The sequence below is a fragment of the Streptomyces radicis genome (assembly GCF_003626575.1).
GTDB lineage: Bacteria > Actinomycetota > Actinomycetes > Streptomycetales > Streptomycetaceae > Streptomyces > Streptomyces radicis.
In genome coordinates this window covers 1-56,432 of the sequence record NZ_RBDY01000039.1, presented here as the reverse complement: position 1 = coordinate 56,432, position 56,432 = coordinate 1, and the positions used below count along the sequence as shown (strand labels likewise).

Genomic DNA, 56,432 nt, shown 5'->3' with positions numbered 1-56,432 from the left:
TCGTCGGCGAGGCTCGTCTCCCGGTTCCGGTCCTCGAACAGCACCGCGCCGTCCCCGTCGACCAGCACCGAACCGAACGGCTGGTCCCCGGCGTCGAGCGCCTCCTCGGCCAGCTCCACGCAGCGCCGCAGATGCTTCAGATCGTCCTCCGTCACGGCGGGCCGCGCGGTGATCTCGTCGCTCACAGTGTCTCCTTGTCGCCGAACTCCCGAAGATGTGCCGCGATCGCCGCCAGCGAACGCCACGCCTCGTGCGGGCGTTCCGTCTCGCTCACGTCGCCCGAGAACGGGTCGAACACCACCGTCTCGACCCCCAGCAGCCGCAGTCGCTCGATGTCCCCCACCACCTGCTCCACCGTGCCCTCCCCGGCCAGCCGGTCGGGCCCCGTGACCGGCGCGTCCGTCAGCCGCAGGATGACGCGTGGCACCAACGGCGTTGCGCGCCCGCCCCGTTCGGCGGCCGCCTTGCTCAGCCGCGCCGCCGCCTCGTCGAGCCAGCCCGGCGTCGTCCGCAGCGGATGCCACGCGTCGCCCGCCCGCACCGCACGGCGCAGCGCGGCCTCGCTGTTGCCGCCCACCCACACGGGGATGTCCCCGGCCCGGTAGTCCGCCTCGTCCCGCCATGCCGCGCGGACCGTCTCCAGATACGCGTCGGTCAGCGCGCCCCGCCGCTCGAACGGCACCCCGAGCGCCGCGAACTCCTGCCGCGCCCAGCCCACCGCGACCCCGAGCACCAGGCGGCCCCCGCTGAGGTCGTTGAGGTTCGCCGCCATCCGCGCCGTGAGCAGCGGATGCCGGTAGGGCATGATCAGCACCGTGGTGCCGAGCCGCACCCGCCGCGTGATCCCCGCCAGCCACGCCAGCGTGGTGAACGGCTCGTAGAAGGGCGCCGGATAGTGCTCGGACACATCCGGGGTCACCGCGATGTGGTCGGAGACCATCAGCAGGTCGAAGCCGAGGCCCTCCACCGTCTGCGCCCAGTCCCGCAGCGTGCCGGGGTCGGTGCCGGGGCCGAAGTTCAACACGTTCACGCCGAATTGCATGCGCCCCAATCTAGGTCGGCACCCCGCGTGCCCTGAAGGGAGTTCTCCGGGTATCACGGCCGGTCCGCCGAGGAAATCCCGGTAGATTGGGCGCATGACCGTGGATCTCGATCCGACCGACTGGGCCATCCTCCGCGAGCTCCAGCGCGAGGGCCGGATCTCCCTGACCGAGCTGGGCCGCCGGGTGAGCCTGAGCGCGTCCGCCGCCACCGAACGCGTCCGCCGCCTGGAGTCCACCGGCGTGATCACCGGCTACCGCGCCGAGGTGGACCTGGAGAAGGCGGGGTTCGCCGTCCTCGCCGTGATCCGGCTCAAGTACCCGGGCAGCCGCCACGAGCCGCTGCACCGCCTCCTCGCCGAGCGCGGCGAGATCCTCGAGTGCCTGCGCACCACGGGCGACGACTGCTACACCCTCAAGGTGGCCGCCACCTCGATGCGGCACCTGGAGCAGGTCGCCGACGAGCTGAGTCGGTTCGGGGCGACGACCACCAACGTCGTCTACACCGAGACCCTGCCCTACCGCGGCCCCACCCGCACGGACTGAGCGCTCAGCGCGGCTCAACGCGGCTCAGCGCGGCTCGCCGCGGAAGCCGACCCTTCTCGGAACAGCGGCTGGCCCCCCGACCCGTTCGAACCCCCGGAAAGCCGAAGGCCCGCACACCGCCGAAGCGGCGCACGGGCCTGTGCGCGAGCCTGCCTCACCGTCAGATGAGGTAGAACTCCTCCCACGAGCCGTTGATCCAGTCGGAGCGCGCACGGAGCGCGTTCTGAAGGTTCCCGGTGAAGTTCTTCTCGGTCGAGACGACCAGGCCGTTCGCCACGGACTGGAAGGCGTAACGCCCCGTCACCTCGTGGTAGAGCAGGATGAACTGCTCCCAGCCGCCGTTCACCCCCTCGGAACGGGCCCTGAGCACCCCCTTCTCCGAGCCGGTGCGGTTGAGCTCGGCGGCGACGAACTTCTCGTTCGCCGTGGAACGGATCGACAGCGTCTCGTTCTCGTTCCAGTAGAGGTCGTACAGCTCCCAGCTGCCGTTGATGCCCTCGGAACGGGCCCTCAGCAGGCCTGTGTTGGGCTCGCGGAAGCTCTGCTCGGAGGCGACGAAGAGATCGTTGGTGACCGACTGGATGCCCCAGGGGAGCTCCTCCGGCTCGTCGGCCTCCGCCGAGAGCCTGGCCTCGCCCGCCCTGACCAGCAGTTCGTTCATCAGGGCGTCGTCGACGACCTGCCAGCCCTCGGGAGCGACCTCGGCCGGGGCCGGGGAGTCGTCCGCCGAGGCCGTCGTCGCGCCGAGCGCCGACACCGTCAACAGACCGGAGAGGGTGAGGATGAGAGCGCCTTTACGTCTCACGTGGTGTCCTTCGTTCGTCGGGTCGCGGGCAGGCGGCGCGGGAGGCCGGAACAGCCCGCGGGATGTGCGTGGATGCGGCGACGGCCCGTTCCCCCTTTCCGCCGCGGCCCCCAAGCCCACGGCGTACGCCGGTCCATGACCCGCCGAGGAAAGCGGCCCGTCGTGCGGGATCATGGCAACGCCCCACGGCGCACAGTGTAGATCGGGTGCGCGAATATGCGGCGTCCTTCACGTGAATTCACGTATGCCTCGCCCTTCCTCCGTATGCGTCCGTGGCCTCAGCTGACGGCCAGGCCCGCCTGCGCCGCGACGACACCGAGCGCCCCCGCGGCCAGCAGCGTGCCCACCACCCCCACGCGCCGGACCAGCAGCAGGACCCCCGAGAGCGCCAGAAGCCCCAGCTGCCAAGGGTGTTGGAGGGCAAGCGCGAGCGGCACGGCCGATCCGCAGATGGCCCCGACGACCGCGGGTCCCGCGCCGTCGAAGAACGCCTGCACCGCGGGCAGCCCCCGCACCCGCTCCAGCTGGTCCCCGCCGAGGATGATCATCACAAATGAAGGCCCGAACGCGACCGCCGCCGCCAGCAGCCCGCCCCAAAGGCCCGCCGCGGCATAGCCCACCACCGCCACCGTCTGCACCACGGGCCCCGGCGTGACCTGACCCAGCGCCACGGCGTTGAGGAACTCCCCGTTCGTCATCCAGCCGTGCGCCCCCACCGCGTCCGCCTGCATCAGCGGGATGATCACGAAGCCGCCGCCGTAGGAGAGCGCCCCGACCTTGTAGGCGACCCAGGTCAGCGCGGACAACGACGCCAGCACCGCGCTCACCGGCACCGCGGCGAGCAGGAGCCACAGCCGCCCGTTGCTCCCGGGCGCCACCCGCGCGCGCGAGCGCCGCACGCCCCGCACCGCCACCTCGACCAGACCCGCGGCGATGAGCACCAGCACGAGCCAGACCCCGAGGAGCACCGCCGCGAGCGTCCCCGCCGCCAGATAACCGGCCCACCGCGCCCGCGCCGCGCGCCCCTCCACGCGCCGGGCGCTGTCCGGCAGCATGTGCGCGCCGGTGTACACCGCCACCGCGGCCACCGCCGAACCCGCCCCCGCCGCCGCGCCGTTCACCCAGCGCGGCGGGTCGCCGGCCAGGAACAGCACGGCCAGCGCCAGGATCATCACCAGCCCCGGCAGGATGAAGCTCACCCCGCCGACCACCGCGCCCCACGCGCCGCGCAGCCACCACGCGTTCAGGATCGCCAGCTGTGTCGAGGCGGGGCCCGGCAGCAGGTTGGCCGCGGCCATCCCGTCCTCGAAGTCCCGCGCCGACACCCAGCCGCGCCGCTTCACACACAGGTCGCGCAGCAGCGATATGTGCACGGGCGGCCCGCCGAAGCCGACGACACCGATCCGCCCCCACTCCCGGGCGATGGTGAGCAGGGGGACGCGATCGGACATGGAGGGCTCCTGGGACGGGCGACAAAGCGCGCCGACCCTATCCGCGCCAGGTGAACGGCGCGTGCCGTGCGCCGGGCCACGCGCGCCGGGTTAGATCAGGGTGGCCACCATCAGCGCCTTGATGGTGTGCAGTCGGTTCTCCGCCTGGTCGAAGACGACCGAGTGCTCCGACTCGAACACCTCGTCCGTCACCTCGAGTGAGTCGAGGCCGTGCCGCGCGGTGATCTCCCGCCCCACCTCGGTCCCGAGGTCGTGGAACGCGGGCAGGCAGTGCAGGAACTTCACCTCGGGGTTCCCCGAGGCCCGCAGCACGTCGCCCGTCACCGCGTAGGGACGCAGCAGCGCGATCCGTTCGTCCCACGTGTCGAGGGGCTCGCCCAGCGAGACCCACACGTCCGTGGCCACGAAGTCCGCGCCGTGCACGCCCTCCGCCACGTCGGCGGTCAGCGTCAGCCGCGCCCCGGTGGCCGCCGCGAGGCGCCGCGCCTCGGCCTGGATCCCGGCGTCGGGCCACAGCGACTCGGGCGCCACGATCCGCACGTCCATCCCGAGCAGGGCGCCGGTGACGAGGTACGAGTTCCCCATGTTGTTCCTCGCGTCGCCGAGGTAGGCGAACGCGACCGCGTCCAGCGGCTTCTTGCAGTGCTCGGTCATCGTCAGCACGTCCGCGAGCATCTGCGTGGGGTGCCAGTCGTCGGTCAGCCCGTTGTAGACGGGCACCCCGGCGTGCGCCGCGAGCTCCTCGACGATCCGCTGCGCGCTGCCCCGGTACTGGATGGCGTCGAACATCCGGCCGAGCACCCGGGCCGTGTCCCTGGCCGACTCCTTGTAGCCGATGTGTGAGCTCGCCGGGTCGAGATAGGTGGTGGCCGCGCCCTGCTCGGCCGCGGCCACCTCGAAGGCGCAACGCGTCCGGGTCGAGCTCTTCTCGAAGATCAACGCGATGTGCTTGCCGGTCAGCGCCTTGCTCTCGGCCCCGAGCCGCCGCGCCGCCTTCAGCTCGGCGGCCAGGTCGAGGAGCGAGCGGAACTCACCGGGGGTGAGATCGAGCTCCTTGAGGAAGTGGCGGCCGGTGAGCTCTGTCGCCATGTCGACTCCGTAGCGTCGGAATTATATGCGGCAGCCTACATGTCTATGCAGAGTCCCGGTAGAGGGGTCCCGAAGCCCTCCGCTCACACCGGGTCGCGCTCCACCGGGCAGCTCATGCAACGCGGCCCGCCCCGGCCCCGGCCCAGCTCGCTGCCCGGTACCTCGATCACCTCGAAGCCCTGCTCGCGCAGATGGGTGTTGGCCGTCACGGTCCGCTCGTAGGCCAGCACCACGCCCGGCTCGACGGCCAACACGTTGCACCCGTCGTCCCACTGCTCGCGCTCCGCCGCGTGCACGTCCTGGACGGGGGTCAGCACCCGGATCCGGTCGAGGCCGAGCGCCGCCGCGATGGCCCGGTGCATGTGCTCGGGCGCGTGGTCGGTGACCTTCAGCTCGTCGCCCGAGCCGGGCTCGATGGTGTACGAGCGCAGCATCCCGAGCCCCGCGTACTGCGTGAACGTCTCGCCGTCGACCATGGTCAGCACCGTGTCCAGGTGCATGAACGCCCGCCGCTTCGGCAGGTCCACGGCCACGATCACCCGCGCCGAGCCCGCCTCGAACAGGCGCCGCGCCAGCAGCTCGACGGCCTGCGGCGTGGTCCGCTCGCTCAGGCCGACCAGCACCGCGCCGTTCCCGATGACCAGCACGTCGCCGCCCTCGATCGTCGACGGGTGGGCGCCCTGCCCGTCCGACCAGATCCGCGCGGAGCCCGCGAACAGCGGGTGGTGCTTGTACACGGCCTCGAAGTGCACGCTCTCCCGCTGCCGCGCGGGCCACCGCATCGCGTTGATCGCCACCCCGTCGTACACCCAGGCGGACGTGTCGCGCGCGAAGAGGTGGTTGGGCAGCGGGTGCAGCAGGAAGTCGTCCTGGCCCATCACATGGAAGCGCACCGAGACCGGCTCGTCGTGCGCGGCCAGGTACTCGCGCTTGGTCATCCCGCCGATCAGCGCCTCGGCCAGCTCGCCTGACGGCAGCCCGTCGAACGCCGCCCGCAGCCGGTCGGTCGCCAGCGGCCCGTACTCCCGCTCGTCGAAGACCCGGTCGAGGACCAGCGCCCGCGCCGTCGGCAGCTCGAGCGTCTGCGCCAGCAGCTCCCCGAACAGGTGCACCTCGACGCCGCGGTCCCGCAGCACGCCCGCGAACACGTCGTGCTCCTGCTGTGCCCGCCGGACCCACAGCACATCGTCGAACAGCAACTCGTCCTTGTTGGTCGGGGTGAGCCGCTTGAGCTCGAGACCGGGGCGATGGAGGATCACTCGCCGTAGCCGCCCGGTCTCCGAATCGACATGAAAGGTCATGCCCCCATTCTGCGCCGCCGGGTCCCGGCCCTCCTCCCCACCCGTCCACACCGGGGAACGCGCCGTGCGGCCGTCGCCACCCAGGGGCCGTGGTCGAGCGGCGCGCTCGCCGTCTCCGCTCTCCTCTCCCTCTTCTCGCCGCCCTCGGCGCCCGCCGACGAGCACGGCACGACGCCCGGGCCCCGACAGACGCGCACGGTCATCTCGGCGGTGGGCAGCCCGCCCCGCACCCCCTCCGGCGCCCCGAACAGCTTGGCCGCTGTCCCGCCGTCCCGGCACACCAGCGCAGCCAGGGGTCCACCGCGAACCTGCTCATCACCTCGAGGGCCGCCGCGGCGTCCCCAGGGCGAGCGGGCGGCCGTCCGTGCCGCCCGGCGCTTCGGTGGCCAGCGGCCTGACCGGCTCGTACCGCACCCGCTCCGCCGGGGTGTCGACGATCTCCCGCTCGGGCCGGCGCAGCGCGGTCAGCGCCCCGCCGAAGACACAACCGGTGTCCAGGCACAGGGTGTTGTTCAGCCAGGAGGCGCGCGGCACCGGGGTGCGGCCGTACACCACGGCCGCCGCGCCCCGGTAATCCACCGCCCAGGGGTAGCGCACCGGCTGCCCGAACTCGTCGGTCTCGCCCGTCGGCTCGCCGTACAGCGCGTGCGAACGCACCCGGCACGGAGTCCGCCTCCACCGTCCACCCCAGCGGCTCGAACAGCCGCCGCACCACCTCGGCCCCGCCCCGCGCGGGCAGCGCGGGCACCTCGACCGTCAACGGCAGCGCATGTCCCGGCAGCTCGGGCCGCGCCGCGCACCGGCTCCGCATCGCCGTCCTCAACACCTGGCCCAGCGCCACCGCGAGCAGCGAAGACGCGGCACAGGGCCGGTCGTTGACGTACTGCGCGAGCGTCGCGTCGGGCGCGGCACCGCGCGCCGGACCTCGATTCCGTATGAGCGCGACCGGATCGACGTCGAGCAGCGGCGCCGCGGTGCAGCGCTCGACTTCGGCCACGGGGTAGAACCCCTGGGCAGCGCCCGCCGCGGTGGAGAACTCCTGCGCCCTGTCCGGGTGCTTGTGCAGCAGAAAGCCGAGGTCAGTGGCGGGGCGGGCGGCATCGCCCGCCGCGGATATCGTCAGGAACACCCGCCTCGGTATGGTCGCGCACCACTCTGTTCGGTGACTGATTTTGTGGGCAAGATGCCTGTCATGACCAAGGCGAGCGAAGAGGCTCAACTCCCCAAGGCACGGTGGCGTCTGATCGGCCCCGGACTCGTGGTCGCCGCGACGGGGGTCGGCGCGGGCGACCTGGTGGCCACCGCCGTGGCGGGCGAGCGCTATGGCTACACGCTGGTGTGGGCCGCCGTGCTGGGCTGTCTGATCAAGATATCCATGGCCGAGGCGACCGGCCGCTGGCATCTGGCCACCGGTAGCACCATCTTCGACGGCTGGCGCTCGCTGGGCCGCTGGACGATGGTCTACTTCGCGATCTATGTGGCGGTGTGGGGCTTCGTCTACGGCGCGACGGCCATGTCCGCCAGCGCCATGCCGCTGGTCGCGCTCTGGCCCGAGGGCCCCTCGCTGCGCACCTGGGGCATCATCTCCGGCCTGCTCGGCCTGGTCTGCGTCTGGTTCAACAGATACGCGGTCGTCGAGAAGCTGATGATGGGCTTCGTCGGCGTGATGTTCGTCGTGGTGGTCGGCATCGCCATCCGCGTCGGCCCCGACACGGCGGCCCTGGGCGCCGGTCTGCTGCCGGTGCTTCCGGACGGATCCGTGCTCTACACCCTCGGCCTGATCGGCGGCGTCGGGGGCACGATCACCCTGGCCGCCTATGGCTACTGGGTCACCGCCAAGGGCTGGACCGGCCCGCGGTGGATACCCATGATGCGCCTCGACAACCGCGTCGCCTACGCCACCACAGGTCTGTTCGTCGTGGCGATGCTGGTGATCGGCGCCGAGCTGCTCAACGCCGCCGACATCGCCCTCGCCAGCGGCGACCGGGGCCTGCTCGACGTGGGCGAGGTCCTGGAGGACCGCTTCGGCACGGCCACCGCCAACCTCTTCCTCATCGGCTTCTTCGCCGCCTCCTTCAGCTCGGTGATCGGCGTCTGGCACGGCGTCAGTCTGCTCTTCACCGACTTCGTGGGCCATGTCCGCCCCGATCGGGCCGTGGCCCCCGAGGAGCGGGAGACCTCCCGGCCGTTCCGCGCGTACCTGCTGTGGCTGACCTTCCCGCCCATGGGCCTCCTGTGGCTCGACCAGCCGATCGGCCTGGTCCTGACCTACGGCGTCATCGGGGCGTTCTTCATGCCCTTCCTCGCCCTCACCCTCTTCTGGCTCCTCAACACCGGCCGCGTCACCAAGGAGTGGCGCAACGGACCGATCAGCAACGTGATGCTGCTGGCGTCGGGAATCCTCTTCCTCATCCTGTGCGTGGAACAGATCCGCGACCTGCCCTGGTGACCCGCTGCTCCGCTGCACGTCCATGACCCCGCCTCCGTCATCACTCTGGGTAATCACTCCACTCCGGTATACGGCACCGGCAAGCCCATCCGCCAGGCCCGCCCGATCGATTCACTCGTTCGAGCGATAATCGAAAACTTGCTTTCCTCGCGGCGCAACTCCCAGGCAGGATGGGGTGCATGAGCTGGAGTGTCACCCGTGATCTCGATGTGTTCCTGGCCGCCGCCGGGGCGTTCCTCCACGCTCGGTCCGCCGAGCACTCCGTGCAGCTCACCGTGCTGGACACGCTCCGTATGCGCGGCCTCCGCTTCTACGGCGGGCCGCCGTTGTTCGGATGGTGGCTGGGGGAGGGCGGCGCGGTCGGGGGCGCGCTGCTGCGTACCCCGCCGCACCCGTTCCACCTGACCGCGCTGCCCGCCCAAGCGGTGGCGCCCCTGGCCGAGTTGATCGCCGGGGCCGAGGACCGCCCGGACGCCGTGGAGCTGGTCCAGCGGAACGCCGCGGCGTTCGCAGCCGCCTGGCCCGGGGAGATACGTGCGGGCCGCGCCTCACGCCTCCATCGGCTCGAGGCCCTCGAGCCACCCGAGCCGGCTCCCCCGGGGCGCGTCAGGACGGCCACCCCGGCCGACCGCGAGCTGCTGATCGCCTGGGGAGAGGCGTTCACCCGCGAGGCCGGGGGCAGCGCGGGCGACACCGCCGCGCTGGTGGACGACCGGCTGAGTCATGAGGGGTTCGCGCTCTGGGAGCGCGAGGAGGGCGCGCCCGTCTCCGTCGCCTCCATCACCCGCCGCGTCGCCGGGTCGGTGCGCGTCTCCTATGTGTACACCCCGTCCGAGCACCGGCGTCGGGGCTACGCCGCCGCGGTCACCGCCGCCATCAGTGCGCGGGCACAAGAGGAAGGGGCCCGCGAGGTGGTCCTCTTCACCGACCTCGCGAACCCCACGAGCAACGAGATATACCGCCGCATCGGGTACCGGCCCGTCCTCGACCGGCTGGCGCTGCACCCCTCCTGACCGGCGGGCGCCGGTCTCCGGGCGCCCCGCTCTCCCGACGCTCCGTCAGGGACGCGCGCACCCGACGCCCATGCGCCCGGGCGCCGCCGCCTCACACGAAGGGCGCCAGCGCCAGATAGGGCAGGCTGCCCGCGAGCAGTCCGGCGAAGACCACGGTGGCCGCCCTGGCTCCCGGGCCCTCGCGGTGCCGGGCGAGCACCCCGGTGGCCACGAGCCCCAGGGCGCCGAGGAGCAGCTCGTACAGCACGAAGAGCGGTGACGCGAGCACCGCCAGGACACAGGTCACGCCGAACAGCACGAGGGTGTGCCGACGGCTCTTGTTGTCCAGCCGATTGTCCAGCCTGTTGTCCAGCGCATGGTCCATGACGGAACTCCTCACCGCAGCCGGGTGTTTACCGGTCCTTTGATCGTCATCCCCCGGATGACCACCAGTCATGCGGCCTGTGGACGCCCTCTGGTGTCCATGCGGCCGACCGAGGATTATGGGCGCGTCCAACGTTGCCCCTGTCATGCACACGCCTCGGCGTCCCTATGTCATGTGCATGCCATCATCGGTCACGAGTGAGGGAGATTCGACATGGCCTGTTCCTCGAACGCGCTGTGGGCGGGTGAGACCACGTGGTTCTGTTGTGGCGCCGCCTGGGGCCCCTGTGGCTCCGCGGGCGGCGGCGCCTGCGGCAACTGCGCCTCCGCCGCCAACCACGGCGCCTGGCCCAACGCGTCGCAGGCGTGCTGGGACATCACCCGGCCCGACCTGTGCGGCGAGGGCGGCATACCGCGCCGCGGCTGCGGCTCGGTGATGAACGTCACCCACCAGTGCTCCGGCGCGACCGTCTGCATCACCATCACCGACTGCGGCCCCCGCACCCGCAGCTTCTGCGGCGAGCAGAGCTGCTGCGGCGGCTCCTGCCGGATCAACCGCGTGCTCGACCTCACGCCCGCGGCGTTCACGGCCATCGGCAGCCTCGACTCGGGCGTGCTGCCCGTCCTCATCACCGAGTGAAACGGCAGGAGCGGACACCATGACCCCCACACGCACCTCGCCCGCCCGCCGCAGCTTCCTGGCCTCCGCCGCCCTCGGAGGCGCCACCATCGTGGGCGCCTCCGCGCTCGGCGCCCTCGACGCCGACGCGGCCTTCGCCGCCCCCGCCCCCTCCCTCGACCCGGCGGTCACGCGGACCTCGTTCGCCGAGGGCCGGATCGGCGCCGTCAAGGGGAGCGTTCTCCATGTGGCGGGCTCCCGCGGCGAGACGCACCGGATCCAGCTGACCAACGCCACCAGCGTCTGGAAGGCTCGCCCCACCACCGCCGACGCCATCGAGGTCGGCGACGGACTCTACGCGCGCGGAGTCGAGATGCCGGACGGCGCGATCGCCGCCGACGCGGTCTGGGTCAACATCGTCAACCTCTACACCACCATCCGCGGCATCCAGCGCGACCGCCTCCATCTTTCGCACGGCGGCCACGAGTTGGTCGCCCGAACGATCCCCGAGACGGCCGCCTCCTACGCGGGTGGCGCGCTGACGTCCGACCTGTCACGCCTCCGCATCGGACAGCCGGCGCAGGTTCTCGGCGCCTGGCGCCCCGCGGACAACTCCATCGACCTGGTCCGCGTCACGGTCGGCCACTGACGGGGGAGCGCGGATGTTCTCGCTGATCGCCACCGTGTCGCCGCTCCTCCTCGCGGGCCTGCTCGGCTGGACCGGGCTGGCCAAGCTGCGCAGCAGAAGCCTGCTCGCCCAGGCCGGAAGGACCGCGCTGCCCCGGCTGGTGCGCGGCCCGCGCCGGGCGGCCCACGTGCTGCGGGCCTCGGGCGCGGCCGAAGTCGCGCTCGCCGCCGCCCTGGTGGCCGCCCCGGAGGCCACCGCCCCGGCCGTCGGCACGGCGCTCATCGGGGTGGCGTTCCTGGTCTACCTCGGCGCGGCCAAGGCCGTCGCCCCCGAGTCCTCCTGCGGCTGCACGGCGAACGACACGCAGCCCGTCACATGGCGGTCGTTCGCCAGGGCGGGCTTCGTCGCCGGGGGAGGGGTCGTCGCGCTCGGCGCCGACGAGCCCTGGTGGTCCACGTTGGCCGACCGGCCGCTCCCGGCGTTGGCCCTGCTGGCCGCGGGCGCGACCGCGTTGGCCTACCTGTCCGGCGGGCCCGTCGCCTTCCGGCGGCTGCGGCTGCGCCTCCTGGGCAACCCCCTGTCCCGCGACGCCCGTTCCGGGGGCCCGCACCGCGTCCCGGTCGCCGCCTCGGTCGAGCTGCTCGAGCGCTCCCTGGCGTGGGAGACGGTCTCGCCGCTCATCAGGTCCGGCCTGGTCGAGCACTGGGACGAGGACGGCTGGCGGTTCCTGCACTACACCGGCGCCCGCGGGTCCGAGGGCGGGGACCGGCCGGTCTCCGTGCTGTTCGCCATGGACGCCACCGCCCACCTGGACCGCCCGGCGGGGCAGGCGATCCGGGTGAGCGTCGTCGACCAGGAGACCGAGGAGGTTCTCCCGGTCACCGCCTGACCAGGCGTCACCCCACCCCCGAACGCGCCGACCGAACGCGCCACGACGGCGCACGGTGGACGCGGCGGACCTCCGCCCGCCGCGTCCACCACACCACACCCCGCGTCCGTGCCGCGGCATCCGCGCCCCCGCACGCGCCCCCACCGGGCCCCGCGCGCCCCGTCTCAGATGTTGCGGAACGTCTCGATCTGCGCCCCCACGGAGTTGAGCCGCTCGGCCAGATCCTCGTAACCTCGGTTGATCACATACACGTTCCGCAGGACGGACGTGCCCTCCGCCGCCATCATCGCCAGCAGCACCACCACCGCGGGACGCAGCGCCGGTGGGCACATCATCTCGGCCGCCCGCCACCGGGTCGGCCCCTCGACCAGCACCCGGTGCGGGTCGAGCAGCTGGAGCCGCCCACCCAGCCGGTTGAGATCGGTCAGATAGATGGCGCGGTTGTCGTAGACCCAGTCATGGATGAGCGTCGACCCGTGTGCCGAGGCGGCGATGGCCGCGAAGAAGGGGGTGTTGTCGATGTTGAGGCCGGGGAACGGCATCGGGTGGATCTTGTCCATCGGCGCCTCCAGCTTGGAGGGCCTGACGGTGAGATCCGCCAGCCGCGTGCGGCCGTTGTCCGCCGGGTACTCCGAGCCGAGGTCGTGGTCGAGGCCCATGCCCTCGAGGACGGCCAGCTCGATCTCGAGGAACTCCACGGGCACCCGGCGGATCGTGAGCTGCGACTCGGTGACCACCGCGGCCGCGATCAGGCTCATCGCCTCGACCGGGTCCTCCGAGGGGGAGTAGTCCACGTCCCGGTCGATCTCGGGAACGCCGTGCACGGTCAACGTGGTGGTGCCCACGCCCTCCACCCGCACGCCCAGCTGCTCGAGGAAGAAGCAGAGGTCCTGGACCATGTAGTTCGACGAGGCGTTCCTGATGACGGTGACGCCGTCGTGCCGCGCGGCGGCCAGCAGGGCGTTCTCCGTCACGGTGTCCCCGCGCTCGGTCAGGACGATGGGCCGCTCGGGCGTGATCTGCCGGTTCACCGTGGCGTGGTACATGCCCTCGGTCGCGGTGACCTCGAGTCCGAAGCGCCGCAGCGCCATCATGTGCGGCTCGACCGTGCGCGTCCCCAGATCGCAACCGCCCGCGTAGGGGATCTTGAACCGGTCCATGCGGTGCAGCAGCGGCCCCATGAACATGATGATGCTGCGCGTGCGCCGCGCCGCCTCCAGATCGATGGCGTCGAGGTTCAGCTCGGCGGGGGTGACGATCTCGAGGTCGGCCCCCTCGTTGATCCACCGGCTGCGCACGCCGATCGAGCTGAGGACTTCCAGGATGCGGAAGACCTCCTCGATCCGCGCGACCCGGCGCAGCACGGTGCGCCCGGAGTTCAGCAGGGTGGCGCAGAGCAGGGCGACACAGGCGTTCTTGCTTGTCTTGACGTCGATGCTGCCGTGCAGACGGCGCCCCCCGACCACCCGCAAGTGCATCGGCCCCGCGTATCCCAGCGAGACGATCTCGCTGTCGAGGGCCTCGCCGATGCGGGCGATCATCTCAAGGCTGATGTTCTGATTCCCCCGCTCGATGCGGTTGACCGCGCTCTGGCTGGTCCCGAGTGCTTCCGCCAGCTGGACCTGGGTCCAGCCACGATGTTGACGTGCGTCCCGAATGAGCTGTCCGATCCGGGCGAGGTAGTCGTCGATCATGTGTCCGAGCTTATCTCACATATGAGATGAGGCTCGACGGGTTGGGCCGTTGGGGTGACGACACGCCGATGCGTCGGCGTGTCGCACCACGCACACCGGCCGGTCGAGCCTCGCGCCCCGGCCCGTCGCGGCACGCGCCCCGCCCGCGCGCCCCGACCGCGACCCCGCGCCACCCCCACCGCGCCGCCACACGGCGGTCGCACACCGCATGGGTTAGAATTATCTCGACATCGAGATATCTGGTGGTTGCGCACGCATGCGCGACTTCGTGTGGTGAAGGAGACGGTCGTGTCGGCGAACAGCTTCGACGCCCGCAGCACCTTGCGGGTGGGCGACGAGTCGTACGAGATCTTTCGGCTGGACAAGGTGGAGGGCTCTGCCCGACTGCCCTACAGCCTGAAGGTCCTGCTGGAGAACCTCCTGCGGACCGAGGACGGCGCGAACATCACGGCCGATCACATCCGGGCCCTGGGCGGCTGGGACGCGAGCGCGCAGCCGAGCCAGGAGATCCAGTTCACGCCGGCGCGCGTCATCATGCAGGACTTCACCGGCGTGCCCTGTGTCGTGGACCTCGCCACCATGCGCGAAGCCGTGCAGGAGCTGGGCGGCGACGCCTCGCGCATCAACCCCCTCGCCCCCGCCGAGCTGGTCATCGACCACTCCGTCATCGCCGACAAGTTCGGTACCGCGCAGGCGTTCCAGCAGAATGTCGAGCTGGAGTACGGGCGGAACCGCGAGCGGTACCAGTTCCTGCGGTGGGGCCAGACCGCGTTCGACGAGTTCAAGGTCGTCCCGCCCGGCACCGGCATCGTCCACCAGGTCAACATCGAGCACCTGGCCCGCACCGTCATGGTCCGTGGCGGCCAGGCGTACCCCGACACCCTCGTCGGCACCGACTCGCACACCACGATGGTCAACGGCCTCGGCGTCCTCGGCTGGGGCGTCGGCGGGATCGAGGCCGAGGCCGCGATGCTCGGCCAGCCGGTCTCCATGCTGATCCCGCGCGTGGTCGGCTTCAAGCTCACGGGCGAGCTGCCCACCGGCACCACCGCCACCGACCTGGTGCTGACCATCACCGAGATGCTGCGCAAGCACGGTGTGGTCGGCAAGTTCGTGGAGTTCTACGGCGACGGCGTGGCCGCCGTCCCGCTGGCCAACCGCGCCACGATCGGGAACATGTCGCCGGAGTTCGGCTCGACCGCCGCGATCTTCCCCATCGACGCCGAGACGGTCAACTACCTGAGGCTCACGGGCCGCGACGAGCAGCAGCTCGCTCTCGTCGAGGCGTACACCAAGGCGCAGGGCCTCTGGCACGACCCGGCGCGCGAGCCGGAGTTCTCGGAGTACCTCGAGCTCGACCTCGCCACCGTCGTCCCCTCCATCGCGGGCCCCAAGCGCCCCCAGGACCGCATCGCGCTGAGCGACGCCGCGCGCAGGTTCACCGAGGACGTCCGCGCCTACGTCCAGGACAACGACCTGGACGAGGCGGGCAAGGAGTCCTTCCCCGCGTCCGACGCCCCCGCCGTGAGCAACGGCGTGCCCACGCGTCAGGTCACCGTCACGACGCCCGAGGGCGCGACGTTCGAGCTCGACCACGGCGCCGTCACCGTCGCCGCGATCACCTCGTGCACCAACACCTCCAACCCCTCGGTCATGGTCGGCGCCGCGCTGCTGGCCAAGAAGGCCGTCGAGCGTGGCCTGAGCCGCAAGCCGTGGGTCAAGACCACGCTGGCGCCCGGCTCCAAGGTCGTCATGGACTACTACGACCGCGCGGGCCTGACCCCGTACCTCGACAAGCTGGGGTTCAATCTCGTCGGCTACGGCTGCACCACCTGCATCGGCAACTCCGGGCCCTTGCCCGACGAGATCTCCCAGGCGGTCAACGAGAACGACCTCGCCGTCGTCTCCGTCCTCTCCGGCAACCGGAACTTCGAGGGCCGCATCAACCCCGACGTCAAGATGAACTACCTGGCCTCCCCGCCGCTCGTCGTCGCCTACGCCCTCGCGGGCTCGATGAAGGTGGACATCACCGCCGAGCCGCTCGGCGCCGACCAGGACGGCAAGCCGGTCTACCTGCGGGACATCTGGCCCACCGAGCAGGAGATCGAGGACGTCGTCGCCTCGGCCATCGGCCAGGAGATGTTCGGGCAGAGCTACGCCGACGTCTTCGCGGGCGACGCCCAGTGGAACTCCCTGCCGATCCCGACCGGTTCGGTCTTCGAGTGGGACCCGGAGTCCACCTACGTCCGCAAGCCCCCGTACTTCGACGGCATGACCCCCGACCCGGTCCCGGTGACCGACATCGAGGGCGCCAGGGTGCTGGCCAAGCTCGGCGACTCGGTCACCACCGACCACATCTCGCCCGCCGGCGCCATCAAGGCCGACACCCCCGCGGGCCGCTACCTCACCGAGCACGGCGTGGAGCGGCGCGACTTCAACTCCTACGGCTCCCGCCGCGGGAACCACGAGGTCATGATCCGCGGCACGTTCGCCAACATCCGGCTGCGCAACCAGATCGCGCCCGGCACCGAGGGCGGCTACACCAGGGACTTCACGCGGGACGACGCGCCGGTGTCGTTCATCTACGACGCCTCCCAGCACTACCAGGAGGCAGGCATCCCGCTGGTCGTCCTGGCGGGCAAGGAGTACGGCTCGGGCTCCTCGCGCGACTGGGCCGCCAAGGGCACCGCGCTGCTTGGCGTCCGCGCCGTGATCGCCGAGTCCTACGAGCGCATCCACCGCTCGAACCTCATCGGCATGGGCGTCCTGCCGCTCCAGTACCCGGCCGGGCAGCGCGCCGCCGACTTCGGCCTCACCGGCGACGAGACGTTCTCGATCGCCGGGGTCACCGCGCTCAACGACGGCGGCGTCCCCGAGACCGTCAAGGTGACCACCGACACGGGCGTGGAGTTCGACGCCACGGTCCGCATCGACACCCCTGGCGAGGCGGACTACTACCGCAACGGCGGCATCATGCAGTACGTCCTGCGCTCGCTGCTGCGCGGGTGACCCACGCCGTCGGCGTGTGGTGAGAGACCACGGATCCGCCCCGGGCGCACGACGCCCGGGGCGGACGTGCGTCGTGCGCCCCGTGTGTCGTCCAGATCTCAACTCGGGAAAGTCTCTTCGCGTTCCTGGTCCGTGATCTTCCCCGCCCGCGACGAGTGGACTATACCTGTCGGGGATCCGGCGGCCATCCACCGCCCGTATCCCTCAGAAGGCGAGGACGCGCACATGCATTCCGGTCCGTACCTCAACCGCCGCACTCTCATGCGGAGATCCGCCGCCGCGGGCCTCCTCTCCCTCCCGGCCGTCGGCGCGCTCACCTCCTGTGCGAGCGGTGGCGGCGACAACGAAGAGGTCGAGCGCGGCGAGGCCACCGAGAACAACCCCTTCGGGGTCAACGCCGACGCCGAGCTCGAAGTCGTCATCTTCGACGGCGGGTTCGGCGACCAGTACGCCCTGGACGCCGAGGAGATCTACTCCGGCAGCTACGGCTCCGTCGAGCACTCGAAGACGCAGGAGATCCAGTCGAGGCTCCAGCCGCGCATGGTGCAGGGCGACCCGCCCGACGTCATCAACAACTCCGGCGCCGAGGCGATGGACATCGCCGCCCTGATCCGCAACGACCAGGTGTACGACCTGACCGAGCTGCTCGACGCGCCCTCGCTCGACGACCCCGACGTGACCGTGCGCGACACGCTCATGCCGGGCGTCATCGAGATGGGCCAGTTCGGCAGCGAGACGATGTGGCGCCTCAACTACGCGTACACCGTCTACGGCCAGTGGTACTCCCAGACGGCGCTCGACCGCCTCGAGGTCGAATATCCGCGCACCTGGGACGAGATGATCGCGGTCTGCGAGAAGGCCAGGCAGCAGGGCATCGCGGGCTGGACCTACGCGGGCCAGTACCCGTACTACTTCAACTTCACGCTCTACCCCTTCATCGGCAAGATCGGCGGCGCCGACGTCCTGCGCGCCATCGACAACCTGGAGCCCAACGCCTGGCGCCACGACGCCGTGCGCGCCGCCTTCGAGGCGTACCACGAGCTGACCGCGCGCGGCTTCGTCCTCCAGGGCAGCCCGGGACTCAGCCACGAGGAGTCCCAGGACGAGTGGAACCAGTACAACGCGCTGTTCATACCCAATGGTTCATGGGTCGAGAACGAGTCGCGCGAGAACACGCCCGACGACTTCAGGATGGCCGTGGGCCCGCCCACCAGCCTGGACTCCTCCGACGCGATGCCGTTCGAGACGCTGTGGGCCAGCGGCAGCGAGCCGTTCTTCGTCCCGGCGCAGGCGCCCAACGCGCCGGGCGGGCTCGAGTTCCTCCGGATCATGCTGGGCCGGGAGTCCGCCAGGAACTTCACCAGCCTGGTCTCCTCCCTCACCGCCGTGCGCGGCGCCTCCGACGGCATGGACCTGCCCCCCGGGCTCACCAGCGCCTCCGAGGTGCTGGCCGCCGCGGGCGACAACCTCCTCCTCCCGCGGCTGCCCGACTGGTACCGGCAGCTCAACAACGAGGAGATCGGCGGCGCCATCGCCGCGATGATGGCCGGCGACATCGAGCCCGACGAGGCGATCAACCGCTGTCAGCAGGCGGCGGACGCCACGGCGCAGGACGACTCGATCCAGAAGTTCCAGCACGTCTGAGGGCCGGGGTGACCCGGGGGAGGGGCGGTATGGAAGCCCACCAGAGAGAGCGGACGGGCGCGAGCCCGCCCGCGAGCACCACACTGCTTGCGGTGGCGTTCTTCCTGCCGCCCCGCTTCACCCCGGAGCGGGTGCGGTACGACCGGCGGTACAGAAAGCTCGACCAGTACCGGTTCATATCGTGGTTCCTCGCCGCGCCGCTGCTGATCTACGCGCTCTTCGTGATCTCGCCGTTCGTCCAGGCCTTCTTCTACTCGCTGACCGACTGGTCGGGGAACTCGGCGACCTACAACTTCACGGGGTTCGACAACTACGAACGCCTCTGGAACGACGACAAGTTCCGCGAGGCCCTGGGCAACAGCGTGCTGCTGCTCGTGCTCGCCCCGCTGATCACGCTGGCGCTCGGCCTGTTCTTCGCGTTCATGCTCAACGCCGGGGGCAGGCACCGCAAGAACCAGGCGATCTCCGGGGTGTTCGGCTCCAGCTTCTACAAGATCGTCTACTTCTTCCCCCAGGTGCTGTCCATCGCGATCGTCGCCGTCATCTGGGCGCGCATCTACAGCCCGCGCAGCGGCGCGCTCAACGAGGGCCTCGGCGTCGTCGGCCTCGACTCCTGGCGCCAGGAGGACTGGCTCGGCGGCGACCTGGCCATCTGGTGCGTCCTCGCGGTGCTGTGCTGGTCGTTCGTCGGCTTCTACGTCGTGCTGTTCTCGGCCGCGATGAGCGCGATCCCCAGGGAGATCTACGAGGCGTCCCTGCTGGACGGCGCCGGGCGGGCCACCACGTTCTTCCGGATCACCTTCCCGCTCACCTGGGAGACCATCAGAACGGGCTGGATCTACATGGGGATCCAGGCCCTCGACGCCTTCGCGCTGGTCAACATCATGGTGCCGGAGCACGGCATGGACGTCATCCCGAGCTATCTCTACGAGAAGGCCATCAGGGACGCCCAGGCCGGCTATGCCACGGCGATCGGCGTCGTCCTCTTCCTTGTGACCCTGGTCTTCTCGGTGCTGATGATGCGCCTGGGCCGACGGGATCGGATCGAGTTCTGAGCACCCATGATCGGGGAGTCTTCCACATGAGCGACACGAGCGAGCAGAAGCAGGGCGCGTCCGGCGACAGGACCGGCGGCGTGCTCAACGTCTTCGCGCATTCCTTCCTTGTGGTGTGGGTGTTCATGGCCGCCGCGCCCCTGGTCTGGGTGGTGATCTCGAGCATCAGGCCCCACTCCGACCTGGTCTCCGAGCCGTTCGGCCTGCCCACGGGCTTCGAGTGGGACAACTTCACCAACGCCTGGACCAACGCGGACATCGGCCGGTACACCCTCAACTCGCTGATCGTCCTCGCCGGTTCGCTGACCGGGACGATGCTTCTCGGCTCGATGGCGGCCTATGTGCTGGCCCGTTTCAGCTTCCGGGGAAACCGGGTCATCCACACGCTGTTCGTGGGCGGGATGATGTTCCCGGTCTTCCTCGCCCTGGTGCCGCTGTTCTTCATCCTCAACAATTTCGGGCTGCTGAACACCCGCCAGGGACTCATCGTCGTCTATATCGCCTATTCGCTTCCGTTCACCATCTTCTTCCTTGTCGCCTTCTTCCGAACGCTGCCCACCGGCGTTCAGGAAGCGGCGACACTCGACGGCGCCTCGCACACCAGGACGTTCTTCCAGATCATGATGCCGATGGCCAGGCCAGGGCTCATCAGCATCGGGATCTTCAACTTCCTCGGCCAGTGGAACCAGTTCGTGCTGCCCCGCGTGCTCAACGTCGGCTCCCCCGACGACGCCGTGCTGCCCCAGGGGCTGGCCGCGCTCATGGTCCAGCAGGGCTACGAGGGCGACTGGGGCGCGCTCTACGCGGGCGTGACCATGGCGATGCTGCCGGTCCTCGTCGTCTATGTGACCTTCCAACGCCAGGTCCAGAGCGGTCTCACCGCGGGAGCCGTGCGGTGACGCGCCCCTCACGCCCCACGGCCGCGACGCGACCACAGCACCGTCACCGACGGGCACCGACCAGGCGCGGACAGGCGTGAACGGGCGCCGGCGCTCGCGTGCCGGCGCACCCTGATCGCGTGCAAGCGGTTTCCCGGCTGTTCTCCCCCCGCAGCTCTTCAGTTCATATAGTGGGCCCGGCGCCGTCTCCCATCGCTGTCGGGACGGTCGGCGGGCCCATCGTGGTGCCCGCCCGGCAGCGGTGGAAAGAGCGCGACGGAAGTGGAGGGAGCCGTGGAGACTCCAGGGTCGCAGTCCTCGCTGCACCGGGCCAACCTGGAGCGCGTCGTGCGGGCCGTGCGCGCCGCGGGGTCGCTGACCCAGGCGGACATAGCCCGCGGCACGGGGCTGTCCGCGGCGACGGTGTCCAACATCGTTCGGGAGTTGAAGGAGCTCGGAACGGTCGAGGTCCGCACGACCTCGGCCGGCGGGCGGCGCGCGCGCAGCGTCTCGCTGTCGAGCGACGCGGGCATCGTGGTGGGCGTGGACTTCGGCCACAGCCACCTGCGCGTCGCCGTCGGGAACCTCGCCCACCAGGTGCTCGCCGAGGAGGCCGAGCCGTTCGACGTGGACGCGTCGGCCGACCAGGGCTTCGACCGCGCCGAGAAGCTGGTCGGCAGGCTGCTCACGGTGGCCGGGGTCGACCGCGCCAAGATCATCGGGATCGGCCTCGGCGTGCCGGGGCCCATCGACGTGGAGACGGGGGCGCTCGGCTCGACGGCCATACTGCCGGGCTGGCGCGGGACCAACCCACGCGAGGAGCTGGCCGCGCGGACCGGCGTGCGGGTCCATGTCGACAACGACGCGAACCTCGGCGCGCTCGGCGAGTTCGTGTGGGGCAGCGGCCGGGGCGCGGGCGACCTCGCCTACATCAAGGTGGCGAGCGGCGTCGGCGCGGGCCTCGTGATCAACGGCCAGATCTACCGGGGCCCCGGCGGCACCGCGGGCGAGATAGGGCACATCACCCTGGACGAGTCGGGGCCCGTGTGCCGCTGCGGCAACCGAGGCTGCCTCGAGACGTTCACCGCCGCCCGCCACGTCCTCCCGCTGCTGCTCGCCAGCCACGGACCCGACCTCACGATGCAGCGCGTGGTCCAGCTCGCGCGCGACGGCGACCCCGGCTGCCGCCGCGTGATCGCCGACATCGGCCGCCACATCGGCACCGGCGTCGCCCAGCTGTGCAACCTGCTCAATCCCAGCCGGGTCGTCCTCGGCGGCGACCTCGCCGAGGCGGGCGAGATCGCCCTGACCCCGATCCGCGAGTCGGTCTCCCGCTACGCCATACCGAGCGCGGCCCGCCAGCTCTCCCTCGTCCCCGGCGCCCTCGGCGGCCGGGCCGAGGTCCTCGGCGCGCTCGCCCTGGTGCTGCGCGAGATGGGCGACGGGATGCTCCTCGGCCCGGCCCGCGGCGCCGCGTCCTCCGCTCGTTGAACGGTCAAGAAGTAAACGCGCAGAACGGGAAGCAACCGCTCATGACCCCACAGTCAACCGCCCGCTTTTAGGCCCCGATAACGATTCGGCGATTCTTCTCTTCAGCTGTAAGAGAAGGTATCGATTTGGTTGAATCTGGATTTATGTATTGACGCCAAGAAGCGAGCGGAGTTAGCTCGTCGCCGACCCACGGCCGCGAAGCGGCGGTCCTACCGGGAGGCAGAGCCGAACTATGCGTCAAAAACTGCGACTTGTCGCCATGGGAGCCACATCCATAGCTCTGGCGGTGGCCCTCGCCGCCTGTGGTGAGGCCGGTGGCGGGGACGACAACGGGAACGAGGGAGAGGGAAACGGCGAGAGCGGCGGCAGCATCGGTCTGCTGCTGCCCGATGACGTGACGACGCGGTACGAGACGTTCGACCGCCCGTACATCGAGGCCAAGATCCAAGAGCTCTGCGCCGACTGCGAGGTCCAGTACTCCAACGCGGGCAACGACACCAACGCCCAGAAGCAGCAGTTCGACGCGCTGCTCACCCAGGGCGTCGACGTGATCATCCTGGACGCGGTGGACTCCGCGGCCACCGCGGACTGGGTGGCCGACGCCGAGGCCGAGGGCGTTCCCGTCATTGCCTACGACCGGCTCGCCGAGGGCAACGTCGAGGCGTACATCAGCTACGACAACGAGCGCGTCGGCGAGCTCCAGGGGCAGACCCTCGTCGACTCGCTCGGCGGTGTGACCGACCCCCGCGTCGTCATGATCAACGGGGCGCCCACCGACCCCAACGCCGGGATGTTCAAGTCCGGCGCCCACTCGGTGCTCGACGGCGCCGCCGACATCGTCTTCGAGCAGGACGTCGAGGAGTGGGACGGCGGCATCGCCAACGAGGAGATGACCGCGGCGATCGACTCCCTCGGGGCCGACGGCTTCGACGGCGTCTACGTGGCCAACGACGGCATGGCCGCCGGTGTGATCACCGCCCTGAACTCCGCCGGTATCACCGGGCTCCCGGTCGGCGGCCAGGACGCCGAGCTCGCGGGCCTCCAGCGCATCGTCAGCGGCGAGCAGACCTTCACCATCTACAAGGCGCTCCGCCCGCAGGCCGAGACCACCGCCGAGGTGGCCGTCGCCCTGCTGCGCGGCGAGGACTTCGCCGACCTGACCCCCGACAGCGTGGACAGCCCGACCAACGAGGGCATCCCCAGCACGCTGCTCGACCCGGTCGCCGTCACCGCGGACAACATCGCCGACACCGTCATCGCGGACGAGTTCTACACGGTCGAGCAGATCTGCACCGCCGACTACGCCCAGGCGTGCCAGGAAGCCGGCCTCAGCTGATTCGCCGCACACCTTCCCCCGGAGCCGTCCCTCGCCCATGACGGACGGCCCCGGGGGCCATTCCTTGTAAGGAGGTTCGGTTGACCGCCGCACCCGTTCTCTCGCTGAGCGGCGTCTCCAAGCGTTTCGGCGCCGTGCAGGCGCTCACGGACGTCGATCTGGAGATCCGCCCCGGCGAGGTCACCGCCCTGGTGGGCGACAACGGAGCCGGGAAGTCCACCCTGGTCAAGACGATCGCCGGGGTCCACCCCATCGACTCCGGGACGATCCACTGGAAGGGCAAGCCCGTCAGGATCGCCCGCCCCCACGACGCCCAGGACCTCGGCATCGCGACCGTGTACCAGGACCTCGCCCTGTGCGACAACCTGGACGTCGTCGCCAACCTCTACCTGGGCAACGAGATCCGCCGCCGCGGCGTCCTCGACCCGGTCACCATGGAGCGCCGCGCCCGCGACCTGCTCGACACCCTGTCCATCAGGATCCCCAGCGTCCGCATCCCCGTCGCCTCGCTCTCCGGCGGCCAGCGCCAGGTCGTCGCGATCGCCCGCGCGCTGATCGGCTCGCCCGAGGTCGTCATCCTCGACGAGCCCACCGCCGCGCTCGGCGTCGAGCAGACCGCGCAGGTGCTCGACCTGGTCGAGCGCCTCAGGGGCCGCGGCCTCGCGCTCATCCTGATCAGCCACAACATGGCCGACGTCCAGGCGGTGGCCGACCGGGTCGCCGTGCTGCGCCTCGGCCGCAACAACGGCGTCTTCCCCGTGGCCACCACGTCGGGCGAGGAGATCATCGCCGCGATCACCGGAGCGGCCGACAACGCCGTCTCCCGCCGCAGGAGCCGCGCGGTCCCCGCCCAGGCGACCCCCGCGGCCGACGCGGAGGACACCACCGCGGACGCGCCGGAGGAGGCCCCGTGAGCGACACACAGAAGGACGTCGTGAGCGACGCCGACGCACAGCCCCAGGCGCCGGGCGAGCAGCTCGCGCCCGACCCCAGGCTGCTCGTCCGCGAGCGCGGACTGATGGGCTACGTCGAGGACTTCCGCCGCAGGATCCGTGGCGGCGAGCTCGGCTCGATCCCCGTGGTGATCGGACTGATCATCATCGCGATCGTCTTCGAGGCCCAGACCGGCACGTTCATGACCCCGCGCAACCTGTCCAACATCTCCGTCTACATCGCGGGCCCCGGCATCATGGCCGTCGGCATCGTGCTGGTCCTGCTGCTCGGCGAGATCGACCTGTCGATCGGCTCGGTGGCGGGCCTGTCCGCCGCCATCTGGGCGGTGCTCTCCGTGACCCACGGCGTCGACGACGTCGTGTCGATCCTGCTCGCGATCGCCGCGGGCGCCGCCGTCGGCACCGTCCACGGGGTGTTCTTCGCCAAGGTCGGGGTGCCCGCGTTCGTCGTCACCCTGGCCGGGTTCCTCGGCTGGAGCGGCGTGCAGATCTGGGTGATGGGCGAGGAAGGCACCATCAACATCCCGCGCGACAGCTGGGTGAGGGACTTCACGGACTTCTACTTCAGCGACATCTCGGCCGCCTACACGCTGGCCGCGCTGATCACCGCGGGGTATGTCCTGCTGTCCTGGCGCCACGAACGCCGCCGCGCCGAGGCCCAGTTGGCCGCCCGGCCGCTCACCGAGATCCTGATCCGCGGCGGGCTGGTGGCGTTGATCTCGTTCGTCACGGCCTACACGCTCAACCAGCACCGCGGACTGCCGCTCGCGCTCGTGCTCTTCCTCGCCGTGCTGCTGCTCGCCGACTTCATGGTCCGCCGCACCACCTACGGGCGGCAGATCTTCGCGGTCGGCGGCAACGCCGAGGCGGCCCGCCGCGCGGGCATCAACGTCGCCCGCGTCCGGCTCACGGTCTTCACCATCGCCGGCGCCCTCGCGGCGTTCGGCGGCCTGTTCCTCGCGGGACAGGGCGGTGGCGCATCCAAGAGCCTGGGCTCGGGCAACCTGCTGATGAACGTCATCGCCGCCGCCGTCATCGGCGGGACGAGCCTCTTCGGCGGGCGCGGCTGGATCTGGTCGGCCCTGCTGGGCACGCTGGTGATCCAGTCGATCACCTCGGGCCTGAACCTGATGAACATGTCCGCCGAGATCCAGTACATGATCACAGGCGCCGTCCTCCTGATCGCGGTGGTGCTCGACTCGGTCTCCCGGCGAACCCAACGAACCGCCGGGCGAACATGACCGGTCAGTGACCGGCCTGGGCTGCGTCATGCGGCCCAGGCCGTCGACCGCTGGTGACGTATCTCGCAACCTGGGACCCTGGGCGTTCCACCCGGAACACTAAACTCGTCGAACAGCCGCCATGAGCCCCGAACGCAAGGAGGAACGGTGCCGCTGCTCACCCGTATCCAGGGACCGCGCGATCTCGACCGGCTCACCCCCGATCAACTGACCGAGCTGGCCGGGGACATCCGCTCCTTCCTCATCGACGCGGTCTCGCGGACCGGGGGGCACCTCGGCCCCAACCTCGGCGTCGTCGAGCTGACGATCGCCCTGCACCGCGTCTTCGACTCACCCCGCGACCGCATCCTGTGGGACACCGGACACCAGTCCTACGTCCACAAGCTCCTGACGGGGCGCAAGGACTTCTCCGCGCTGCGCTCCAGGGGCGGGCTCGCCGGCTACCCCTCGCGCGCCGAGTCCGAGCACGACGTGATCGAGAACAGCCACGCCTCCACCGTCCTCGGCTGGGCCGACGGCCTCGCCAAGGCCAACCAACTGCGCGGCGTCGACGACCACGTGGTGGCCGTCACCGGCGACGGCGCGCTCACCGGCGGCATGGCGTGGGAGGCGATGAACAACATCGCCGCGGGCAAGGACCGCCCCCTGGTCATCGTCGTCAACGACAACGAGCGCTCCTACTCGCCGACCATCGGAGGGCTGGCCAACCACCTGGCCACCCTGCGCACCACCGACGGGTACGAGCGCTTCCTGGCCCGCGGCAAGCAGATGCTCAACAGGACCCCCGTCGTCGGCCGCCCCCTCTACGGCACGCTGCACGGCGCCAAGAAGGGGCTCAAGGACGCCATCGCCCCCCAGGGCATGTTCGAGGACCTCGGCCTCAAGTACGTCGGCCCCATCGACGGCCACGACATCCAGGCCCTGGAGTCCGCCCTCCAGCGCGCCAAGCGCTTCGGCGGCCCGGTCATCGTCCACTGCCTCACCGAGAAGGGCCGCGGCTACCGGCCCGCGCGCGAGGACGAGGCCGACCAGTTCCACTCGGTGGGCGTCATCCACCCCGACACCGGGCTGCCCGTCTCCGAGTCACGCGCCGACTGGACGTCCGTCTTCGGCGAGGAGATCCTCAAGCTCGGCCGCGAGCGCGAGGACATCGTCGCCATCACCGCCGCCATGCTCCGCCCCGTCGGACTCCAGTCCTTCGCCGAGGAGTTCCCCGACCGGGTCTACGACGTCGGCATCGCCGAGCAGCACGGCGCCGTCTCCGCCGCGGGCCTCGCCACCGGCGGGCTGCACCCGGTCTTCGCCGTCTACGCCACGTTCCTCAACCGCGCCTTCGACCAGCTGCTGATGGATGTCGCCCTGCACCGCTGTGGAGTGACGTTTGTGCTCGACCGCGCGGGCATCACCGGGCCCGACGGCGCCTCGCACCACGGCATGTGGGACATGTCGATCCTCCAGTGCGTCCCCGGGCTGCGCCTCGCCGCGCCCCGCGACGCCGAGCAGCTGCGCGCCCAGCTGCGCGAGGCCGTCGAGGTCGAGGACGCCCCCACCGTCGTGCGGTACTCCAAGGGCAAGGTCGGCGTCACCGTCCCCTCCGTCGGCACGGTGGGCGGCATGGACGTGCTGCGCGAGGCGGGCGCCGAGCAGCCCGACGTGCTGCTGGTCTCCGTGGGCGCGCTCGCCCCGCTCTGCCTCGAGGCGGCCGAGCTGCTCGACCGCCAGGGCATCACCACGACCGTCGTGGACCCCCGCTGGGTCCTGCCGGTGGACGCCGAGCTGCCCAAGCTCGCCGCCGAGCACCGCGTCGTGGTCACCGTCGAGGACAACAGCCGCGCGGGCGGCGTCGGCTCGGCCGTCGCGCAGGCCCTGCGCGACGCCGAAGTGGACGTCCCCCTGCGGGACTTCGGCATCCCGCCGCGCTTCATCCCCCATGCCACCCGCGAGGAGATCCTGGCCGAGATCGGCCTCACGGCCCCCGACATCGCCCGCCAGGTCACCGGCCTGGTGGCGCGCATCGACGGTCGTTACGACACCGCCCATCTCACCAGCGACTGACAGGGCCGGCGCCCGGCGGGAGGGTCGCGGCGTGCCCGCGCACCTCCCGCCCCCCGTTGCGGCGCCGGCCCGTCCCCGGGCCGCCGCCGCTCAGCCCTGCTCCTGCGCCGCCGACATGTCCATCCACATGACCTCCCAGTGGTGCCCGTCGGGGTCGAGGAAGCTGCGGCCGTACATGTAGCCGTGGTCCTGCGTCTCCGCCGCGGGCGACCCGCCCGACGCCAGCGCCCGGTCCACCAGCTCGTCGACCTGCTCGCGGCTGTCGGCGCTCAGCGTGAGAATCGCCTCGACGCTCACCGAGGAATCCGCGATCTGCCTGTGGGTGAACGTCTTGAAGAACGGCTCGACCAGCAGCATCGCGTAAATGTTGTCGCTGATCACCAGACACCTGGCGTTCTCGTCGCTGAACTGCGGATCGAAGGAATAGCCGAGCTTGGTGAAGAACTCCTTGGAGCGCTCCAGGTACTTCACCGGAAGATTGACGAAGATCTTGGTCGACATGCGGGTCGTGTCCTCTCGTTGATCCGGCTCCGTGTGCGGCCGTCACATCGATAGACCCCCGCCCCCCGCCGAACTCATCGCTCCCCGAGCCGTGACTTCTCGAAGCCGGGGAGAGGTGAAGACATGAAGACATGGAGACATGGGAGCGCCCCACTCGCCCGAGGGCGAGCGGGGCACCCCGCACCGTCACGTCCGCGCGATCACCCGGGGACGCTGGCCACGCCCTGGGTCAGGAAGCGCTTCCCGCGCACCCGTTGCGCGATCCCCTCGCGGTCCAGGTAGGGCGTGATCCCGCCCAGGTGGAACGGCCAGCCCGCGCCGCTGATCAGGCACAGGTCGATGTCCCTCGCGTCGGCCACCACGCCCTCGTCCAGCATCAGGCCGATCTCCTCCGCGATCGCGTCGAGCGCCCTGGCCCTGACCTGCTCCTCGGACAGCACCGTCGAGCCGACCTCGAACAGCGCGGCCACCTCGGGGTCGAGCTCAGGCTTGCCCGAGTCGTGGACGTACAGCGCGCGCTTGCCCGCCGCGACGACCCGGCCGAGGTTCGCCGAGACGGAGAAGCGGTCCGGGTACGCCTCGTGCAGCGTGCCCGCCACATGGTGCGCCACGGCAGGGCCGACCAGGTCGAGCAGCACGATCGGCGTCATCGGCAGCCCGAGCGGCGCCAGCGCCCGGTCGGCGACCTCGACGGGGGTGCCCTCGTCGATCGAGCTCAGCACCTCGCCCATGAAGCGGGTCAGCACTCGGTTCACCACGAACGCCGGGGCGTCCTTGACCAGCACCGCCGACTTCTTCAGCTTCTTGGCCACCCCGAACGCCGTGGCGAGCGCCGCGTCGTCGGTCGCGGTGCCCCGCACGATCTCGAGCAGCGGCAGCACCGCCACGGGGTTGAAGAAGTGGAAGCCGATCACCCGCTCGGGGTGGGCGAGGCCCTCGGCCATCGCCGAGACGGAGAGCGAGGAGGTGTTGGTCGCCAGGATGGCGTGCTCGGGAACGATCCCCTCGAGCTCGCCGAACACCTGCCGCTTGACGGCCAGCTCCTCGAAGACCGCCTCGATCACGAAGTCCGCGTCGCCGAACGCCGCCGCCCGGTCGAGCGAGCCGGTCACCGCGGCCTTCAGGCGGTTCGCCTTGTCCTGGCCGACGCGGCCCTTGAGCAGCAGCATGTCGATCTGCTCATGGACCCAGCGCACGCCCTTGTCGACGCGCTCCTGGTCGATGTCGGTGAGCACGACGGGCACGTCGAGGCGCCGCGCGAACAGCAGCGCCAGCTGCGAGGCCATCAGCCCCGCGCCCACGATGCCGACCTTGGTCACCGGGCGGGCCAGCGACGTGTCGGGCGCGCCCGCGGGCCGCTTGGCCCTGCGCTGCACGAGGTCGAAGGCGTACAGGCCGCTGCGCAGCTCGTCGCCCATGATCAGGTCGGCGAGCGCCCGGTCCTCCGCGGCGAAGCCCTCGCGCAGGTCGCCGTCGCGCGCCGATGAGATGATGTCGAGCGCCCGGTACGCCGCGGGCGCGGCGCCATGCACCTTCTCGTCCGCGATCGAACGGCCACGGGCGATGGCCTGGTCCCACGCCTCGCCCCGGTCGGGCGGCTGCCTGACCACCTCCAACTCGCCGCGCAGCACGGCCGACGCCCACCGCAGCGACTGCTCGAGGAAGTCGGCCGCCTCGAAGATGGCGTCCGCGATCCCCAGCTCGTAGACCTGGGGGCCCTTCACCATGCGGTTCTGGCTCAGGGCGTTCTCGATGATGACCGTCACCGCGCGGTCCGCGCCGATCAGGTTGGGCAGCAGCGTGCAGCCGCCCCAGCCCGGCACCAGGCCGAGGAACACCTCGGGCAGCGCGAACGCCGCGGCCGACGCCGAGACCGTGCGATAGGTGCAGTGCAGCCCCACCTCGACGCCGCCGCCCATGGCCGCGCCGTTGTAGAAGGTGAACGTGGGCACCGCGAGCCCGGCGAGCCGCCTGAAGACGTCGTGCCCGCCCACGCCGATGGCCAGCGCCTCGTCGCGCTTCTCGATGACCTCGACGCCCTTGAGGTCGGCGCCCACCGCGAACACGAAGGGCTTGCCGGTGAGGCCGACCCCGACGATCTCGCCTCGGTCCGCCTCGGCGGCGACCTGGTCGATCGCCTCGTCGAGGCTCACCAGCGAACGCGGCCCGAACGTCGTCGGCTTGGTGTGGTCGAAGCCGTTGTCCAGGGTGATCAGCGCGAACCGCCCACCCCCGTCCGGCAGATCGAGATGCCGCACCCGCGCCTCGGTGACGACCTCGGACGGGAACCGCTCGGCGGCCCCCTTCAACAGCTCAGCCGCGCTGCTCACTTGCCCTCCCAGTGGGGGTTCTCCCAGATGACGGTGGCGCCCATGCCGAAGCCCACGCACATCGTCGTCAGGCCGTAGCGGACGTGCGGCTGGTCCTCGAACTGCCGGGCGAGCTGCGTCATCAGCCGCACCCCCGAGGACGCCAGCGGGTGGCCGTAGGCGATCGCGCCGCCGTACTGGTTCACCCGGGGGTCGTCGTCCGCGATCCCGTAGTGGTCGAGGAACGCCAACACCTGGATGGCGAACGCCTCGTTGATCTCGAACAGGCCGATGTCGCCGATCGAAAGACCCGCCCTGGCCAGCGCCTTCTCCGTGGCGGGCACCGGGCCGTAGCCCATCACCTCGGGCTCGACCCCCGCGAACGCGTAGGTCACAAGGCGCATCTTCGCCGGGAGGCCAAGCTCGGCCGCCACCGCGCTGTCCGCGATGACCGAGGCCGTGGCCCCGTCGTTCAGCCCCGCGGAATTCCCCGCGGTGACCCGGCCGTGCGGCCGGAACGGCGTCTTCAGCCCGGCCAGCCCCTCGAGCGTGGTGCCGGGGCGCATCGGCTCGTCCGCGGTCGCCAGGCCCCACCCGGTCTCGCCGCCCTCGGGGCTGGTGCGCCGGACCGCGATCGGCACCAGGTCGGGCTGGATCCGCGCGTCGGCGTACGCCTTGGCCGCCTTCTCCTGGCTGCGCAGCGCGTAGGCGTCGGCCCGCTCCCGCGTGAGGTGGGGGAAGCGGTCGTGCAGATTCTCGGCCGTCATCCCCATGAAGAGCGCGGACTCGTCCACCAGCTTCTCGGAGACGAAGCGGGGGTTGGGGTCGACGCCCTCGCCCATCGGGTGGCGGCCCATGTGCTCGACGCCGCCCGCGATCACCACGTCCCCGGCGCCGAACGCGATCCCGCCCGCCGCCGTCGTGACGGCGGTCAACGCCCCGGCGCACATGCGGTCGATGGAATATCCGGGAACGCTCTCCGGCAGCCCGGCGAGGATCGCCGCCGTCCTGCCCAGGGTCAGCCCCTGGTCCCCGATCTGCGTGGTGGCCGCCACGGCCACGTCGTCCACGCGGTCAGGCGGCAGCTGCGGATTGCGGCGCAGCAGCTCGCGGATGCACTTGATGACCAGGTCATCGGCGCGGGTCTCGTGATAGATCCCCTTCGGCCCCGCCTTGCCGAACGGGGTGCGGACGCCGTCGACGAAGACGACCTCCCTGACGGTACGCGGCACGATGCTTCTCCTCCACGCCGAGACAGATGCGGTCCACGACCCATGCTACCCGCCGGTAACCCGGTCGCAAGGGGAGACGGCCGAGGAGACGGGGGAGGAGGCCCCGGGGGAGGCCGCGAGGGGCGGCGCCGGAACGCCCGCCCGGATCAGACCCCTTCGGCGTCGGCCCGCAGGGCCGTGGCGAGCGGCTCGGCCGTCTGCGCGATCTGCCACTCCCTGGCCCCGAGGCCGCGCAGCGCCTCGGCCACCGCGTCGGGCGCGGGCTCGGCCGGCGGCTCCCAGCACAGCCGCCGCACCACGTCGGGTGCCAGAAGGTTCTCCTGGGGGAGGCTCAGCTCCTCGGCGCGTGACGTCACCGTCGACCTGGCCGCGGAAAGCCGCGCCGCGGCGGCCGGGTCCTTCTCCGCCCACGCCCGGGGCGGCGGCGGCCCGCTGGCGGGCTGCCCCGGCTGCGGCAGCTCGGCCTCGGGGAGCGCCTTGGCCCGGTCGACGGCCGACTGCCAGTGCTGGAGCTGGCGGCGGCCCATCCGGTGGCCGAAGCCGTGCAGCGTCGCGAGCGTCCGCCAGTCGTGGGGCGACGCCTGCGCGGCGGCGATGATCGCCGCGTCCGAGAGCACCTTGCCTGGCGAGAGATCGCGCTTCCTCGCCACCTCGTCCCTGGCGGCCCACAGCTCCCTGACCACCGCGAGCTGGCGGCGGCGGCGCACCTTGTGCACCCCCGACGTGCGGCGCCACGGGTCCTTGCGCGGCGGCGGCGGGGGAGCGGCGACGATCGCCGCGAACTCCTCGAGGGCCCACTCGAGCTTGCCCTGCCTGGCCAGCTCGTCCTCCAGGGCGTTCCTCAGGTCGACCAGCAGCTCCACGTCGAGCGCGGCATAGCGCAGCCACGGCTCGGGGAGCGGGCGGCTCGACCAGTCGACGGCGGAGTGACCTTTCTCCAGGCTGAACCCCAGCACCGTCTCCACCATCACGCCGAGCCCGACCCGCGCGAACCCGGCGAGCCGCCCGGCCAGCTCGGTGTCGAACAGCCGGGTCGGCAGCATGCCTATGTCCCGCAGGCACGGCAGATCCTGGGTGGCCGCGTGCAGCACCCACTCCGCGTCGGCCAGCACCCGCCCGAGCGCCGACAGGTCGGGGCAGGCGACGGGATCGATCAGCGCCGTCCCCGCCCCCTCGCGTCTCAGCTGCACCAGATACGCCCGCTGCCCGTACCGGTAGCCCGAGGCGCGCTCCGCGTCGACCGCGACCGGGCCCCGCCCCGCGGCGAACGCCTCGACCACGGCCTGGAGCGTCTCGACGTCCGCGGTGACCGGCGGTACGCCCTCCCGCGGAGCCAGCAGGGGGACCGGCGCCGGACCCGACGGCTCGGGGGTAACGACTCCGGTGACTGCTTCGGCGGTTTGCTGGGCGTCGGTCACCTGTCAAGGGTAACTGTTGGGCTCACACATGTGACCTGGGGTGATGTCGGGGTCACGCGGCACGCCCGTGCCCTGACACCACAAACCCCCGGTACCCGCGCGAAGCGGGCACCGGGGGCGTGGCCGAGCCCGGTGGAGGAGGACGGGGCTCAGGGGACGGGGCTCGAGGGGTTCTCGATCGTTTCTCGATGGGTTTCTCGGTGGATTCCTCAGTGGATGATGCCGGTGCGCAGTGCGACGGCGACCATGCCGGCGCGGTCGCCCGTGCCCAGCTTGCGGGCGATGCGGGCCAGGTGGCTCTTGACGGTGAGGGCGGAGAGCCCCATGGAGACGCCGATCGCCTTGTTGGACTGGCCCTCGGCCACCAGGCGCAGCACCTCGACCTCGCGCCCCGAGAGCTCCCGGTATCCGCCCTGGTGGGCCGGGCCGCCCGGCTGGCGGCGGTGCATCCGGGACGCGGCGCCGATGTGCGCGGCGCCGTGCCGGGTGGGTGGACCGAGGTTGTTGCGGGTGCCGGTGACGACGTAGCCCTTGACGCCACCGGCCAGGGCGTTGCGGACGGCGCCGATGTCGTCGGCGGCGGAGAGCGCCAGGCCGTTGGGCCAGCCCGCCGCCCTGGTCTCCGACAGCAGGGTCAGCCCCGAGCCGTCGGGGAGATGGACGTCGGCCACGCAGATGTCCCGAGGATTCGCGACGCGGGGCCGCGCCTCGGCGATGGACGACGCCTCGATCACATCCCGCACGCCGAGGGCCCACAGATGGCGGGTCACGGTGGAACGGACCCGGGGGTCGGCCACGACGACCATGGCGGTGGGCTTGTTGGGGCGGTAGGCGACGAGGCTTGTGGGGTGCTCAAGAAGAACAGACACCGGGCCTCCCGGGTGGGATGGGGGACGGACGGAACCGACTCCGGGGGAGGAGTCGGGGCGATCCGGATGGAAGGGTCACTGACTCCTTCGGCACGAAGTCCCGACGCCTTTAGGGAATGATCACGAACCGGTGATCCGGCATATAAAAAAAGAGAGATACAGCCGTGACCTGCGACGACATCGAAACCTGGACAACATGGATCGATTCGACGCCACTCGAACGCCGCTCGGAAGCGCTTCGGAGCACGAAAACCCCCCGGGAATCAGGCGTGTGATGCCGTGACATCACACCGCGAGATTTCCCCTTCGGCCCATGATGTCCTGATCGTTCATCAAGGCCGGACAGAAAAGCGCGTCCCGCGCGGCCCTCGACGACCGGTCGGGACCGGTCGGGACCACACGGGACCGGACGCGTTCAGACGGGGCGCGGGCCGCGGCGGCGGGGCAGCGCGGTCACGGCGGGGCCGCTCGTCTCGGGCGGCAGCCCCGCGCACTGCGCGAGCAGCCCGCACCACGCCAGCAGGTGCGCCCCCACCTCGGTGGGGTCCCCCGGTGTCCAGGAGGCCCGCAGCTCCAGCTCCGCCCGGGGCGGCTGGTCGCCAAGGCCCCCGAAGAAGCTGGAACCCGCCCTGGTCACCGTGCCGTTGGCCTCCCGGTGGGCGAGGCCGCGGCCGTCGAGCGCCTCCGTCAGCCATGACCAGGCCACCTCGGGCAGCAGCGGATCCGTCGCCAGCTCCGGGTCGAGATCGGCCCGCGCCAGCGTGACCACGCGGAACTCCCCCTGCCACGAGGCGTCGCCCCCCGGGTCGTGCAGCAGGACGAAGCGGCCGTCCGCCAGCTCGTCGCCGTCCACGACCACGGCCGCGCCCAGCGCGTGCGCGAAGGGCGCGAGGCGGCGCGGCGCGGGCAGCGGTGACAGCGCCACCTCCGGGCGCGGGTGCGCCCCGCCGAGCGCGGTGACCGCCTGCCGGAAGGGAAGGGGGACCCCCGCGTCGGGGTCGGTCATATCTCCGGACTCCTCCGCCTGGTGGGTGCGAGACGCTGCCATGGCCGGTAACCCTAGGCGCCCGCGTGTCCGCCCGGCGGGAGCCACACCCGGGGGCGCCGGTCATTCGACGGGCCATGGGAGACTTCTGTGTGTGACTGTGACCGACTCCCCCTTCCTGCGGGCCTGCCGCCGCGAACCGGTGCCGCACACCCCCGTCTGGTTCATGCGCCAGGCCGGGCGCTCCCTGCCCGAGTACCGCAAGGCGCGACAGGGAATCGCGATGCTCGACTCCTGTACGCGCCCCGAGTTGGTCACCGAGATCACGCTCCAGCCCGTCCGCCGCCACAACGTCGACGCGGCCGTCTACTTCAGCGACATCGTCGTCCCGCTCAAGGCCATCGGCCTCGACCTCGACATCAAGCCGGGCGTGGGGCCCGTCGTCGCCGAGCCGATCCGCGGGCGCGCGGACCTGGAGCGGCTGCGGCCCCTCGAGCCCGACGACATCGGGTACATCACCGAGGCCGTCCGCATGGTCACCGCGGAGCTGGGCGAGACGCCGCTGATCGGCTTCGCGGGCGCCCCGTTCACCCTGGCCAGCTACCTGGTCGAGGGTGGTCCCTCGCGCAACCACGAGCACACCAAGGCCCTGATGTACGGGGACCCCGGGCTCTGGGCCGACCTGCTCGACCGGCTCGCGGACATCACCGCCACCTTCCTCTCCGTGCAGATCGAGGCGGGCGCGTCCGCGGTGCAGCTGTTCGACTCGTGGGTCGGCGCGCTGGCTCCCGCCGACTACCGGCGCGCGGTCCTGCCCGCCTCGTCGAAGGTGCTCGCGTCCGTCGCCCACCACGGCGTGCCCCGGATCCACTTCGGCGTCGGCACCGGCGAGTTGCTCGGGCTGCTCGGCGAGGCGGGCGCGGACGTCGTCGGCGTGGACTGGCGCGTTCCGCTCGACGAGGCCGCCCGCCGCGTCGGCCCGGGCATGGCCCTCCAGGGGAACCTGGACCCGGCCGTCCTGTTCGCCCCGCCGCAGGTCGTCGAGGAGGAGGCGGGGCGCGTTCTCGACGCGGCGGCCGATCTGCCGGGGCACATCTTCAACCTCGGCCATGGCGTTCTGCCCGACACCGACCCCGACGCCCTCACCCGGCTCGTCGCCTACGTCCACGAGCGGACCGCCCGCTGACCAGCCCCGAGGTGCACCCATGCATGTGATCGTCGTCGGCGGTGGCATCGCCGGGCTGGCCGCCGCCCACCGGCTGCTGGCCGCCGGGCTCCGCGTCACCGTGCTGGAGAGCTCAGACCGGTTCGGCGGCAAGCTGCGCACCGGGCACGTCGCCGGGGCCCGCGTGGACCTGGGCGCGGAGTCGATCCTGGCCCTGCGCCCCGAGGCCGTCGAGCTGGCCCGCGCCGTCGGACTCGACGAGTCGTTGCGCCCGCCCGCCGTGACGAGCGCCGCCATCTGGACCAGGGGCGCGCTGCGGCCCATGCCGCAGGGCCATGTCATGGGCGTCCCCGCGACGGCCGCCTCGCTCGCCGGGGTCCTCTCCGACGCGGGCCTCGCCCAGATCGCCCGTGACGCCGAGCTGCCCCCGCTCGAGGTCGGCGAGGACGCGGCGGTCGGCGAGCTCGTCGCCGAACGCATGGGCCACGAGGTCGTGGACCGCCTGATCGAGCCGCTGCTCGGCGGCGTCTACGCGGGCGACGCCTACCGCATCTCGCTGCGCTCGGCCGTGCCCAAGCTCTGGGAGGCCGCCCGCGAGCACGACTCGCTGCTCGCCGCCGTGCGGGCCGTGCAGCGGCAGGGGGCCGAACGGGCGCCCGGCGGCCCGGTGTTCACCGGCATCGACGGCGGCATCGGCACGCTGGCCGACGCGGTCGCCGCCGACTGCCGCGCCAAGGGCGCCTCGCTCGAGACCGGGGTCGCGGTGACCGGGCTGCGCCGCACGGCCCGCGGCTTCGCGGCGGCGCTCGGTGACGGGCGTTCCCTCGCGGCCGACGGCGTCGTCCTGGCCACCCCCGCGGGGGCCGCGGCCCGGCTGCTCGCCGCCGAGGCGCCCGCCGCGGCGCGCGAGCTCGCGGGCGTCGAGTACGCGTCCATGGCGATCGTCACCCTGGCGTTCCGCCGCGCCGACCTGGGCAGGCTGCCGCGCGGCAGCGGCTTCCTCGTGCCCGCGGTGGACGGGCGGACGATCAAGGCGGCGACGTTCACCAGCGGCAAGTGGGACTGGGCGGCCGCCGCCGACCCCGACCTCTTCGTCCTGCGCGCCTCGATCGGGCGCCATGGCGATGACGGCCCGCTGGGCTGGGACGACGCCGATCTGATCGGCGCCGCCCTCGACGACCTCGTCGACGCGGCGGGCCTGCCCACCAAGCCGGTGGACGCGCTGGTCACCCGGTGGCGGGACGCGCTGCCCCAGTACACGGTGGGCCACGCCGCGCGCGTCGCCAGGGCCCGCAGCTTCCTGGCCTCGCTGCCCGAGGTGCGCCTGTGCGGCGCGGCGTACGACGGCGTCGGCATCCCGGCGTGCGTCGCCGGCGCCACCGCCGCCGTCACTGACCTGCTGCGCGCGCTGCCGATCGCGCCCGCCGACTGACGCGGGCGCTCACGGCCATGCCCCACCCTGGCGGCGGCGGGCCAGGACGAGGCGGGAGAATAGCCGCATGACAGCCGTACCCGAGAAGTCCGTCGGCAAGCGCGCCACGGAGCTCAACGAGACGATCCGCTACACCCTCTGGTCGGTCTTCGGGCTGCGGGAGCCGCTGCCCGATGACCGCGTGGGGTTCTCGGAGGAAGTGACCGACCTGTTCGCGCAGTTGGCGGCCAAGGACGTCACCGTGCGCGGCACCTACGACGTCTCGGGGCTGCGCGCCGACGCCGACCTCATGATCTGGTGGCACGCGGCCACGGCCGACGCGCTCCAGGAGGCGTACAACCGCTTCCGCCGCACACGCCTCGGCCGCGCCCTCACGCCGGTCTGGTCGAACATGGCCCTGCACCGGCCCGCGGAGTTCAACAAGTCGCACATCCCGGCGTTCCTCGCCGACGAGACGCCGCGCGACTATGTGAGCGTCTACCCGTTCGTGCGGTCCTACGAGTGGTATCTGCTGCCCGACGAGGACCGCCGCAGGATGCTCGCCGACCACGGCAGGATGGCCCGCGGCTACCCCGACGTCAGGGCGAACACCGTGGCGTCGTTCTCGCTCGGCGACTACGAGTGGATCCTGGCGTTCGAGGCGGACGAGCTGCACCGCATCGTGGACCTGATGCGGCACCTGCGGGGCTCCGAGGCGCGGCGGCACGTGCGGGAGGAAGTCCCGTTCTTCACCGGCCGCCGCCGCCCCGTCGCCGAGCTGATCGCGGGCCTCGCCTGAACGCCTGGGCCCCGTCGGCTCAGCTGCCGCCGCCTCCTCCGCAGCCGCCCCCTCCGCAGCTGCTGCCCCCGCCTCCGCCGCCGTCGCTCCCGCCTCCGCCGTCGTGGCCGAAGCCACCGCCCCCGCAGCCGCCACCCCAGGAGGCGGTGCTCGACGCGCTGCTCGAGGCGGGGATGGGGGCGGCCGCGGCCGGGTTGGCCAGCTGGGCCCGCAGCGCCGCGTCCGTCAGCGCCACGGTGCCGCCGACGGCCATCAGGCCCGCCATGCCGCCTCCGGGGAACGGCTCACCGCGCCGCATCTCCACCAGCAGCGCGCGCCCGCTGTCCGTGAGGCGGCCGCTGTCGAGGAGCCTGGGCGCCAGCGTGGTGCCGATGCCGAGCGCCAGCCCCGAGCCGATCAGCAGCCACAGCGTGAGCGGCGAGTCGGAGAAGATCAGCCCGAGCGCCCCGATGAACAGCCCGTCGATCGCCACGAACATGTTGATCCGCGCCGCGCGGCGCCATGGTCGCCACAGCTGGGGCGGCCACATCAGCCCCCGCTCGCTCAGCCGGTCGCCGACCCGCTGCACCGGTGGGCTGTAAATGAGCGCGGAGCGCACGGTCTTGAGCGGCACCTTCCAGTCCGAGCACACGGTCAGCAGCTGGCGTTCCAGGTCGTCGTCGGCGATCGGCTGCCCGACGCGCACGGTGCCGCCCTTGACGGTGATCCGCTTCTTGTCCCGCATCACACAGATGACGGTGTCCGCCACCCGCGCGGGCCCGCCGGAGAGGAACGCCGCCTCGTAGAGCGTGTACGACATGTCCCCCGTGGCGCCCGGCAGTCGGCTCAGCCTGAGCCTGCGGTACAGCAGGTGCAGCAGCGCGAGCGGCACGGCAGCGCAGGCCACCGTTATCAGCACGGTCATGATCGGTCCCCCTTCGTCCCTGACCTCTTCATCCCCGGCCGCGCAGCAGCCGCGCGAGGCGGCCGGTCCGCGCGGGGCGGTCCGCGCGTTCGCGCAGCCACCGTTCGAGCCGCCGCCTGGCTGGCCCCGGCGGTACCCGGTCCCCGGCCAGCAGGTGGCGCGCGAGACCGATGGCGTCGTCCCGGTAGCCGCCGGTCAGCGGCGTCGCATCAGCGTAGGCGAGCGCCGCGGCCCGGTAGCCCTCGCCCATGATCTCCGGCAGCTCGGGCGCGATCCTGGCCAGGACCCCGACGCGCTTGGCCGCGAGGGCCTGCCGCTGGATCCGTATCCGCCGCGGGTCGAAGCCTTCGGGCACCGGGCCGTCCGCCGTGAGCGCGGTGAGCAACGCGGCCTGCGCGCGCGCCAGCCTGAGCCTGGCCGCATCGACGTCCGTCGCCGCCTCGTCCGTCGCGGTGCCGCTCTCGCGCTCAGCCATGGCGCACGCCCTCGGTCACGGCCCTGATCGCGGCCAGCTCGGCCGCCAGCTCGGCCACCGGCGGGAACGCCTCGTCCCGCTCGAGCAGTACACCCGGTGGCGCCACCCGGTCACACAGCCGCTCGAGCACGGCGAGCACCTGCGGCGGCACGGGGTGCGCGTGGCTGTCGTGCCACACCCCGTCCCGTTCGACGCCCCCGGCCACGTGCACATACGCCAGCGCGTCGAGCGGCAGCGCGTCCAGTGCCTCGGCCGGATCCTCGCCCCGGTTGACGTGGTTGGTGTGCAGGTTGGCCACGTCGATCAGCAGCCCGACGCCCGTGCGCTCCACCAGCTCGGCCAGGAACTGCCCCTCCGTCAGCTCGTCGTCGGGCCAGCCGAACAGCGCCGCGATGTTCTCCAGCGCCAGCGGTACGGGCAACGCGTCCTGCGCGATCCTCACGTTCGCGCACAACACGTCGAGCGCGTCCCTCGTGCGCGGCACGGGCAGCAGGTGCCCGGCCTCGAGCGCGGGCGTGCCGGTGAGCGCGCCCCCCGCCCGCACGAACGCGATGTGCTCGGTCACCAGCGGCGCGTCCAGCGCCTCCGCCACGTGCGCCAGCTCGACGAGCCGCCGCGGCGAGGGCCGTTCGGCCCCGCCAAGACCCAGCGAGACCCCGTGCGGCACGACCGTCGTGCCCCGGCGGCGCAGCCGCTCGAGCCCCTCGGGCAGGCGGTCGGCGCACACGTTCTCCGCGACCACCTCGACCCACTCGACGCCGGGCAACTCCTCGATGCCGTCCGCGATGTCGGGACGCCAGCCGATGCCCGTCCCCAACCTCCCCATGCGCGCCTCCCCGTGTCCGTCCCGTGAGAGTGTCGTCTCCCGGGTCGGAGGACGGGAACCCCACATGGCCTGGTTCAGAGCTGCTTCTGAGGTTCGAGCCCGGAAAGGGGCCCTCCGGGGGCAACCCTGGTCGCGGGAGCGACCGTTGCCGCGAGGCGCCGTAGGCGCGTCACCACCCGCACCGCACAACGGCTCGGCTGCGCAAGCACCGAGCTCAGTCCGCCAGCAACGCCGCCCGGCAGCCCGCCGCGTCGATGTCGCCCGGGGGGTACGCGGGGTCGAGCTCCCGCAGGTGCTCGAGCAGCAGGCGGCTCACCGCCCAGTTGCGGTACCACTTGCGGTCGGCCGGGACCACGTACCAGGCGGCCGCGGGCGTCGAACAGCGGGTCAGGACCGCCGCGTACGCCTCCTGGTAGTCCGACCACAGGGCGCGCTCGGCGATGTCCCGCGCGTTGAACTTCCAGTGCTTGCGCGGCTCGTCGAGGCGCGACAGGAGGCGTTCGCGCTGCTCGTCCCTGCCGATGTGCAGGAACACCTTCACCGCCGTCACGCCGTCGTCGACGAGCATGCGCTCCCACGCGTTGATCTCGTCGTACCGCCGCGCCCAGATCGCCTCGGGCACCAGGCCGTGCACGCGGGCGACCAGCACGTCCTCGTAGTGCGAGCGGTCGAAGATGCCGATCTCGCCCGCCTGCGGCAGCGCCGCGTCCACGCGCCACAGGAAGTGCTGCGCGCGCTCCTGCTCGCTCGGCGCCTTGAACGCCCTGATGCGGCACCCGGCGGGGTTGAAGTGCGCGACCACGTGCTTGACCGTGCCGCCCTTGCCCGAGGTGTCCATGCCCTGGAGGACAAGCAGCAGCCTGCGCCGGTCGCCCGCCGAGCCCGCCGCGTACAGCTGCTCCTGGAGGCGGGCCAGCTCCTTGCCCATCGTGGCCGTCTCCGCGACCGCCCGCTTCTTCTTCCCCTCGAACCCCGGAGTGCCGTCCGTCGCCTTCCCCGCCAGGTCCGCCGCCTCGCCGGGCTGGCACCGCAGCAGCGCCCGCAGGGACAGGTCGTCCGGTGTCGCCTCGTCGCTCCCCATCCCCCGATGATGGTCCCGCCGTGCGCCGCCCGCCACTCAGGCCCCAGGGCCAGGCCCCTGGCGCGCCCGCTCCGCCCCCTCGCGCGCGAGCGCCGTGAGCCGCGAGATCGCGCGGAAGTACTTCTTGCGGTAGCCGCCCTTCAGCATCTCCTCGCCGAACAGCTGGTCGAACGGCACGCCAGACGCCCGCACCGGCAGCTCGCGGTCGTAGAGCCGGTCGGCGAGCACCACGAGCCGCAGCGCCGCCGCCTGGTCGGGGACAGGGCGCACGCCGGTCAGGCACACGGCCTCCACCCCGTCGCACAGCGCCCCGTAACGGCTCGGATGCACCCGGGCCAGGTGGCCGAGCAGCGTGCCGAAGTCGTCGAGCGAGGCGCGGGGGATCGCCCCGGCCGCGCGCCTGACCTCGGCCTCGTCGGGCGGGGGCGGCGCCGATGGCAGGCCGCGGTGCCGGTAGTCCTCGCCGTCCACGCGCAGCGCGCGGAAGTGCGCGGCGAGCCCCTGGATCTCCCGCAGGAAGTCGGCCGCCGCGAAGCGCCCCTCGCCCAGCCGCCCCGGCAGGGTGTTCGACGTCGCGGCCAGCGCGACGCCCTCCACCACGAGGCGGCCGAGCAGCGAGGAGACCAGCACGGTGTCGCCGGGGTCGTCGAGCTCGAACTCGTCCACGCACAGCAGCCGATGCCCCGCGAGCGCGGCCACCGCCCCCTGGAAGCCCAGCGCGCCGACGAGGTGCGTCAGCTCGACGAACGTGCAGAACGCCTTCCGCCCTGGCGGCACCGGGGCCGCGTGCCACAGCGAGGCGAGCAGGTGCGTCTTGCCGACGCCGAAGCCGCCGTCCAGGTAGACGCCCCGCGGCTCGGGGTCACGTTGCCGACGCCTGGCCCGCGGCGGCCACAGCGCCCGCCGTCCGCCGCGCCCCGCCGGCTCGTCGCCGAGCCCGGCCGCGAACTCGTTGAGCGCCTTCATCGCCGCGTGCTGGCTCGGCCGCGCGGGGTCGGGGACATAGGTGTCGAAACGCGCCCCGTCGAAGCGGGGCGGCGGCACCAGCTCGCCCACCAGGCGCTCGGGCGCGACCCCGGGCTCGCGCCCGCTCAGCGAGACGGGGGTGCCCGAAGGGGTGGCCGAGGCGGGGGAAGACACGTTTTCCCACTGTACGCGCCACGCCCGAGCCCGTCGTCCCGAGCGCCCCGCGTGAACGGGCCGCGCACGCCCCCGTGTGCCACACTGCGCCTCATGCGACGCCTGTTCCCCCCGCTGTCCCCTCCACCAGGACCCGCCGGGGCCGCGGCGCCCGACGACCGCGAGTGGGACCTCGATGAGCTCGCCGACGCCTACGCCTACCCCGCCGACCAGCCCACGGGCACCGGCTGGCTGCGCGCCAACATGGTGTCGTCGGCCGACGGGGCCGCCCATCACGGGGGGCGTTCCAAGCCGCTCTCCGGCCCGGCCGACATGCGCGTCTTCGGCGTGCTGCGGGCCCTGGCCGACGTGGTGCTCGTGGGCGCGGAGACCGTGCGGGAGGAGCGTTACCGGCCCGCGCGCCGGCGTGCGGAGTTCGTCGAGCGCCGGCTCGCGGCGGGGCAGACCGAGGCGCCCGCGATCGCCGTCGTCAGCGCCAGCCTGCACCTGGACTTCTCGCTGCCGCTGTTCACCGATCCGCTGGTGCCGACCCTGGTGATCACGGGCGCCAAGGCCCCGCACGCCGGTCTCGCCGCCGCCCGCGCCGCGGGCGCCGAGGTGGTCACCGCGGGTGACGAGGCGATGGTGGACCCGACCCGCGTCAAGCCCGCCCTCGCGGGGCTGGGCCTCACGCGGATGCTCACCGAGGGCGGCCCCCGGCTGCTGGGTCAACTCGCCGCCGCCGGCGTGGTGGACGAGCTGTGTCTGACCACGGCGCCGCGCGTCACCGTGGGCACCGCGCCCCGCGTCATGAGCGGCCCCGAGCTCGCCGATCCCCGGGAGTTCGCGCTGACCGATCTGCTCGAGGACGCGGGCTTCCTCTTCGGCCGCTACCGCCGCCTCTGACGAGCCGCGTCCGACAATCTGCGGAATGTGACGTTCCGCTTATCCTGGTGTGGGCAGACTGAAAAGGCGCAACGTCCCGTGCGCCCACGGGGAAGGATGGTTTCTGCCGGGCGGCGCGGGACCCGGCCGCGACGAAGGGCGCTCCCCATGATCACGACTGTCCTCATGATCGAAAAGCCCATGGTGCCCACCGACGTCGAGCTGGTGACCACGCTGCACGGCGAGGAGTCGCTGTCGTTCGTGGTGCTGATGCAGCCGAGAGGCGAACAGGACCGGCTGCTGCGGGCGCTCGACGACGTGGCGCTCGGGGAGCTGGGGGACGCCGTGCGCGAGAGCGACGTACCGGAGGGCCAGGACGCGCTCCGACCCGCCCACCACGCCCTCGAGGTCTCCCTCTCCGCGCTGCGCGCCACCGGCGCCGACGCCGTCGGACGGGTGGTCGATGAGCACCCGATCGACGTGCTGACGTCCGTGGTCCGCGAGACCGAGGCCGACGAGGTCGTGGTGCTGACCGCGCCGCACTACGTGGAGGAGCTGTTCCACCGCGACTGGGCGTCCAGGGCCAGGCACAAGGTCGGCGTCCCCGTGCTCAAGCTGTTCGCGCACGCGGAGTGAGCCGGGTGCGACAATCGTCCCCTCGCGACCGCACGTCCAGCGGGACGTACCGCGGCACGACAAGCAGCGCGTCGAGCAGCAGGGAGACACACGCATGACACCGGCGATCCCGCCCGCCATGGAACGGCCCCACTTCATCGGCATCGGCGGCGCCGGCATGTCGGGCATCGCCAAGATCCTCACCCGCCGCGGCGCGCGGGTCGCGGGCAGCGACGCGAAGGACTCCGAAACCGCCGCCGCGTTGCGCGCCATCGGCGCCACCGTCCACATCGGCCACGCCACCGGGCACCTCGCCCCCGACGCCACCGCCGTGGTCGTCTCGAGCGCCATCCGCCAGGACAACCCCGAGCTGACCGAGGCCCACGCCCGCGGCATCCCCGTCGTCCACCGCTCCGAGGCCCTCGCCGCCCTGATGGAGGGGCTGCGGACCATCGCCGTCGCGGGCACCCACGGCAAGACGACCACCACGTCGATGCTGGCCGTCGGCCTGACCGCGCTGGGGCTCGCGCCCTCGTACGCCATCGGCGGCGACCTCGACTCGCCAGGCTCCAACGCCGAGTCGGGCGAAGGCGACCTGTTCGTGGCCGAGGCGGACGAGAGCGACCGCAGCTTCCACCGGTACAGGCCCGAGGTGGCGATCGTCCTCAACGTCGAGCTCGACCACCACGCCACCTACGCGTCGCTCGACGAGATCCACGCCTCGTTCGAGACGTTCGCCGACCGGATCGTCCCCGGCGGCACCCTGGTGGTCAACGCGGACCAGGACGGCGCCCGCACCCTGACCGCCCGCCTCGCGGGGCGCGAGGGGCCGGCGATCGTGACCTATGGCGAGGCGCCGGACGCGGACGTGCGGGTCACGGCGCTCGAGCCGGACGGGCTGACCAGCCGCGTCACCGTGTCCCTCGACGGGCGGGACGGCGGGGGCCGCCGCGAGATCGCGTTCCGCGTCTCCGTTCCGGGGCGCCACTACGCGTACAACGCCGTCGCCGCCCTCGCCGCGGGCGTCGCCGCCGGGGTCCCCGCGGACGCGCTGGCCACCGCGCTCGGCACCTACACCGGCGCCCGCCGCCGCCTCACCCTCCAGGGAGAGGCCCGCGGCGTGCGGATCATCGACAGCTACGCCCACCACCCCACGGAGATGGCCGCCGACCTCGAGGCCATCCGCGGCGGCGCGGACGGCGGGCGGCTGCTGGTCGTCTTCCAGCCGCATCTCTTCAGCAGGACCCGTGAGTTGGGCGCCGAGATGGGCCAGGCCCTCGCGCTGGCCGACGCGTGCGTCGTCCTCGACATCTATCCCGCCCGCGAGGACCCCATCCCCGGCGTCACCAGCCAGGTGATCGTCGACGCCGCCCGCGCCCACGGGGCCGATGTGACCCCCGAGCCGCACAAGGACGCCGTCCCCGACGTCGTCGCGGGAATCGCCGGGCCGGGGGATCTCGTTCTCACCATGGGCGCGGGCGATGTCACCGAGCTCGGCCCCAAGATCCTCGCCCGGCTCTCCGGCTGACCGGACGCGGGCGACACGGACCAGGTGACCTTCGAAGGAGACGGAAAGCACCATGGCATACGAGGTCGACAGGACCGATGAGCAGTGGCGGGAGCAGCTGACCCCCGAGGAGTACCGGGTGCTGCGCCAGGCCGGGACCGAGCCCGCCTTCACGGGCGAGTACACCGACACCAAGACCGAGGGCGCGTACCACTGCCGCGCCTGTGGCGCCGAGCTGTTCCGCTCGGCGGCCAAGTTCGAGTCGCACTGCGGCTGGCCTTCGTTCTTCGACCCCAAGGACAGCGACGCCGTGGAGACCCGCGAGGACCACTCGCTGCCGGGGCGCCCGAGGACCGAGGTGCTGTGCGCGACGTGCGGCTCGCACCTCGGCCACGTGTTCGCGGGCGAGGGCTACGACACCCCCACCGACCTGCGGTACTGCATCAACTCCATCGCCATCCGGCTGGATCCGGCGGACCCTGCCGCCTGATCTCGTCCACCGCCGCGGCCAGCTCCGCGGCGGTGATGTGCCGCTCGGCCGTGCCGTGGTGGGTGCACGCGAACGCCCCCGCCACGAGACCGGCCAGCGCGCACTGGTCGAGATCGGCGTCGGGACCGCTCCCGAGCCACGTGTGCAGGAACGCCGTGGCGAACGCGTCGCCCGCCCCGTTGCTGTCCACCACGGGTGAGGGCGGCGTCACGGCCGGGTAGTGCCTGACCTCGCCGCCGTCCCGCGCCAGCACGTGGCAGCCGCGTGACCCGTCCGTCGCCACCGCGACCCGCGCCCGCCCCTTGGCCAGGATCATCCGTAGCACCTCGGGCACCCGCCCCTGGATCCCGGCCGCCGACAGGAACACGAAGTCCGTGCCGAACGCCCACGGCGCCGCCGAAGGGTCATCGCCGTCCCACGCGTGCAGATCCGTCGACGTCGGCACCCCGCGTCGTTCCAGCTCGTCAAGCAGGTCGCGCGTGAAGTGCGCGCGCGACAGGTGTACATGGCGCGCCCGCTCCACCCGCGGCAGCACGAACTCGGGGGGCAGCAGCAGATCGGCCGGGTGCCGCCCGTCGTAGAAGGAGAAACGCCGCCCCTCCGCGTCGACCAGGTTGACGCTGCGGGGCGTCCCGTTCGGCGCGGGCAGCGTCTCGAACGCCACGCCCGCGCCCCGGAACCGCGCTCTGAGCAGCCCGCCCTGCGGGTCGTCGCCCAGGTAGTCGACAAACGTCGTCCGCCGCCCCAGGGCGTGGAAGCCCAGCGCGTACCCCGTCCCCGAGTGGGCCACGTAGTCGTACACCGGCTCCACGTGCAGCAGGTCCTGATCCGGCACTTCGAGGCGCTCGACGCGGACGATCGTGTCCACTCCCGAGCCGCCGATCACCAGCACGTCATCCATGGCGCACAGCGTACGGAAGGTCCCACGCGGCGGCTCACCTCGGGCGTCAGGGCGCACCGAGAAGATCGGCGTACTGGTCGCGCAGCCGGTCGAAGCCGTGTGCCCGCGCCGCCTCGCCCACCACCCGCGGCACCGCCCTGCCCTCCAACGAGCCGGTCAGCGCGGCCAGGCACAGGTGCCATCCGGCGGCGAACTCGGCGGCCCGCGTCCCGTCGCCGAACACGTGCGTGAGCCGCAGCCGGGTCCCCGTGTCGGCGGGCGTCAGCGCGAACCGCAGCTCGTCCCCGTACCACGCGAGCGTCAGCAGCCGCGGCGGCGCGACCGCGAGCACCGCCCCCTGTGGCGCGGGATCCGCCGGGTCCGTCTCGGGCATGGCGACGGGCCCTGGGGAGTCCAGGTCGCGGCCCGGCGTGTAGGGCGCCCACCGGGCGACCCACTCCGCCTCGGTGAGCGCCGCCCAAGCCCCCTCCGCCGTGCTCGACAGCTCGCGCTCGAGCGCCAGCGCCCACCGGCCCTCGCCCGTCGGCTCGAGCGTGGCCGCCACCGGCTGCTGGGGGAGTGGATCGCTCATGCCGCCCACACTCCCTCACTCCGCGACGCGGCGCAGCACGGCCGCCGCGCGCGGCGGGAGCCGCAGCACCCCCGAGCCTTCGGGCGGCGGGCAGCGGTGGGTGGTCGCCAGCCTCTCGAACGCGCCGTCCCCCAGCGGAACGACGGCCTCGCCGCCCTCGCCCACGTGCACGGCGACGGTCAGCGGGCCGTTGTGCACCACGAGCCACCCGGCGGCGTCGTCCGCGAGCGCCCGCACATCGGCGAGCGTCAGCCCGGGCGGCAGGTGCGCGTGCCGGATCGCGATCAGCCGTCGGCACCAGCCGAGCAGCCACGGCTCGTCCCCCTCGGTCCCGGCACCGCCGTCCACCCGCGACCAGTCGAGGCACGAGCGGTCACGCGTCGCCGGGTCCTGCGGGTCGGGGATCTCCTCGGCGGGCCAGCCGTGCGCGCCGAACTCCCGCCGCCGCCCGTTGCGCACCGCCTCGGCCAGCTCGGGGTCCTGGTGGTCGGTGAAGTACTGCCAGGGCGTCACCGCCCCCCACTCCTCGCCCATGAACAGCATCGGCGTGAAGGGCCCGCACAGCACGAGCGCCGCCGCGATCGCCGACCCTTCCTCCCCGGCGAGCGTCGCGACGCGGTCGCCGAGGGCACGGTTGCCGACCTGGTCGTGCGTCTGCGCGTAGCCGAGCAGCCGGTGCGCGGGCGTCGCGGCGCGGTCGAACGGCCTGCCGTGCCGCCTGCCGCGGAACGCCGAGTACCCGCCGTCGTGGAAGAACCCCCGCTCCAGCGTCTTCGCCAGGGTCGCGAGCGGGGCCCGCGCGAAGTCCGCGTAGTAGCCCTGCGACTCGCCGGTCACCGCGCAGTGCAGGGCGTGGTGGAAGTCGTCGTTCCACTGCGCGTGCAGCCCGTGGCCGTGGCACGCGCGGGGCGCGGTGGTGCGCGGGTCGTTGCGGTCCGACTCGCCGATCAGGAACAGCGGGCGCCCCAACTCCTCGGACAGCGCGTCCACTTCGGCGGAGAGCTGGGCGAGCACATGCTCGGCGCGGTTGTCGACGAGCGCGTGCACCGCGTCGAGCCGCAGCCCGTCGACGCGGTAGTCCCGCAGGAACGCGAGGGCGCTGCCGACGAAGTACGCGCGCACCTCGTCCGAGCCGTGCTCGTCCAGGTTCACCGCCGCGCCCCACGGCGTGTGGTGCGCCTCCGTGAAGTACGGGCCGAACTCGGGCAGCCGGTTCCCCGAGGGCCCCAGGTGGTTGTGCACGACGTCGAGGACGACCCCGAGCCCGTGCCCGTGCGCCGTGTCGACAAAGCGCTGAAGCCCCTCGGGCCCGCCGTACGGCTCGTGCACCGACCACGGCGCGACCCCGTCGTAGCCCCACCCGTGCCGCCCCGGGAAGGCGCACACCGGCATCAGCTCCACATGGGTGACCCCGAGCGCCGCGACATGGCCGAGCCGCCCGGCCGCCGCGTCGAACGTGCCCTCGGGCGTGAACGTCCCGATGTGCGTCTCGTACAGCACCGCACCGGGCAGCCCACGCCCCGCCCAGTCGTGGCGCCACGGGAACGCCCCCGGGTCGGTCACCGCGGCGGGCCCCTCGGGGCCCTCGGGCAGCCGGCGGGCCCGCGGGTCGGGCAGCACGGGCCCGTCGTCGAGCGCGAACCCGTACCGCGCCCCCGGCCCCGCCTCCTCCTCCGCCACCCACCAGCCCACACGGTCCGGATCCCGCTCCATGGGAACGGGCCGCATCGACAGGTGCAGCGTCACTTGCCGGGCCCAGGGTGCCCACACGTCGAAGAGCATGGACCCATGCTCGGGGCGCGGAGCACCGTTCGCCAGAACGCCGGGCGGGACGGACGCGCGTCGCCCCGCCCGGCTCCGACCTACGCGGCGCCTCCTGGCCGGGTCATGCGGAAGCGGTGCTGGGTCACCGGATACCCGGCCAGCGCGAAGCCCTTGGCCATCGGGACGTTCCCGACGTCCGTGGCCGCCGCGATCCGCTCCGCGCCGTGGTCCACCAGGTCGCGCGTGCACTCGACCAGCAGGTCGTACCCGTATCCGTGGCCCCGCTGCTCCGGCACCACGCCGATGAAGCCGACCACGGGCGTGGTCATGTTCTCGGCGGGCACCTGGATGCCCACGAGCTCGCCCCCCGGCGTGTACGCCAGCCGCAGCCACTCACGCGGCGAGGGACACCAGCGGAAGAAGTCCATCTCCTCCCGCGCGGCCAGGTCCACGCCGCCCTGCTCGACGGCCCGCCTGGCGTGCTGGTCGAGGGTGTCGCCGTGCACCCGGCGCAGCACGTCGAGCACCACCTCGTCGTCCGGCTCGGGGCGCAGGACGAGCCGCCCGGTCCGCTCGGGCAGGCCGCACCGCGGCGTCCACAGATAGCGGTGGCGCTCGACCAGCGGCGTCCAGCCCGCCTCGGTCGCCGCCTCGACCCGGGCCCTCGCCGCCTCCCGCACGGCGGGGGAGTCCCGCCAGCCGGGCGGCAGCAGCAGCTCGTAGTCCGCGCGCAGCGGCGCCTCGCGCAGCAGCGCGACGCCCGCGGCGGGGTCGGTGAAGTCGAACCAGTCCAACGCCACCGGCTCGTCGTCGTCGGGGCCCGCCCAGAACGCCGCCCGCGCCACCACCGTGCCGTCGCGCTCGGCGACGAACGTCCAGTCGGGCCGGTACTCGCCCCCGGCGGCGCGGGTCTCGTACGCGTTGAACGGCGGATCGGCCAGCGGGCGGCCCACGAGCCCTGGGTCGGACAGGGAGGTGAAGACCTCGCGCGCCTCGTCCTCGACAAGGGCGCGAATGACCAACTCAGAGGTCATGAAAGAGAAACCTTCCGAAAGGCTGTGCGCGCTTCCGGTCAGCCCTGAACACGCCCGGCGAGGGGGCGGCGGAGGCGCGCGAAACGGGAACCAGACATGGCGAGCGCCTCCTTCCTCCGTCCGAGGGCGTTGCCGCACCTTAGCCCGCGCCCCGCGACGCGGCCAAGCGAATAATCCCCGGCCCCGCCCGGCCCCGCCCGGCCCCGGCCGCCCCGACCCCAACTGCCCCCGCCGCGACCGCACCTGGACAGGGAAGCGCACTGTCGCGGACAATTTCCCCATGGCCTCAGTCGAGTACGGCACTCCTCCTCCGCGGATCTCCGACGCGGACCGGGAGCGCGCGCTCGACGTCCTGCGGGAGGGCATGGTCGAGGGCCGGGTGTCCCAGGACACCTTCGAGCGCCGGATCGCGCAGGTCATGACGGCCCGCCTGCCCGACGAGCTGTACGCGGCCGTCCGCGACCTCCCCCACCGCCACGAGCCCCCGCGGCCCCGCCCCCGCACCGGCTGGGTCGTCGACTCGATGACCCGCGTCATGACGTTCCGCCACCGGCTGCGGATCGCCTGGGAGTCCAGGGGCCTGCCCGAGCTCGTCCTGCCCGACCCCGGCGGCGCGGCCCCGCTGGCCATAGGCCGCGCGGCGGGCTGCGGCCTGCGGCTGAGCGACGGGAGCGTCTCACGCCACCACGCCGAGCTGTACGGCGTCGGCACCGGCTGGCTGCTGCGCGACCTCGGCTCCGCGAACGGCACCTGGGTCAACGGGCGCCGCGTCGCCGACCGCGTGCCGGTCGCCCCGGGGGACCTGGTCGGCTTCGGCAGCGTGGCGTTCCGCCTCGCCGCGGCGCCCGCGCTCTGACCGGCCCGAGCCCCCGGGGGCGCCCCGCTCAGCTCTTGATGAACGTCATCAGATCGGTGTTGAACGCGTCCTGGTAGGAGCCGACGAGCCCGTGCGGCGCGCCCGGGTACGTCTTCAGCGTGGCGTCGGACACGATCTCCGCCGTCTTCGGCGAGGCCGCGGCGTAGGCCACGATCTGGTCGTCGTCGCCCTGCGCGATCAGCGCAGGGACGTCGATGCGCTTGAGGTCCTCGGTGAAGTCCGTCTCCGAGAACTGCCTGATGCAGTCGTACGCCGCCTTGATCCCCACCTGCATGGACATCAGCCAGAAGGCGTCACGCGTGCCCTGGGAGACGGACGAGCCCGGGCGGTTGGCGCCGTAGAACATCGCGCTCAGATCCTTGTAGAACTGCGACCGGTCGGCGAGCAGTTGTGACCTGAGCTGATCGAACACATCGATCGGGGTGCCCTCGGGGTTGTTCGCGTTCTTGAGCATCAGGGGCGGGATCGAGCTGAGCAGCACGACCTTCGACACCCGGTCCGTGCCGTGCCGCCCGATGTAGCGGGCGACCTCGCCACCGCCGGTGGAGTGGCCCACCAGCACCGCGTCGCGGATGTCCAGCTGCTCCAGCACCTCGGCCAGGTCGTCGGCGTAGGTGTCCATGTCGTTGCCGTCCCACGGCTGGCCCGAGCGGCCGTGGCCGCGGCGGTCGTGGGCGATGCCGCGGTAGCCGTTCTCGGCGACCAGGCGCAGCTGGATGTCCCAGGTGTCGGCGTTGAGCGGCCAGCCGTGGCTGAAGACGACGGGCCGTCCGCTGCCCCAGTCCTTGTAGTGGATCGCGGTGTTGTCGCGGGTGGTGATGTGCTGGTGCCCCATGCGGGCTTCCTCTCGGGTTGCTCGTGCGACGGGGCGCCGTGCCTCGGGCGCCCTCCGGGCCAAGCTAGCCGAAGAAAACCGATTAACCGGACAAATCCGACGATGGCCTAAGGCCGGCCTGCCACCCTGGCGGGGGCTGGAAGGTGGGGTGGCAGGCCGGAGATGTGGGGGCGAGTCGTTCATGGGAGCGCTCCCAAGACGGGACCGTAGTCGGGCGACACGCCCCTGTAAAGGGGTGTGACACCACCGCCGGGCGGGCGGTGCCCGCCGGGGAGTCAGAGGGCGGGGGCCGATGGGGCCCGCGCTGGGGCGGGTGGGTTCCCGGCTACGCTCGCCATGTGGGGGTGGCACCGGAGTTGAGCTGGGTGAAGGCGCGGGCCTGGGCGGAACGCGCCGCCCACCCCGCCGCCCGCGTCGTCGACAGCCAGCGCCTGCACGGCGGTTGGACTTCCGTCATGCGCCGCCTGCGTCTCGAAGGCCCCCCGGACGCGCCGGGCCACGCCGTCCTGCGCACGTTCGTCGCCCCGTTCTTCGTCACCCATGCCGAGGGGCTGCTGAACCGCGAGGCCGACACGTTGCGCCTGCTCGCGACGGTGGACGACGTTCCTGCCCCGGCCCTCCTCGGCGTCGACCCCGTGGCGGCGGAGTGCGAACACCCGTCCCTGCTCATGTCGTTGCTCCCCGGCGCGGTGCGCCTCGACGACGCCGACCACGAGGCCCGCATCGATCCCCTGGCCCGTCAACTCCTCGCGATCCACCGGGTGAACGTCCCGCCGTCCGCTCGCCCGCGCGTCTACCAGGCGTGGACCTCGCCGGAGCGGGTCCGGGTTCCCGAGGCCACCACGAGGCCCGAGGTGTGGCGCCGTGCGATCGAGGTGATCGCCAACGAGCCGCCGCAGTACGAGGGTTGCTTCCTCCACCGGGACTTCCACCCCGGCAACGTCCTCTTCGATGGCGAAGGAACGCGCCCGCGCGTCACGGGGGTTGTCGACTGGGTGGAAACGTCGTGGGGGCCGCCCGACCTCGATGTCGCCCACTGCGCGACGGCGTTGGCCCTGCTCCATGGTTCGCGGGCGGCAACGCGCCTGACCGAGCGCTACCGCGCCCTCGGCGGCACCCTCGCGCCCCCGGCCACCCATCGCTACTGGCGGCTTCTCGACGCGCTGGCGTATGCGCCCGATGCGGAGCGGGTCGCCACGTCGTGGCGCGCTCTGGGGCGGGCCGATCTCACGCCGGGGCGGGTGGCGCGGCGGTTGGAGGGGTATGTCGCGGGGCTGTTGGGGGTGCGGGGCTGTTGAGTGGGGGCGGCTAAGGGCTGGACGTCCTCCCGTTCGCCGCCTGCCGGTTGGTCTGTTTCTGGGGGTGCGGGTTACTGAGGGCACCTACGGGGGGAGGGGTGTCGGGTGTGCGGCCGTCTCGGTCACCGGCCTCTGTTGTGTCGGCTGGGACCGTTCGCCAGACGGGCGCGGCCGCTTGCCGTGGTCTTTGGCCGTTTTCCCGGTGGTCTGCCGAGGTGGCGCGCACCCTTCGGGCCTGCCCTGGCCGCCGCTCTCGTCGTTCACCGCGCGCACGTTGAGCTGAGGGAGCGGGCCGGTCCGGGGCGGGCGCGCGCGTCGTTCAGCGGGCCCGCTGGGCTTTATGCCTCGCTTACGCGAGGCCGGGTGCTCTTCTGAAACGGGGCACGTTCTGTTCAACACAAAGTGTGCCGCGTGTCAGAAGGGCACCCCTCCTCGGGTAGGCGCTGGATAAAGACGGGCCCACCTTCCGGAGGGGGCGACCCGCGCTGGCTCACCGGCGCGCTACGTCAGCTCATCGGACGCCAGGCTTGAAAACGCTTCGGGCGGCCAGGGCAGGCCCGAAGGGTGCGCGCCACCGCAACCGACCACCGGGAAAACGGCCGCCAACTACCTTTCGCGGCCGCGCCCGTTCGGCGAACGGTCCCGGCCAGCGACGAGAGCTCCCGTTGACCGGGACGGCCGGTCACCCGACGCCCCTCCCCCCCGTAGGTGCCCTCAGTAACCCGCACCCACCACGAAACCGACCACCCGGCAGGCGGCGAACGGGAGGACGTCCAGCCCGTAGCCGCCCCGCAAACGCCCCCGCCGCTGGAATTCGCCGACAGCGATCACCGCCGCCCCCACCCGACCCCCGTCCACGTCCGTGCCATGTGTGAACGCCACCTCGTCGCTCGCCGGATGGACCGCCGCGTGCGCGACTCCGGCGAGGTCGACCGGCGGACGGATCCGGACCAGGCGGCGACCGCCGTGCTGACCGCGCTCGCGGGCGGCGTCGCCATCCTCCGGGCGACCGACGACATCGGCTACTTGGACGTCGCCCTGTCCGACGCCCTCACCACCCTGCGCACGCGCCGCCCGGCGTAGGCGCGGTCGCGGCGTTCCAGGGCGGCGGCGAGCGCGGCGAGGATCAGCGCGCCGGTCGCCATCGCGGCGCCGACGAGGTTGGGTGCGGTCACCCCGGCTCCGGCCGTGAGCGTCAGGCCGCCGAGCCAGGCGGCGAGGGCGTTGCCGAGGTTGAAGGCGCCTATGTTCAACGCCGAGGCGAGGGTCGGCGCCGCGGCGGCGTGGTCGAGGACCCGCTTCTGGAGCGGCGGCACGGTCGCGAAGCCGAACGCGCCGATCAGCGTCAGCGTGATCGCCGCCGCGACCTTGTCATGGGCGGTGAAGGTGAACGAGGCCAGCGCGACCGCGAGGGCGGTGAGCGTCGTGCAGAGCACGGGCATCAGCGCGCGGTCCGCGTATCGGCCGCCCACCAGGTTCCCCGCCACGAGCCCGACGCCGAACAGGGCGAGCAGCCATGTGATGGTGGACTCGGCGTAGCCCGCGGCCTCGGTCATCATCGGCGCGATGTAGGTGATCGCCGCGAAGACGCCGCCGAAGCCGAGCACGGTCATGCCCATGGCCAGCAGCACCTGGGTGTTGCGCAACGCGGCCAGCTCGCCGCGGATGCCGGGGCCGCCGGTCCGCTCGCCGCCCGGCGCGTCTCCGGCCCCCTCGGGCACGAGGGTGGCCACCCCGGCGAGCGCGACCAGCCCGATGACGGCGATCACGGCGAACGTCAGCCGCCAGCTGACCTGCTGCCCGAGCAGGGTCCCGGCCGGGACGCCGACCACGTTCGCCACCGTCAGGCCCGTGAACATCGACGCGATCGCACCGGCCCGCCGCTCGGGCGCCACCAGCGAGGCGGCCACGACCGAGCCGATGCCGAAGAACGCGCCATGGGCGAGCGACGCCACGACGCGGCCTGCGAGCAGCACGCCGAAGGCCGGGGCGACGGCGGAGAGCGCGTTCCCCGCGATGAAGAGCACCATCATCAGCGTCAGCATCCGCTTGCGTGACACCCGCGCCCCGGCGAGGGCCGTCAGGGGCGCGCCGAGCACGACGCCGAGCGCGTAGCCGGAGGCGGTGAAGCCCGCGGTGGGGATGGAGACGCCATAGGCGTCGGAGACCTCGGGGAGCAGTCCGGTCACCACGAACTCCGTGGTGCCGATCCCGAAGGCGCCGACGGCGAGCGCCAGCAGCGCGAGGGGCATGGATTCTCCAGAGCTGTATGCGTGCGGTTGTTACCGGCGCCGACAATAATTGCACACGCGCTATATCTGCAACCGCTGGCTATTGCGCGCTTGCGTTAGGCTGGGTGCCGAGCCGGGGAACAGGAAGAGGAGGAGAGGCGATGACGCGTCCCGTCCCTGACCTCGCGCAGAGCTGGTGCGCCCTGAGCACGCTGCACGACCGCATCGAGGCCCACATCGAGCGCGCGCTCCAGGCCGAACACGCCCTCAGCGCCCGCGAGTTCTCGGTGCTGACCGTGCTGGACCAGCAGCCCGAGGGCGAGGAGAACGACCACTTCAGGATGAACGAGCTGGCCGACGCGCTCTCGCTCAGCCAGAGCGCCACCACCCGCCTGGTCAACCGCCTCGAGGACCGCGGCCTGCTCTCCCGCTTCCTGTGCCACACCGACCGCCGCGGCATCTACACCGATGTGACCGACGAGGGCCGCCGCCTGCTCGCGAAGGCCCGGCCGACGAACGACGCGGCGCTGAGCGAGGCGCTGGCCGAGGCCGAGCGCCGACCGGTCCTCGCGCCGCTGGTCGAGGCCGTTCGCGCCCTCGACGCCCGGCCCACGCCCACGCGTGAGCCGCGGCCCGCGGACGAGCACTGATGGTCTAGTGTCCTGAGTCAGGAATTCTGTTCAGATAGCTGGCGAGGCGTTCGAGGATCTCGTCTGCGCTCTTCGTCCAGACATAGGGCTTCGGGTCGGTGTTCCAGGCGGCGATCCAGTTACGGATGTCT

General features: G+C 72.3%; 49 protein-coding genes and 4 pseudogenes (1 of these 53 running past the window's edge). 26 read left to right on the top strand and 27 right to left on the bottom strand.

Translation table 11 applies throughout. The features are described from left to right. Positions 1-185, bottom strand: partial view of a nucleoside deaminase gene (locus D7318_RS29485; RefSeq protein ID WP_230424217.1) — the start only. The gene continues 325 nt to the left of window position 1, outside the view; only the first 185 of its 510 coding nucleotides appear in the window; it begins with the start codon at positions 183-185; its stop codon lies beyond the left edge, outside the window. Further along, complete coding sequence (locus D7318_RS29480) at positions 182-1,042, bottom strand: LLM class flavin-dependent oxidoreductase (protein ID WP_120700299.1); 861 nt, start codon at positions 1,040-1,042, stop codon at positions 182-184. Before D7318_RS29480 ends, D7318_RS29485 begins: the two co-directional genes overlap by 4 nt. A gap of 94 nt (positions 1,043-1,136) precedes the next feature. Here D7318_RS29480 and D7318_RS29475 point away from each other — a divergent pair, with 94 nt between their 5' ends. Next, on the top strand, positions 1,137-1,586 hold the full coding sequence (locus tag D7318_RS29475) for an Lrp/AsnC family transcriptional regulator (protein WP_120700298.1): 450 nt from the start codon (positions 1,137-1,139) through the stop codon (positions 1,584-1,586). A 160-nt stretch (positions 1,587-1,746) separates the two neighbouring features. On the opposite strand, the gene D7318_RS29470 is transcribed toward D7318_RS29475, so the two are convergent. The 6 genes and pseudogenes from D7318_RS29470 to D7318_RS34350 form a co-directional block, all read right to left on the bottom strand. Then, on the bottom strand, positions 1,747-2,391 hold the full coding sequence (locus tag D7318_RS29470) for a fascin domain-containing protein (protein ID WP_120700297.1): 645 nt from the start codon (positions 2,389-2,391) through the stop codon (positions 1,747-1,749). A 278-nt stretch (positions 2,392-2,669) separates the two neighbouring features. Beyond that, complete coding sequence (chrA, locus tag D7318_RS29465; protein ID WP_120700296.1) at positions 2,670-3,842, bottom strand: chromate efflux transporter; 1,173 nt, start codon at positions 3,840-3,842, stop codon at positions 2,670-2,672. A 90-nt stretch (positions 3,843-3,932) separates the two neighbouring features. After that, a complete protein-coding gene (gene argF, locus D7318_RS29460) occupies positions 3,933-4,931 on the bottom strand; it encodes an ornithine carbamoyltransferase (RefSeq protein ID WP_120700295.1) in 999 nt (332 codons plus the stop codon). Positions 4,932-5,014: 83 nt separating this feature from the next. Then, positions 5,015-6,232: an arginine deiminase gene (locus tag D7318_RS29455; protein ID WP_120700294.1), complete on the bottom strand. Its 1,218-nt coding sequence runs from the start codon at positions 6,230-6,232 to the stop codon at positions 5,015-5,017. 286 nt (positions 6,233-6,518) lie between these two features. Next, a pseudogene (locus D7318_RS34355) lies at positions 6,519-6,904 on the bottom strand (polynucleotide kinase-phosphatase); the annotation flags it as partial. Beyond that, positions 6,891-7,361: pseudogene (locus D7318_RS34350) on the bottom strand (3' terminal RNA ribose 2'-O-methyltransferase Hen1); the annotation flags it as partial. The pseudogenes D7318_RS34355 and D7318_RS34350, both read right to left, overlap by 14 nt. A 63-nt stretch (positions 7,362-7,424) precedes the next feature. Between D7318_RS34350 and D7318_RS29445 the strand changes: the two are divergent. Next, a complete protein-coding gene (locus tag D7318_RS29445; RefSeq protein WP_230424216.1) occupies positions 7,425-8,681 on the top strand; it encodes an Nramp family divalent metal transporter in 1,257 nt (418 codons plus the stop codon). Between the two features lie 179 nt (positions 8,682-8,860). Continuing rightward, entirely contained in the window at positions 8,861-9,694 is an 834-nt protein-coding gene (locus D7318_RS29440; protein WP_120700292.1) for a GNAT family N-acetyltransferase, read from the top strand. Positions 9,695-9,785: 91 nt separating this feature from the next. On the opposite strand, the gene D7318_RS29435 is transcribed toward D7318_RS29440, so the two are convergent. Then, positions 9,786-10,058 (bottom strand): hypothetical protein, encoded by a 273-nt coding sequence (locus D7318_RS29435; protein ID WP_120700291.1) that lies wholly within the window; start codon positions 10,056-10,058, stop codon positions 9,786-9,788. Between the two features lie 213 nt (positions 10,059-10,271). Here D7318_RS29435 and D7318_RS29430 point away from each other — a divergent pair, with 213 nt between their 5' ends. Genes D7318_RS29430 through D7318_RS29420 form a run of 3 tightly spaced genes read left to right on the top strand, consistent with a single transcriptional unit; the run spans position 10,272 to position 12,193 of the window. Further along, positions 10,272-10,697 carry an RlpA-like double-psi beta-barrel domain-containing protein gene (locus D7318_RS29430; RefSeq protein ID WP_113685961.1) on the top strand — a complete coding sequence of 142 codons (426 nt, stop codon included), beginning with the start codon at positions 10,272-10,274 and terminating at the stop codon, positions 10,695-10,697. Between the two features lie 19 nt (positions 10,698-10,716). Further along, entirely contained in the window at positions 10,717-11,325 is a 609-nt protein-coding gene (locus D7318_RS29425; RefSeq protein ID WP_120700290.1) for a cell wall protein, read from the top strand. A 13-nt stretch (positions 11,326-11,338) separates the two neighbouring features. Beyond that, entirely contained in the window at positions 11,339-12,193 is an 855-nt protein-coding gene (locus tag D7318_RS29420; RefSeq protein ID WP_230424215.1) for a MauE/DoxX family redox-associated membrane protein, read from the top strand. A gap of 164 nt (positions 12,194-12,357) precedes the next feature. Here the strand turns inward: D7318_RS29420 and D7318_RS29415 are convergent, their stop codons facing one another. Beyond that, entirely contained in the window at positions 12,358-13,887 is a 1,530-nt protein-coding gene (locus D7318_RS29415) for a helix-turn-helix domain-containing protein (protein WP_120700289.1), read from the bottom strand. Positions 13,888-14,175: 288 nt separating this feature from the next. Here D7318_RS29415 and acnA point away from each other — a divergent pair, with 288 nt between their 5' ends. The 9 genes from acnA to dxs all read left to right on the top strand — a co-directional run bounded on the left by acnA (position 14,176) and on the right by dxs (position 27,549). After that, complete coding sequence (acnA, locus tag D7318_RS29410; protein WP_120700288.1) at positions 14,176-16,896, top strand: aconitate hydratase AcnA; 2,721 nt, start codon at positions 14,176-14,178, stop codon at positions 16,894-16,896. A gap of 225 nt (positions 16,897-17,121) precedes the next feature. Then, a complete protein-coding gene (gene ngcE, locus D7318_RS29405; protein WP_120700287.1) occupies positions 17,122-18,540 on the top strand; it encodes an N-acetylglucosamine/diacetylchitobiose ABC transporter substrate-binding protein in 1,419 nt (472 codons plus the stop codon). Between the two features lie 29 nt (positions 18,541-18,569). Then, the gene (locus D7318_RS29400) at positions 18,570-19,595 is read left to right on the top strand and encodes a carbohydrate ABC transporter permease (RefSeq protein ID WP_120700286.1); all 1,026 of its coding nucleotides are present in this window, start codon (positions 18,570-18,572) and stop codon (positions 19,593-19,595) included. A 26-nt stretch (positions 19,596-19,621) separates the two neighbouring features. Continuing rightward, positions 19,622-20,494: a carbohydrate ABC transporter permease gene (locus D7318_RS29395; RefSeq protein ID WP_120700285.1), complete on the top strand. Its 873-nt coding sequence runs from the start codon at positions 19,622-19,624 to the stop codon at positions 20,492-20,494. Between the two features lie 273 nt (positions 20,495-20,767). After that, positions 20,768-21,964, top strand: coding sequence for an ROK family transcriptional regulator (locus D7318_RS29390; RefSeq protein WP_113685981.1), 1,197 nt, complete (start codon positions 20,768-20,770; stop codon positions 21,962-21,964). Positions 21,965-22,196: 232 nt separating this feature from the next. Then, positions 22,197-23,300: a sugar ABC transporter substrate-binding protein gene (locus D7318_RS29385; protein ID WP_120700284.1), complete on the top strand. Its 1,104-nt coding sequence runs from the start codon at positions 22,197-22,199 to the stop codon at positions 23,298-23,300. Between the two features lie 80 nt (positions 23,301-23,380). Further along, entirely contained in the window at positions 23,381-24,214 is an 834-nt protein-coding gene (locus D7318_RS29380) for an ATP-binding cassette domain-containing protein (protein ID WP_230424212.1), read from the top strand. Further along, complete coding sequence (locus tag D7318_RS29375; protein WP_408055555.1) at positions 24,211-25,494, top strand: sugar ABC transporter permease; 1,284 nt, start codon at positions 24,211-24,213, stop codon at positions 25,492-25,494. The genes D7318_RS29380 and D7318_RS29375 overlap by 4 nt, the downstream gene beginning before the upstream one ends. A 147-nt stretch (positions 25,495-25,641) precedes the next feature. Then, complete coding sequence (gene dxs, locus D7318_RS29370) at positions 25,642-27,549, top strand: 1-deoxy-D-xylulose-5-phosphate synthase (protein ID WP_120700283.1); 1,908 nt, start codon at positions 25,642-25,644, stop codon at positions 27,547-27,549. 90 nt (positions 27,550-27,639) lie between these two features. Here the strand turns inward: dxs and D7318_RS29365 are convergent, their stop codons facing one another. The 6 genes from D7318_RS29365 to D7318_RS29340 form a co-directional block, all read right to left on the bottom strand. Then, the gene (locus D7318_RS29365; RefSeq protein ID WP_120700282.1) at positions 27,640-28,050 is read right to left on the bottom strand and encodes a VOC family protein; all 411 of its coding nucleotides are present in this window, start codon (positions 28,048-28,050) and stop codon (positions 27,640-27,642) included. 200 nt (positions 28,051-28,250) lie between these two features. Next, the gene (locus D7318_RS29360; protein WP_120700281.1) at positions 28,251-30,380 is read right to left on the bottom strand and encodes a 3-hydroxyacyl-CoA dehydrogenase NAD-binding domain-containing protein; all 2,130 of its coding nucleotides are present in this window, start codon (positions 30,378-30,380) and stop codon (positions 28,251-28,253) included. After that, complete coding sequence (locus D7318_RS29355; RefSeq protein ID WP_120700280.1) at positions 30,377-31,591, bottom strand: thiolase family protein; 1,215 nt, start codon at positions 31,589-31,591, stop codon at positions 30,377-30,379. The genes D7318_RS29360 and D7318_RS29355 overlap by 4 nt, the downstream gene beginning before the upstream one ends. Before the next feature lie 146 nt (positions 31,592-31,737). Beyond that, a complete protein-coding gene (locus D7318_RS29350; RefSeq protein WP_120700279.1) occupies positions 31,738-33,009 on the bottom strand; it encodes an HRDC domain-containing protein in 1,272 nt (423 codons plus the stop codon). A gap of 209 nt (positions 33,010-33,218) precedes the next feature. Beyond that, the gene (locus D7318_RS29345; protein WP_113685988.1) at positions 33,219-33,878 is read right to left on the bottom strand and encodes a response regulator transcription factor; all 660 of its coding nucleotides are present in this window, start codon (positions 33,876-33,878) and stop codon (positions 33,219-33,221) included. Positions 33,879-34,293: 415 nt separating this feature from the next. After that, positions 34,294-34,884, bottom strand: a complete 591-nt coding sequence (locus D7318_RS29340; RefSeq protein ID WP_230424210.1) for a DUF3000 domain-containing protein — start codon at positions 34,882-34,884, stop codon at positions 34,294-34,296. 133 nt (positions 34,885-35,017) lie between these two features. Between D7318_RS29340 and hemE the strand changes: the two genes are divergently transcribed. The 3 genes from hemE to hemQ all read left to right on the top strand — a co-directional run bounded on the left by hemE (position 35,018) and on the right by hemQ (position 38,238). Continuing rightward, a complete protein-coding gene (gene hemE, locus D7318_RS29335) occupies positions 35,018-36,049 on the top strand; it encodes a uroporphyrinogen decarboxylase (RefSeq protein WP_230424208.1) in 1,032 nt (343 codons plus the stop codon). Between the two features lie 19 nt (positions 36,050-36,068). Then, the gene (hemG, locus tag D7318_RS29330; protein ID WP_230424206.1) at positions 36,069-37,460 is read left to right on the top strand and encodes a protoporphyrinogen oxidase; all 1,392 of its coding nucleotides are present in this window, start codon (positions 36,069-36,071) and stop codon (positions 37,458-37,460) included. Between the two features lie 67 nt (positions 37,461-37,527). Next, positions 37,528-38,238 carry a hydrogen peroxide-dependent heme synthase gene (gene hemQ / locus D7318_RS29325; RefSeq protein WP_120700275.1) on the top strand — a complete coding sequence of 237 codons (711 nt, stop codon included), beginning with the start codon at positions 37,528-37,530 and terminating at the stop codon, positions 38,236-38,238. Positions 38,239-38,257: 19 nt separating this feature from the next. Here the strand turns inward: hemQ and D7318_RS29320 are convergent, their stop codons facing one another. The 4 genes and pseudogenes from D7318_RS29320 to zapE all read right to left on the bottom strand — a co-directional run bounded on the left by D7318_RS29320 (position 38,258) and on the right by zapE (position 42,664). Further along, positions 38,258-39,142, bottom strand: a complete 885-nt coding sequence (locus tag D7318_RS29320) for a TIGR04222 domain-containing membrane protein (protein ID WP_120700274.1) — start codon at positions 39,140-39,142, stop codon at positions 38,258-38,260. A gap of 28 nt (positions 39,143-39,170) precedes the next feature. Continuing rightward, a pseudogene (locus tag D7318_RS29315) lies at positions 39,171-40,443 on the bottom strand (DUF692 domain-containing protein). Between the two features lie 214 nt (positions 40,444-40,657). Then, positions 40,658-41,524 (bottom strand): PPK2 family polyphosphate kinase, encoded by an 867-nt coding sequence (locus tag D7318_RS29310; protein WP_120700273.1) that lies wholly within the window; start codon positions 41,522-41,524, stop codon positions 40,658-40,660. 36 nt (positions 41,525-41,560) lie between these two features. Continuing rightward, positions 41,561-42,664, bottom strand: a complete 1,104-nt coding sequence (zapE, locus tag D7318_RS29305; protein WP_120700272.1) for a cell division protein ZapE — start codon at positions 42,662-42,664, stop codon at positions 41,561-41,563. Between the two features lie 93 nt (positions 42,665-42,757). Here zapE and D7318_RS29300 point away from each other — a divergent pair, with 93 nt between their 5' ends. From D7318_RS29300 to msrB, 4 genes are all read left to right on the top strand, one after another. Further along, the gene (locus D7318_RS29300) at positions 42,758-43,549 is read left to right on the top strand and encodes a pyrimidine reductase family protein (protein WP_120700271.1); all 792 of its coding nucleotides are present in this window, start codon (positions 42,758-42,760) and stop codon (positions 43,547-43,549) included. A 147-nt stretch (positions 43,550-43,696) separates the two neighbouring features. Next, positions 43,697-44,164, top strand: coding sequence for an indole-3-glycerol phosphate synthase (locus D7318_RS29295; protein ID WP_120700270.1), 468 nt, complete (start codon positions 43,697-43,699; stop codon positions 44,162-44,164). A 94-nt stretch (positions 44,165-44,258) separates the two neighbouring features. Next, a complete protein-coding gene (gene murC / locus D7318_RS29290; RefSeq protein ID WP_120700269.1) occupies positions 44,259-45,671 on the top strand; it encodes a UDP-N-acetylmuramate--L-alanine ligase in 1,413 nt (470 codons plus the stop codon). A gap of 52 nt (positions 45,672-45,723) precedes the next feature. Then, positions 45,724-46,140, top strand: a complete 417-nt coding sequence (gene msrB, locus D7318_RS29285) for a peptide-methionine (R)-S-oxide reductase MsrB (RefSeq protein WP_120700268.1) — start codon at positions 45,724-45,726, stop codon at positions 46,138-46,140. Here the strand turns inward: msrB and D7318_RS29280 are convergent. From D7318_RS29280 to D7318_RS29265, 4 genes are all read right to left on the bottom strand, one after another. Beyond that, positions 46,094-47,041 (bottom strand): carbohydrate kinase family protein, encoded by a 948-nt coding sequence (locus D7318_RS29280; RefSeq protein WP_120700267.1) that lies wholly within the window; start codon positions 47,039-47,041, stop codon positions 46,094-46,096. The two genes, msrB and D7318_RS29280, sit on opposite strands and share 47 nt — an antisense overlap. 46 nt (positions 47,042-47,087) lie before the next feature. Beyond that, entirely contained in the window at positions 47,088-47,612 is a 525-nt protein-coding gene (locus D7318_RS29275) for an SRPBCC domain-containing protein (protein ID WP_120700266.1), read from the bottom strand. Positions 47,613-47,627: 15 nt separating this feature from the next. Continuing rightward, on the bottom strand, positions 47,628-49,394 hold the full coding sequence (gene treZ / locus D7318_RS29270) for a malto-oligosyltrehalose trehalohydrolase (protein ID WP_120700265.1): 1,767 nt from the start codon (positions 49,392-49,394) through the stop codon (positions 47,628-47,630). A gap of 80 nt (positions 49,395-49,474) precedes the next feature. After that, positions 49,475-50,410 carry a GNAT family N-acetyltransferase gene (locus tag D7318_RS29265; RefSeq protein WP_120700264.1) on the bottom strand — a complete coding sequence of 312 codons (936 nt, stop codon included), beginning with the start codon at positions 50,408-50,410 and terminating at the stop codon, positions 49,475-49,477. 280 nt (positions 50,411-50,690) lie between these two features. Here D7318_RS29265 and D7318_RS29260 point away from each other — a divergent pair, with 280 nt between their 5' ends. Further along, positions 50,691-51,266 carry a DUF1707 and FHA domain-containing protein gene (locus tag D7318_RS29260; RefSeq protein ID WP_120700263.1) on the top strand — a complete coding sequence of 192 codons (576 nt, stop codon included), beginning with the start codon at positions 50,691-50,693 and terminating at the stop codon, positions 51,264-51,266. A 28-nt stretch (positions 51,267-51,294) separates the two neighbouring features. Here D7318_RS29260 and D7318_RS29255 read toward each other — a convergent pair whose 3' ends face one another. Then, positions 51,295-52,122, bottom strand: a complete 828-nt coding sequence (locus D7318_RS29255; RefSeq protein WP_120700262.1) for an alpha/beta fold hydrolase — start codon at positions 52,120-52,122, stop codon at positions 51,295-51,297. Between the two features lie 338 nt (positions 52,123-52,460). Here D7318_RS29255 and D7318_RS29250 point away from each other — a divergent pair, with 338 nt between their 5' ends. Next, on the top strand, positions 52,461-53,420 hold the full coding sequence (locus D7318_RS29250) for a phosphotransferase family protein (protein ID WP_408055554.1): 960 nt from the start codon (positions 52,461-52,463) through the stop codon (positions 53,418-53,420). 867 nt (positions 53,421-54,287) lie between these two features. After that, positions 54,288-54,503 carry a hypothetical protein gene (locus tag D7318_RS35075; protein WP_183091760.1) on the top strand — a complete coding sequence of 72 codons (216 nt, stop codon included), beginning with the start codon at positions 54,288-54,290 and terminating at the stop codon, positions 54,501-54,503. On the opposite strand, the gene D7318_RS29235 is transcribed toward D7318_RS35075, so the two are convergent. Then, positions 54,443-55,672 carry an MFS transporter gene (locus tag D7318_RS29235; protein WP_120700260.1) on the bottom strand — a complete coding sequence of 410 codons (1,230 nt, stop codon included), beginning with the start codon at positions 55,670-55,672 and terminating at the stop codon, positions 54,443-54,445. The genes D7318_RS35075 and D7318_RS29235 overlap by 61 nt on opposite strands. Positions 55,673-55,812: 140 nt before the next feature. On the opposite strand from D7318_RS29235, the gene D7318_RS29230 reads away from it, so the two are divergent. Further along, the gene (locus D7318_RS29230) at positions 55,813-56,301 is read left to right on the top strand and encodes a MarR family winged helix-turn-helix transcriptional regulator (protein ID WP_120700259.1); all 489 of its coding nucleotides are present in this window, start codon (positions 55,813-55,815) and stop codon (positions 56,299-56,301) included. Positions 56,302-56,305: 4 nt separating this feature from the next. Here the strand turns inward: D7318_RS29230 and D7318_RS34340 are convergent. Continuing rightward, a pseudogene (locus D7318_RS34340) lies at positions 56,306-56,432 on the bottom strand (IS630 family transposase); the annotation flags it as partial.

What these genes read in the sequence shown, in the direction of transcription:
- chrA (WP_120700296.1), bottom strand. Translation starts at nt 3,842, where the DNA reads ATGTCCGATCGCGTCCCCCTGCTCACCATCGCCCGGGAGTGGGGGCGG.
- hemQ (WP_120700275.1), top strand. Translation starts at nt 37,528, where the DNA reads ATGACAGCCGTACCCGAGAAGTCCGTCGGCAAGCGCGCCACGGAGCTC.
- ngcE (WP_120700287.1), top strand. Translation starts at nt 17,122, where the DNA reads ATGCATTCCGGTCCGTACCTCAACCGCCGCACTCTCATGCGGAGATCC.
- D7318_RS29280 (WP_120700267.1), bottom strand. Translation starts at nt 47,041, where the DNA reads ATGGATGACGTGCTGGTGATCGGCGGCTCGGGAGTGGACACGATCGTC.
- D7318_RS29275 (WP_120700266.1), bottom strand. Translation starts at nt 47,612, where the DNA reads ATGAGCGATCCACTCCCCCAGCAGCCGGTGGCGGCCACGCTCGAGCCG.
- D7318_RS29365 (WP_120700282.1), bottom strand. Translation starts at nt 28,050, where the DNA reads ATGTCGACCAAGATCTTCGTCAATCTTCCGGTGAAGTACCTGGAGCGC.
- D7318_RS29265 (WP_120700264.1), bottom strand. Translation starts at nt 50,410, where the DNA reads ATGACCTCTGAGTTGGTCATTCGCGCCCTTGTCGAGGACGAGGCGCGC.
- D7318_RS29475 (WP_120700298.1), top strand. Translation starts at nt 1,137, where the DNA reads ATGACCGTGGATCTCGATCCGACCGACTGGGCCATCCTCCGCGAGCTC.
- D7318_RS29260 (WP_120700263.1), top strand. Translation starts at nt 50,691, where the DNA reads ATGGCCTCAGTCGAGTACGGCACTCCTCCTCCGCGGATCTCCGACGCG.
- D7318_RS29395 (WP_120700285.1), top strand. Translation starts at nt 19,622, where the DNA reads ATGAGCGACACGAGCGAGCAGAAGCAGGGCGCGTCCGGCGACAGGACC.
- D7318_RS29255 (WP_120700262.1), bottom strand. Translation starts at nt 52,122, where the DNA reads ATGGGGCACCAGCACATCACCACCCGCGACAACACCGCGATCCACTAC.
- D7318_RS29385 (WP_120700284.1), top strand. Translation starts at nt 22,197, where the DNA reads ATGCGTCAAAAACTGCGACTTGTCGCCATGGGAGCCACATCCATAGCT.
- D7318_RS29310 (WP_120700273.1), bottom strand. Translation starts at nt 41,524, where the DNA reads ATGGGGAGCGACGAGGCGACACCGGACGACCTGTCCCTGCGGGCGCTG.
- D7318_RS29445 (WP_230424216.1), top strand. Translation starts at nt 7,425, where the DNA reads ATGACCAAGGCGAGCGAAGAGGCTCAACTCCCCAAGGCACGGTGGCGT.
- D7318_RS29425 (WP_120700290.1), top strand. Translation starts at nt 10,717, where the DNA reads ATGACCCCCACACGCACCTCGCCCGCCCGCCGCAGCTTCCTGGCCTCC.
- D7318_RS29340 (WP_230424210.1), bottom strand. Translation starts at nt 34,884, where the DNA reads ATGACCGACCCCGACGCGGGGGTCCCCCTTCCCTTCCGGCAGGCGGTC.
- D7318_RS29400 (WP_120700286.1), top strand. Translation starts at nt 18,570, where the DNA reads ATGGAAGCCCACCAGAGAGAGCGGACGGGCGCGAGCCCGCCCGCGAGC.
- D7318_RS29440 (WP_120700292.1), top strand. Translation starts at nt 8,861, where the DNA reads ATGAGCTGGAGTGTCACCCGTGATCTCGATGTGTTCCTGGCCGCCGCC.
- D7318_RS29430 (WP_113685961.1), top strand. Translation starts at nt 10,272, where the DNA reads ATGGCCTGTTCCTCGAACGCGCTGTGGGCGGGTGAGACCACGTGGTTC.
- D7318_RS29295 (WP_120700270.1), top strand. Translation starts at nt 43,697, where the DNA reads ATGATCACGACTGTCCTCATGATCGAAAAGCCCATGGTGCCCACCGAC.
- D7318_RS29480 (WP_120700299.1), bottom strand. Translation starts at nt 1,042, where the DNA reads ATGCAATTCGGCGTGAACGTGTTGAACTTCGGCCCCGGCACCGACCCC.
- D7318_RS35075 (WP_183091760.1), top strand. Translation starts at nt 54,288, where the DNA reads ATGTGTGAACGCCACCTCGTCGCTCGCCGGATGGACCGCCGCGTGCGC.
- D7318_RS29230 (WP_120700259.1), top strand. Translation starts at nt 55,813, where the DNA reads ATGACGCGTCCCGTCCCTGACCTCGCGCAGAGCTGGTGCGCCCTGAGC.
- treZ (WP_120700265.1), bottom strand. Translation starts at nt 49,394, where the DNA reads ATGCTCTTCGACGTGTGGGCACCCTGGGCCCGGCAAGTGACGCTGCAC.
- msrB (WP_120700268.1), top strand. Translation starts at nt 45,724, where the DNA reads ATGGCATACGAGGTCGACAGGACCGATGAGCAGTGGCGGGAGCAGCTG.
- D7318_RS29420 (WP_230424215.1), top strand. Translation starts at nt 11,339, where the DNA reads ATGTTCTCGCTGATCGCCACCGTGTCGCCGCTCCTCCTCGCGGGCCTG.
- D7318_RS29320 (WP_120700274.1), bottom strand. Translation starts at nt 39,142, where the DNA reads ATGACCGTGCTGATAACGGTGGCCTGCGCTGCCGTGCCGCTCGCGCTG.
- D7318_RS29300 (WP_120700271.1), top strand. Translation starts at nt 42,758, where the DNA reads ATGCGACGCCTGTTCCCCCCGCTGTCCCCTCCACCAGGACCCGCCGGG.
- argF (WP_120700295.1), bottom strand. Translation starts at nt 4,931, where the DNA reads ATGGCGACAGAGCTCACCGGCCGCCACTTCCTCAAGGAGCTCGATCTC.
- hemG (WP_230424206.1), top strand. Translation starts at nt 36,069, where the DNA reads ATGCATGTGATCGTCGTCGGCGGTGGCATCGCCGGGCTGGCCGCCGCC.
- D7318_RS29415 (WP_120700289.1), bottom strand. Translation starts at nt 13,887, where the DNA reads ATGATCGACGACTACCTCGCCCGGATCGGACAGCTCATTCGGGACGCA.
- murC (WP_120700269.1), top strand. Translation starts at nt 44,259, where the DNA reads ATGACACCGGCGATCCCGCCCGCCATGGAACGGCCCCACTTCATCGGC.
- D7318_RS29435 (WP_120700291.1), bottom strand. Translation starts at nt 10,058, where the DNA reads ATGGACCATGCGCTGGACAACAGGCTGGACAATCGGCTGGACAACAAG.
- D7318_RS29455 (WP_120700294.1), bottom strand. Translation starts at nt 6,232, where the DNA reads ATGACCTTTCATGTCGATTCGGAGACCGGGCGGCTACGGCGAGTGATC.
- D7318_RS29235 (WP_120700260.1), bottom strand. Translation starts at nt 55,672, where the DNA reads ATGCCCCTCGCGCTGCTGGCGCTCGCCGTCGGCGCCTTCGGGATCGGC.